Annotated in this window: 51 protein-coding genes and 1 pseudogene (1 of these 52 cut by a window edge); 13 read left to right on the top strand and 39 right to left on the bottom strand. The window is 64.8% G+C overall.

Annotated elements, in window-relative coordinates; all coding sequences use genetic code 11:
* The 7 genes from hemN to htpG form a co-directional block, all read right to left on the bottom strand.
* Positions 1 to 901, bottom strand: the 5' portion of a protein-coding gene (gene hemN, locus G3446_RS07900) for an oxygen-independent coproporphyrinogen III oxidase (protein WP_164452284.1). Its footprint begins 485 nt before the window's first position; 901 of the gene's 1386 nt are visible here — the first part of the coding sequence; it begins with the start codon at positions 899 to 901; its stop codon lies beyond the left edge, outside the window.
* Positions 902 to 1120: 219 nt separating this feature from the next.
* Complete coding sequence (gene prmB, locus G3446_RS07895) at positions 1121 to 2044, bottom strand: 50S ribosomal protein L3 N(5)-glutamine methyltransferase (protein ID WP_164452283.1); 924 nt, start codon at positions 2042 to 2044, stop codon at positions 1121 to 1123.
* Positions 2045 to 2249: 205 nt separating this feature from the next.
* On the bottom strand, positions 2250 to 2720 hold the full coding sequence (locus tag G3446_RS07890; RefSeq protein WP_164452282.1) for an Rrf2 family transcriptional regulator: 471 nt from the start codon (positions 2718 to 2720) through the stop codon (positions 2250 to 2252).
* 145 nt (positions 2721 to 2865) lie between these two features.
* Positions 2866 to 3381: a DUF1249 domain-containing protein gene (locus G3446_RS07885; protein WP_164452281.1), complete on the bottom strand. Its 516-nt coding sequence runs from the start codon at positions 3379 to 3381 to the stop codon at positions 2866 to 2868.
* Between the two features lie 117 nt (positions 3382 to 3498).
* On the bottom strand, positions 3499 to 3873 hold the full coding sequence (trxA, locus tag G3446_RS07880; protein WP_164452280.1) for a thioredoxin: 375 nt from the start codon (positions 3871 to 3873) through the stop codon (positions 3499 to 3501).
* A gap of 120 nt (positions 3874 to 3993) precedes the next feature.
* Positions 3994 to 4653, bottom strand: a complete 660-nt coding sequence (adk, locus tag G3446_RS07875) for an adenylate kinase (protein ID WP_164452279.1) — start codon at positions 4651 to 4653, stop codon at positions 3994 to 3996.
* A 288-nt stretch (positions 4654 to 4941) separates the two neighbouring features.
* Complete coding sequence (gene htpG / locus G3446_RS07870; protein WP_164452278.1) at positions 4942 to 6861, bottom strand: molecular chaperone HtpG; 1920 nt, start codon at positions 6859 to 6861, stop codon at positions 4942 to 4944.
* A gap of 294 nt (positions 6862 to 7155) precedes the next feature.
* On the opposite strand from htpG, the gene G3446_RS07865 reads away from it, so the two are divergent.
* Positions 7156 to 8790 (top strand): alpha-D-glucose phosphate-specific phosphoglucomutase, encoded by a 1635-nt coding sequence (locus tag G3446_RS07865; RefSeq protein WP_164452277.1) that lies wholly within the window; start codon positions 7156 to 7158, stop codon positions 8788 to 8790.
* A gap of 54 nt (positions 8791 to 8844) precedes the next feature.
* On the opposite strand, the gene G3446_RS07860 is transcribed toward G3446_RS07865, so the two are convergent.
* On the bottom strand, positions 8845 to 9264 hold the full coding sequence (locus G3446_RS07860; RefSeq protein ID WP_164452276.1) for a PilZ domain-containing protein: 420 nt from the start codon (positions 9262 to 9264) through the stop codon (positions 8845 to 8847).
* Positions 9265 to 9444: 180 nt separating this feature from the next.
* Here G3446_RS07860 and G3446_RS07855 point away from each other — a divergent pair, with 180 nt between their 5' ends.
* From G3446_RS07855 to G3446_RS07835, 5 genes are all read left to right on the top strand, one after another.
* Complete coding sequence (locus G3446_RS07855) at positions 9445 to 11106, top strand: DnaJ domain-containing protein (RefSeq protein WP_164452275.1); 1662 nt, start codon at positions 9445 to 9447, stop codon at positions 11104 to 11106.
* Between the two features lie 316 nt (positions 11107 to 11422).
* Entirely contained in the window at positions 11423 to 11785 is a 363-nt protein-coding gene (locus tag G3446_RS07850) for a SpoIIAA family protein (RefSeq protein WP_164452274.1), read from the top strand.
* Between the two features lie 543 nt (positions 11786 to 12328).
* The gene (locus G3446_RS07845) at positions 12329 to 13264 is read left to right on the top strand and encodes an NADH-quinone oxidoreductase subunit B family protein (protein WP_164452273.1); all 936 of its coding nucleotides are present in this window, start codon (positions 12329 to 12331) and stop codon (positions 13262 to 13264) included.
* A 3-nt stretch (positions 13265 to 13267) separates the two neighbouring features.
* The gene (locus G3446_RS07840; protein ID WP_164452272.1) at positions 13268 to 14782 is read left to right on the top strand and encodes a nickel-dependent hydrogenase large subunit; all 1515 of its coding nucleotides are present in this window, start codon (positions 13268 to 13270) and stop codon (positions 14780 to 14782) included.
* Entirely contained in the window at positions 14775 to 17042 is a 2268-nt protein-coding gene (locus tag G3446_RS07835) for a hydrogenase maturation protease (protein WP_164452271.1), read from the top strand. The genes G3446_RS07840 and G3446_RS07835 overlap by 8 nt, the downstream gene beginning before the upstream one ends.
* Before the next feature lie 87 nt (positions 17043 to 17129).
* Here G3446_RS07835 and G3446_RS07830 read toward each other — a convergent pair whose 3' ends face one another.
* The gene (locus G3446_RS07830) at positions 17130 to 19382 is read right to left on the bottom strand and encodes a patatin-like phospholipase family protein (protein ID WP_164452270.1); all 2253 of its coding nucleotides are present in this window, start codon (positions 19380 to 19382) and stop codon (positions 17130 to 17132) included.
* Positions 19383 to 19481: 99 nt separating this feature from the next.
* On the bottom strand, positions 19482 to 20852 hold the full coding sequence (locus tag G3446_RS07825) for an HDOD domain-containing protein (protein WP_164452269.1): 1371 nt from the start codon (positions 20850 to 20852) through the stop codon (positions 19482 to 19484).
* 1196 nt (positions 20853 to 22048) lie between these two features.
* On the opposite strand from G3446_RS07825, the gene G3446_RS07820 reads away from it, so the two are divergent.
* Entirely contained in the window at positions 22049 to 22897 is an 849-nt protein-coding gene (locus G3446_RS07820) for an Rpn family recombination-promoting nuclease/putative transposase (protein ID WP_164452268.1), read from the top strand.
* 83 nt (positions 22898 to 22980) lie between these two features.
* Here the strand turns inward: G3446_RS07820 and G3446_RS07815 are convergent, their stop codons facing one another.
* The 4 genes from G3446_RS07815 to G3446_RS07800 all read right to left on the bottom strand — a co-directional run bounded on the left by G3446_RS07815 (position 22981) and on the right by G3446_RS07800 (position 26916).
* Positions 22981 to 24186, bottom strand: coding sequence for an ABC transporter permease (locus tag G3446_RS07815; protein WP_164452267.1), 1206 nt, complete (start codon positions 24184 to 24186; stop codon positions 22981 to 22983).
* A complete protein-coding gene (locus G3446_RS07810; RefSeq protein ID WP_342450064.1) occupies positions 24186 to 24914 on the bottom strand; it encodes an ABC transporter ATP-binding protein in 729 nt (242 codons plus the stop codon). The genes G3446_RS07815 and G3446_RS07810 overlap by 1 nt, the downstream gene beginning before the upstream one ends.
* A complete protein-coding gene (locus G3446_RS07805) occupies positions 24911 to 26197 on the bottom strand; it encodes an efflux RND transporter periplasmic adaptor subunit (protein WP_164452266.1) in 1287 nt (428 codons plus the stop codon). Before G3446_RS07805 ends, G3446_RS07810 begins: the two co-directional genes overlap by 4 nt.
* A 416-nt stretch (positions 26198 to 26613) precedes the next feature.
* On the bottom strand, positions 26614 to 26916 hold the full coding sequence (locus tag G3446_RS07800) for a hypothetical protein (RefSeq protein ID WP_164452265.1): 303 nt from the start codon (positions 26914 to 26916) through the stop codon (positions 26614 to 26616).
* 607 nt (positions 26917 to 27523) lie between these two features.
* On the opposite strand from G3446_RS07800, the gene G3446_RS07795 reads away from it, so the two are divergent.
* On the top strand, positions 27524 to 27943 hold the full coding sequence (locus G3446_RS07795) for a DsrE family protein (RefSeq protein ID WP_164452264.1): 420 nt from the start codon (positions 27524 to 27526) through the stop codon (positions 27941 to 27943).
* A 163-nt stretch (positions 27944 to 28106) separates the two neighbouring features.
* Here G3446_RS07795 and G3446_RS07790 read toward each other — a convergent pair whose 3' ends face one another.
* A complete protein-coding gene (locus tag G3446_RS07790) occupies positions 28107 to 29900 on the bottom strand; it encodes an AAA family ATPase (protein ID WP_164452263.1) in 1794 nt (597 codons plus the stop codon).
* 138 nt (positions 29901 to 30038) lie between these two features.
* Between G3446_RS07790 and G3446_RS07785 the strand changes: the two genes are divergently transcribed.
* Together G3446_RS07785 and G3446_RS07780 are read left to right on the top strand one after the other, a co-directional pair.
* Positions 30039 to 30635 carry a YfbR-like 5'-deoxynucleotidase gene (locus G3446_RS07785; protein ID WP_164452262.1) on the top strand — a complete coding sequence of 199 codons (597 nt, stop codon included), beginning with the start codon at positions 30039 to 30041 and terminating at the stop codon, positions 30633 to 30635.
* Positions 30636 to 30832: 197 nt separating this feature from the next.
* A complete protein-coding gene (locus G3446_RS07780; RefSeq protein WP_164452261.1) occupies positions 30833 to 32449 on the top strand; it encodes a methyl-accepting chemotaxis protein in 1617 nt (538 codons plus the stop codon).
* Between the two features lie 238 nt (positions 32450 to 32687).
* Here the strand turns inward: G3446_RS07780 and G3446_RS07775 are convergent, their stop codons facing one another.
* From G3446_RS07775 to surE, 24 genes and pseudogenes are all read right to left on the bottom strand, one after another.
* On the bottom strand, positions 32688 to 33800 hold the full coding sequence (locus tag G3446_RS07775) for a protein-glutamate methylesterase/protein-glutamine glutaminase (protein ID WP_164452260.1): 1113 nt from the start codon (positions 33798 to 33800) through the stop codon (positions 32688 to 32690).
* Between the two features lie 69 nt (positions 33801 to 33869).
* The gene (locus G3446_RS07770) at positions 33870 to 34487 is read right to left on the bottom strand and encodes a chemotaxis protein CheD (RefSeq protein WP_164452259.1); all 618 of its coding nucleotides are present in this window, start codon (positions 34485 to 34487) and stop codon (positions 33870 to 33872) included.
* A 36-nt stretch (positions 34488 to 34523) separates the two neighbouring features.
* Positions 34524 to 34853 carry a CheR family methyltransferase gene (locus G3446_RS07765; protein ID WP_342450063.1) on the bottom strand — a complete coding sequence of 110 codons (330 nt, stop codon included), beginning with the start codon at positions 34851 to 34853 and terminating at the stop codon, positions 34524 to 34526.
* A 22-nt stretch (positions 34854 to 34875) separates the two neighbouring features.
* Positions 34876 to 35010, bottom strand: a pseudogene (locus G3446_RS27960) (Hpt domain-containing protein); the annotation flags it as partial.
* Between the two features lie 56 nt (positions 35011 to 35066).
* A complete protein-coding gene (locus tag G3446_RS07755) occupies positions 35067 to 35396 on the bottom strand; it encodes an STAS domain-containing protein (protein WP_164452257.1) in 330 nt (109 codons plus the stop codon).
* A 21-nt stretch (positions 35397 to 35417) separates the two neighbouring features.
* Positions 35418 to 35786, bottom strand: coding sequence for a response regulator (locus G3446_RS07750; protein WP_164452256.1), 369 nt, complete (start codon positions 35784 to 35786; stop codon positions 35418 to 35420).
* Between the two features lie 47 nt (positions 35787 to 35833).
* Entirely contained in the window at positions 35834 to 36565 is a 732-nt protein-coding gene (locus G3446_RS07745) for a methyl-accepting chemotaxis protein (RefSeq protein ID WP_280818789.1), read from the bottom strand.
* On the bottom strand, positions 36562 to 37038 hold the full coding sequence (locus G3446_RS07740) for a hypothetical protein (protein WP_164452255.1): 477 nt from the start codon (positions 37036 to 37038) through the stop codon (positions 36562 to 36564). The genes G3446_RS07745 and G3446_RS07740 overlap by 4 nt, the downstream gene beginning before the upstream one ends.
* Before the next feature lie 657 nt (positions 37039 to 37695).
* Positions 37696 to 38853 carry a DUF5610 domain-containing protein gene (locus tag G3446_RS07735; RefSeq protein WP_164452254.1) on the bottom strand — a complete coding sequence of 386 codons (1158 nt, stop codon included), beginning with the start codon at positions 38851 to 38853 and terminating at the stop codon, positions 37696 to 37698.
* 773 nt (positions 38854 to 39626) lie between these two features.
* Positions 39627 to 39869, bottom strand: coding sequence for a DUF2835 domain-containing protein (locus G3446_RS07730; RefSeq protein WP_164452253.1), 243 nt, complete (start codon positions 39867 to 39869; stop codon positions 39627 to 39629).
* 89 nt (positions 39870 to 39958) lie between these two features.
* Positions 39959 to 40249: a PilZ domain-containing protein gene (locus G3446_RS07725; RefSeq protein WP_164452252.1), complete on the bottom strand. Its 291-nt coding sequence runs from the start codon at positions 40247 to 40249 to the stop codon at positions 39959 to 39961.
* Between the two features lie 90 nt (positions 40250 to 40339).
* Complete coding sequence (ccoS, locus tag G3446_RS07720; protein ID WP_164452251.1) at positions 40340 to 40543, bottom strand: cbb3-type cytochrome oxidase assembly protein CcoS; 204 nt, start codon at positions 40541 to 40543, stop codon at positions 40340 to 40342.
* Positions 40544 to 40608: 65 nt separating this feature from the next.
* Positions 40609 to 43098, bottom strand: coding sequence for a heavy metal translocating P-type ATPase (locus G3446_RS07715; RefSeq protein WP_164452300.1), 2490 nt, complete (start codon positions 43096 to 43098; stop codon positions 40609 to 40611).
* 76 nt (positions 43099 to 43174) lie between these two features.
* The gene (locus G3446_RS07710; RefSeq protein WP_164452250.1) at positions 43175 to 43684 is read right to left on the bottom strand and encodes a FixH family protein; all 510 of its coding nucleotides are present in this window, start codon (positions 43682 to 43684) and stop codon (positions 43175 to 43177) included.
* A 28-nt stretch (positions 43685 to 43712) separates the two neighbouring features.
* Positions 43713 to 45146, bottom strand: coding sequence for a cytochrome c oxidase accessory protein CcoG (gene ccoG, locus G3446_RS07705; protein WP_245232372.1), 1434 nt, complete (start codon positions 45144 to 45146; stop codon positions 43713 to 43715).
* 227 nt (positions 45147 to 45373) lie between these two features.
* Complete coding sequence (locus tag G3446_RS27450) at positions 45374 to 45523, bottom strand: hypothetical protein (RefSeq protein ID WP_167757073.1); 150 nt, start codon at positions 45521 to 45523, stop codon at positions 45374 to 45376.
* Positions 45524 to 45652: 129 nt separating this feature from the next.
* On the bottom strand, positions 45653 to 46549 hold the full coding sequence (gene ccoP, locus G3446_RS07700) for a cytochrome-c oxidase, cbb3-type subunit III (protein WP_164452248.1): 897 nt from the start codon (positions 46547 to 46549) through the stop codon (positions 45653 to 45655).
* Between the two features lie 14 nt (positions 46550 to 46563).
* Positions 46564 to 46752, bottom strand: a complete 189-nt coding sequence (locus tag G3446_RS28935) for a cbb3-type cytochrome c oxidase subunit 3 (RefSeq protein WP_164452247.1) — start codon at positions 46750 to 46752, stop codon at positions 46564 to 46566.
* Positions 46745 to 47497 (bottom strand): cytochrome-c oxidase, cbb3-type subunit II, encoded by a 753-nt coding sequence (gene ccoO / locus G3446_RS07690; RefSeq protein WP_164452246.1) that lies wholly within the window; start codon positions 47495 to 47497, stop codon positions 46745 to 46747. The genes G3446_RS28935 and ccoO overlap by 8 nt, the downstream gene beginning before the upstream one ends.
* Positions 47498 to 47509: 12 nt before the next feature.
* Positions 47510 to 48943, bottom strand: coding sequence for a cytochrome-c oxidase, cbb3-type subunit I (ccoN, locus tag G3446_RS07685; protein ID WP_164452245.1), 1434 nt, complete (start codon positions 48941 to 48943; stop codon positions 47510 to 47512).
* A gap of 242 nt (positions 48944 to 49185) precedes the next feature.
* Positions 49186 to 50199 carry an RNA polymerase sigma factor RpoS gene (gene rpoS / locus G3446_RS07680; RefSeq protein WP_209262308.1) on the bottom strand — a complete coding sequence of 338 codons (1014 nt, stop codon included), beginning with the start codon at positions 50197 to 50199 and terminating at the stop codon, positions 49186 to 49188.
* Positions 50200 to 50231: 32 nt separating this feature from the next.
* A complete protein-coding gene (locus G3446_RS07675) occupies positions 50232 to 51062 on the bottom strand; it encodes a peptidoglycan DD-metalloendopeptidase family protein (protein ID WP_164452244.1) in 831 nt (276 codons plus the stop codon).
* Between the two features lie 112 nt (positions 51063 to 51174).
* Positions 51175 to 51846, bottom strand: a complete 672-nt coding sequence (locus G3446_RS07670) for a protein-L-isoaspartate(D-aspartate) O-methyltransferase (RefSeq protein ID WP_245232371.1) — start codon at positions 51844 to 51846, stop codon at positions 51175 to 51177.
* Entirely contained in the window at positions 51837 to 52586 is a 750-nt protein-coding gene (gene surE / locus G3446_RS07665; RefSeq protein ID WP_164452243.1) for a 5'/3'-nucleotidase SurE, read from the bottom strand. The genes G3446_RS07670 and surE overlap by 10 nt, the downstream gene beginning before the upstream one ends.
* 267 nt (positions 52587 to 52853) lie before the next feature.
* Here surE and G3446_RS07660 point away from each other — a divergent pair, with 267 nt between their 5' ends.
* From G3446_RS07660 to lgt, 3 genes are all read left to right on the top strand, one after another.
* On the top strand, positions 52854 to 53408 hold the full coding sequence (locus tag G3446_RS07660; RefSeq protein ID WP_164452242.1) for a Smr/MutS family protein: 555 nt from the start codon (positions 52854 to 52856) through the stop codon (positions 53406 to 53408).
* A 65-nt stretch (positions 53409 to 53473) separates the two neighbouring features.
* Entirely contained in the window at positions 53474 to 55411 is a 1938-nt protein-coding gene (locus G3446_RS07655) for a hypothetical protein (protein WP_245232370.1), read from the top strand.
* 14 nt (positions 55412 to 55425) lie between these two features.
* Positions 55426 to 56271 carry a prolipoprotein diacylglyceryl transferase gene (lgt, locus tag G3446_RS07650; protein ID WP_164452240.1) on the top strand — a complete coding sequence of 282 codons (846 nt, stop codon included), beginning with the start codon at positions 55426 to 55428 and terminating at the stop codon, positions 56269 to 56271.
* The last annotated feature ends 808 nt before the right edge of the window (positions 56272 to 57079 follow it).

The following is a 57079-nucleotide window of genomic DNA, read 5'->3' as shown; positions in this document are numbered from 1 at the left end:
GCTCGTCGTCCGGGCGCGCGAAGTGATCCATGCCGATGAAGACGTAGCCCGCATCTGTGAGGCGCGCGATGGTCGACTGCAGGATGTCGAGCTTGACCTCGGGCGCGGGCAGATCGTCGTCGTTGATGCGGCGCTGGGGCTTGAAGCGCTCCGGCAAATGCGCGTAGTTGAAGATCGACAGGCGCTGGGGATTGACCGCGATGACCCGCTCCAGGGTCTTGGAGAAGCTCTCGACCGTCTGGAAGGGCAGCCCGTAGATGAGATCGATGCTGATCGACCGGAAGCCCTCGTCCAGGGCCGCGTTGAGCACCGCCATGGTCTGCTCTTCGGTCTGGACGCGATTGACCGCGGTCTGAACCCGGTCGTCGAAGTCCTGTACACCCAGGCTCATGCGGTTGAAGCCGATCTCGCGCAGGATCTTGATCGACTTGGCGTCCGCCTCGCGCGGGTCGATCTCGATCGAGAACTCGCCGACGTCGTCATCGGCAAGCGTGAAGTGACGGCGCGTGACCTCCATCAGCTCGACCATCTGGTCGTTGCTCAAGAAGGTCGGCGTGCCGCCGCCCCAGTGAAGCTGCTCGACCTTGCGCGACTTGTCGAAGAGCGCGGACTGCATCTCCAGCTCGCGATAGACGCGATCCAGGTAGGGCTGCGCCAGCGAGCGGTCCTTGGTCGCGATCTTGTTGCAGGCGCAATAGAAGCACACCGTGTCGCAGAACGGGATGTGGAAGTAGATCGACAGTGGCCGACCGCTCTCGTTGCTGCGCGCGCAGGCCGCCTTATAGGCGGCCCCATCAAAGGATTCGTCGAACTCGACCGCGGTTGGGTAAGAGGTATAGCGCGGGCCACTTTGGTCGTAGCGACGAATCAAATCAAGGTCGAAGGAAACGCCTTGCTCCACCGTTCAATCCTCCAGCCGTGGGGCACGCCAGCGGCGCCCAGTCGGCCTATTGCGTAAAGCCTGTTCAGGCATCATCCCCGCCGACATCGAGCCCACGAGGATGAGTCTCGTCGATCTGCTTGAGCAGGGTATGGAATGGAATTTCTTCCGCGTGCTCACTTGCCGGAGCCATGCGTGGCTGGCCGTCTCGAGCGCAGGCGCGACACCTCCGGCCCGGACTCACAGCCCAAGGACCTCTTCGACCAGCGGCTGACTCTCGACGAGCTGCTCACGGGTCAGAATGAAGACGCCGTCGCCGCCACGCTCGAGCTCGAGCCAGGTGAAGGGGACCTCGGGAAGACGTCTTTCGAGCGTCTCCGCCGAGCTGCCCACCTCGACGATGAGGACACCCTCGTCGGTCAGGAAGCGGTCCGCCTCGCCCAGAATACGAACGACCAGATCCAAGCCGTCGTCGCCCCCGAGGAGGCCGAGGCGCGGCTCGCGATGATATTCCAGCGGGAGGCTTTCGAGCTCCGAGCGGGAGACGTAGGGCGGATTCGAGACGATCACATCGTAGTGGTTTCCATGCAGGCCGTCGAAGAGGTCCGATTCGAGCACGCGCACCCGATCGCCCACCCCATGGCGCTCGACGTTCTGACGCGCGACGCTCAGCGCCTCGGGAGAGACGTCCACCAAGTCGACCTCGGCATCCGGCAGCCAGACCGCCGCGGCGATACCGATGCAGCCGCTCCCCGTGCAGAGGTCGAGCACGCGGCCGATAACCTCGGGCGCGATCCAGGGATGGAAACCGGTCTCGATGACCTCGGCGATCGGCGAGCGCGGCACCAGGACATGCGAGTCAACGGCAAATTCAAGGCCTGCGAACCAGGCGCATCCGGTCAGATAGGCCGCCGGAAGACGCTCGGTCAAACGCCGTTCGATCAGCTCGACGACAGTCCCACGCTCGGCCTCGGTCAGCCGACAATCTTGAAAGGTCGCCGGCAGATCCGGCTGCAGATGGAGCGCGCTGAGGACGAGCTGGGCCGCTTCGTCGATCGCGTTGTCCGCACCATGTCCGAAGAACAAGCCCTCGGCATTGAAGCGGCTCGCCCCCCAGCGCACGAAGTCCTTGATGCTGACCAAACCGTCCGGCTGCTTTGCCATGGCACTCGAATCACGTCGATGGATCTCGGAGTCTCGGGCGGCAAGGATGACAGGCGCCTCTTGCCAGCCCGAGCGTAAGCCGCGAAGCATACCACTGGCGCCCGGATCATTTCAGCCCATGCGTGCCGCCCATCGGTAGAGTGACTCGCGACAGGCCCGCCGCCAAAAGGCCGAGGCCCCATGCGCGACTGGACAACCGCCCCCGCTAGGCGGCGCGGCGCCCCTTCTCGTGACCCAGCCCCAGGCCCGCTCCATCCGAATCCGCGGCACCGGCCCGACCGCGGTCGACGAGGTCTTGCAGCGTGATGTCGCTGAGGAAGCGGAAGATCTCGTCGCTGAGCTGATCCCAGAGATGATGCGTCAAGCAGCGCTGCCCCTCGCGGCAATTCTCGCGCCCACCGCAGCGCGTGAACTCCACCCATTCGTCAACGGCGCAGATGATGTTGGCGATGGAGATTTCGTCTGGGGATTTGCCGAGGTAGTAGCCACCGCCAGGGCCGCGCACACCGCGAACCAGCTTCTTGGCCCGCAGCGCGGCGAACAACTGCTCCAAGTACGAGAGCGAGATCCCCTGATTGACCGAGATGTCGGCCAAGGTCACCGGCCCCTTGCCCGAGCTCAGGGCAAGGTCGAGCATGGCGGTCACCGCATATCTGCCTTTGGTGGATAGTCTCATGGTCAGAGTGCCTGCTTGTTGATCGTTGATCGTTGATCGAGTGTCTCGGCGCACCTACCGCCACGCCACTAATCAACTAAATTAGTCAACAATTCCCCCATTTCAATACGCCGTTGAAAGCTGGGGCAATGGACACATCGCGGGCTCAGGAGCGGGCGAGACAGGCGGGCGGCAGCGTATCGGGCTCGGCGGCAGGCGCGGGGCAGGCGGCCGCGCCGAAACGGTGTCCCTGACGCAGACAGAACACCAGCCATTTCGAGAGAAAGAGATTGGCCTGCCACTTGTCGAGCAGGGCCGGATGGGCGTAGTCCTTACGCAGTCGCAGCACGGTCTGCCGCAGATCCAGCACCTCGATCTGCCGGGCATCGTGATAGACACGCAACCGCGCGTCCGGATCCGGGTGCGGATCGCGCTCGCCATGGACACCGAACCAATGGGTCAGGCGCACCTGGGTCGTATAGGGCGACTGCTCTTCGATCTCCAGGTGCAGATCGATCGCGCCGCGCTGCGTCGAGACCAAGCCGCCCGAGAGGTGCCGAAGACCGGGCGCCAGACGCAGCATCAGGGCATAATTTTCCTCGCACAAAGCCATGAGGACGCCCACATCGGGGCGCCCTGCGAGCAGATCGGCAGCTGACCATTTCAGAAAAGAACGCTGCATCTGTGGTCAGGGCAAGGAGCCTGGCATGGTGAAGGTAGGAGGGGCGATCTGAGAGCGAGCCAGCGACGCCTTGCCTGGCGAGCGCCGGGGCTCAGCCTAGGGTGATAAGGAGAGCGGTCAGGCCTTCTGGCCGGCTTGCTGCTCGGCGATCTGGCGCTTCACCTCGGCCATATCCAGCTCCTTGGCCTTGCTGAGCAGGTCGCGGAAGGAGCCTTCCGGCAGGGCTCCCGCCTGCGAGAAGATGATGATCTGCTCGCGGAAGATCATCAGCGTCGGGATCGAGCGGATCTGGAAATGGGCCGCGATCTGCTGCTGGTCTTCCGTATTGACCTTGGCGAAAACGACGTCGTCGAAATCTTCCGACACCTTCTCGTAGACGGGCGCAAAGGAGCGGCACGGCCCGCACCAGGGCGCCCAGAAATCGACGATCACGAAATCGTTATCCTGAACAGTGCTCTCGAAGCTGGCAGCGTCAAGCTCAACAACGGCCATAGTGACTCCCCGTAAATGAATTTGCTGGGGATACTAACAGAAACACCTGCCCCCTGCGGCCTAACCCGGGCGTCTGCATGGTTATCACTGTGCCGAAAGGGGCATTGATTCGGCTCGCAATCAGGCGCCGTCCAATCCGCTGAAGATGCGACCGCGAATCTGGTCGACCGTCCCGATGCCGTCCACTTTGACGTACTTCGGCGCACCCTCCCCGCCTTGCGCAGCCCAAGAGGAGTAGTAGCCGATCAGCGGCTCGGTCTGATCATGGTAGACCTTGAGACGCGCCTTGACCGTCTCCTCGCGATCGTCGTCACGCTGGATGAGCGGCTCGCCGGTCTCGTCGTCCTTGCCTTCCACCTTCGGCGGATTGAAGACCACGTGATAGGTGCGCCCGGAGGCCAGGTGAACGCGCCGACCGGACATGCGCTTGATGATCTCTTCATCCGGCACGTCGATCTCGACCACGGCGTCGATCGGCACGCCCGCCTCCTTGAGCGCGTCCGCCTGAGCCAGGGTGCGCGGGAAGCCATCGAAGAGGAAACCGTTCTTGCAGTCGTCCTCGGTGATGCGCTCCTTGACCATGCCCATGATGATGTCGTCGGAGACCAGACCGCCCTCGTCCATGATCTTCTTGGCGGCCTTGCCAAGCTCGGTGCCCTGCTTGACGTGCGCCCGCAGCATGTCGCCGGTCGAGATCTGCGGGATGTCGTAGTGCGACTTGATGAAGCCGGCTTGAGTACCTTTGCCGGCGCCTGGGCCGCCGAGAAGGATGATGCGCATAGTCTCTGTTCCTCTTTGCTCTTAATTCCGCGCTGGGCAGTGTGCCACAGCCTGTTCCTGGCGGACCACCGACCGCTTGCGGCCATAGGGTGGGCGCCGCCCCCCAAAACAACCGAAGGAATCACAAGCCGTCAGCTCGGGAGCTTACCGACCGACTCGCTGCGGAGAAGCCGGACGGCGCAAATACGGGCTCGGAGACCCGCTCAAGAGGGCCGCAGCTGGGCTCCGAGCCCCGTTGCTATCCAGGCACATCCCTGTGCGGTAGACGCTTTCGATCTCGAGCGAGCCTCAGCCGCCCGCCATCATCATGTTGAGCATCAGCTTGTTCAAGCGTCCGACGAAGGCCGCGGGATCGGCCAGCTGACCGCCCTCGGCGAGCTGAGCCTGGTCGAAGAGCACCAGACTGAGGTCGTCGAAGCGCTCGTCATCGGACTCGGCCTCCAGGCGCTTGACCAGAAGGTGGTCCAGATTGATCTCCAGCGTCGGCTTGGTCTCGGGCGCATCTTGGCCCACGGCCTTGAGGACGCGCGCCAGGTTGGCGCTCATGTCGTCTTCGCCCACCACCAGGCAGGCCGGCGAGTCGACGAGACGGGTGCTGGGGCGCACGTCGGCAACCCGGTCGCCGAGCGTCTTCTTGAGGTGCTCCAGCAATGAGCCGTGCTCTTCCGCCGCCTTCTCCTTAGCCTCCTTCTCATCCTTGTCGGCCAGCTCGCCCAGGTCCAGATCGCCCTTGGCGATGGACTGGAGCTGCTTGCCCTTGAACTCGGTCAAGTGGCTGACCAGCCACTCGTCGACCCGATCGGAGAGCAGCAGCACCTCGACGCCCTTCTTGCGGAAGACCTCCAGATGCGGGCTGAAGCGTGCGGCAGCCGCACTGTCGGCGGTGATGTAGAAGATCTTCTCCTGACCTTCCTTCATCCGCTCGATGTAGCCGTCGAGGGACTCGCGCTGCTGATCGCTGTCGCTGTGGGTGGTAGCGAAACGCATGAGGCCGGCGATGCGCTCTTTGTTGCCGAAGTCCTCGGCCGGGCCTTCCTTCAGCACCTTGCCGAATTCGTCCCAGAAGGCGCCGTACTTCTCGGCCTCGTCCTTCGCCATGGTCTCGAGCAGGCCGAGGATGCGCTTGGTGTTGGCCTGACGGATGGTGTCGATCTTGCGATTGTGCTGCAGGATCTCGCGCGAGACGTTGAGCGGCAGGTCGTCGGAGTCGACGATGCCCTTGACGAAGCGCAGGTAGTGGGGCAGCAGCTTGTCGGCCTCGTCCATGATGAAGACGCGGCGGACGTAGAGCTTGACGCCATGCTTCTGGTCGCGGTCCCAGAGGTCCCAGGGGGCCTTCTTCGGCACATAGAGCAGCGTGGTGTACTCGTTGGTGCCCTCGACGCGGTTGTGGGCATAGGTCAGCGGCGCCTCGAAGTCGTGCGAGACATGCTTGTAGAAGTCGTGATACTCGTCTTCCGAGATCTCCGACTTGTTGCGCATCCACAGCGCCGTGCCCCGGTTGACCTGCTCGAATTCCGGCGGCTCGTCCTTTTTCTGCTCGGCCTCTTCGCCGTAAAGCTCCTTGGCCATCTCGACCGGCAGGGCGATATGATCCGAGAACTTGCCGATGATGGTGCGCAGACGCCAGCCGTCGAGGAACTCCTTCTCGTCCTCTTTCAGGTGCAGGGTCACGACGGTGCCGCGCTCGGCCTTCTCGACGTTCTCCAGGCTGTAGCTGCCACGGCCGTCGGACTCCCAGCGCACACCGTGCTCGGCGCTCAGACCGGCGCGGCGCGAGGTCAGCGTCACCTTGTCCGCGACGATGAAGGCGGAGTAGAACCCGACGCCGAATTGGCCGATCAGCTTGCTGTCCTTGGCCTGATCGCCGGACATGTTCTCGAGAAAGCGGCGCGTGCCCGAGCTGGCGATGCTCCCGATGGTGTCCATCACTTCCTGGCGGCTCAAACCGATGCCGTTGTCCGCAACGGAGAGCGTGCCGGCGTCGCGATCGACGGTCACGCGAATGCGCAGCTCACCGTCGCCTTCATAGAGGCCGTCGTCGCTCAGGGCCTCGAACCGGAGCTTCTCTGCGGCGTCCGATGCATTCGAGATCAGCTCGCGCAGAAAGATCTCCTTGTTCGAGTACAGCGAGCGGATCACCAGATCCAGCACCTGGCTGACCTCGGCCTTGAACTCCAGTGTTTCCTTATGCGCTTCTACTGTCATCTTGTGTCGTCACCTTGAACTAAGGATGCTTAGGGCTGATTGACGGGATGGCTCGATCGCGCGGGGCCGACCACAAAGGCACCCGCACTCGAGGTTAATCCGCTATTGTCGCACGGCGGGGCGCGGATACAATGCTCGCGTTCGATGCGCGACTCGCGGCATGCGCGAGAGACCGGCCCATCCCCATCCATGGCGACGCTTGCTCATGCGCCCAGAGGCGCGCGTTGCCGCCTCCTCCGGCCTTGCGCTGGCCGCTCAGTGAAGGCAGATCGACCACAAGTCAAGGGTTAGAAGATGGAAACGCAAAACATCGCAACGACGCCATTCGACGGGCAGAAGCCCGGCACCTCCGGCCTGCGCAAGAAGGTCAAGGTCTTTCAGCAGCCGCACTACCTGGAGAACTTCGTCCAGGCCATCTTCGACACCCAGACCGATCTCGAGGGCGGCACGCTGGTGGTCGGCGGCGACGGGCGCTACTTCAACCGCGACGCCATCCAAGTCATCCTACGCATGGCTGCCGCCAACGGAGTGAGCAAGATCCTGGTCGGACGCGGCGGCATCTTCTCAACGCCCGCGGTCTCCTGCGTCATCCGCAAGTACAAGACCCGAGGCGGGATCGTGCTCTCGGCGAGCCACAACCCCGGCGGCCCGGACGAAGACTTCGGCATCAAGTTCAACGCCGCGAACGGAGGCCCCGCGCCCGAGTCGGTCACCGACGCCATCTATGAGCGCACACGCACCATCGACCGCTATCTGACGCTGGATACGCCCGCCATCGACCTGGACGCGCTCGGCACCCTGAAGCTCGGTGATGCCGAGGTCGATGTCCTCGACCCCGTGGCGGACTACGCCGACCTCATGGAGTCCCTGTTCGACTTCAACGCCATCCATCAGCTCTTCAACTCCGGCCACTTCAGCATGCGCTTCGACGCCATGCACGCGGTGACCGGACCCTATGCGGTCGAGATCCTGGAGAACCGCCTCGGCGCCATGCCAGGCACGGTGATGAACGCCGAGCCCAAGGAGGACTTCGGCGGCGGTCACCCGGACCCCAACCTGGCCCACGCGAAAGAGCTGGTCGCCCTAACACGAGGTCAAGACGGCCTGGACTTCGGCGCCGCCTCGGATGGGGACGGGGACCGCAACATGATCCTGGGCAAGAACTTCTTCGTCACCCCGAGCGACAGCCTCGCCGTGCTCGCCGCCAATGCCCACCAGACGCCCGGCTACGCCACCGGGATTCGCGGGATCGCGCGCTCCATGCCCACCAGCCAGGCGGCCAATCGGGTCGCCGACTTCCTTGGCGTCGAGTGCTTCGAGACGCCCACCGGCTGGAAATTCTTCGGCAACCTCCTCGACGCCGGACGCATCACCCTCTGTGGTGAAGAGAGCTTCGGCACCGGCTCCGACCACGTGCGCGAGAAGGACGGCCTCTGGGCCGTGCTCTTCTGGCTCAACCTGCTCGCCGTGCGCCAGCAGTCCGTCGCCGAGATCGTCACCGACCACTGGCGACGCTTCGGACGCAACTTCTACACCCGCCACGACTACGAAGGGGTCGACCTGGAGGCCGCCGAGGGTCTCATGGACCATCTGCGCATCCTGCTGCCGAGCCTGACCGGCAAAAAGCTGGGCGATCAGACGGTGAGCTACGCGGACGACTTTGCCTACACCGACCCCATCGACGGCAGCACGTCCGAGCGCCAGGGCATCCGCATCGGCTTCGAGAGCGGCGCACGCATCGTCTACCGGCTCTCCGGGACCGGAACCGCCGGGGCGACCCTGCGCGTCTATCTCGAGTATTTCGAGCCGGATCCCGCCCGGCATCAGCAAGAGACCCAAACGGCCATGCAGCCGCTCATTCTGATCGCGAGGGAGCTGGCTCAGATCGAGGCGCGCACGGGACGCTGCGAGCCAGACGTCATCACCTGAGGCTAGACCAAGCCGCGCGGCGCCGGGACAATGGGGCCACGCGGCCCGCCGGCCTCAGCGCGGGAAGCGATCCGCGAACTTCTGAATCCACTCGAGCGCCGCCTCTTCGCTGGTCAGCGACCGCCCTTCCTGCTTGAGCACCTGCTGACGGTAGTGCTCGATATGGCAGACCTGCTCCACCATCCGGATGCCGTACTCGGCCTCGACGCCCTCGAAGCGAACGCCCACCTCGAAGGCCGGATCCGCCGCGTTGCACCAAACGACGATGCCATCAGCTTCGAAGGCAGGCTCAGCGATGGGGATCTCGATGTGAATCCTGGTCCCGGGCGAGATAGGGATCCGCGAGGCGAAGCAGAGACCACCCTCACCGATATTGCGCAGATAGTCGCTCTGGCTGAAGACGACTTCGCGCAGACTGTAGCTGATGGGGACGTCCGATGGATGGCGCAGAAACTGGCGCTCAGTCTGGATCATGGTCCGCACGCACCTAGGTCATTGGGCCTGCTCGAAGGATAGCGCAGAAGCGGCGGACGCAGCGGAGCCTTGCGTGGAGCGCGGCGCCACCCGCGCAAGCGCCGCTCCAGCCCCTGCACCTACGGGCTATAGTGGGGCCTCGTAAAGATGCGCGAGTCAGCCGACCGAGTCTCTACAAAGATGGCAGCACATTGGACCCAGCAGGTCGCCAAATCCCTCTCGACCGGGCGCGACTCGCCTGCCATCGAGACCCATCTCGACGCCCTGCTCCTTTGGCTGAGCAATCCCGAGCACCCGCGCGTCGGGGACTTGGATCGCGCCATCGGCAGGCGGCACCTGAGTCGCCAAGAGGCCGCAAGACGCGCCTTCCGAATCCTCGACGGTCTCCTCTTCGATCGGCCCGAGGGACGCGTCAACCTGAGGCTGGGGCTGCCGGACGACGCCGACCCGGCTCACATCAAAGGGCGCTACCGACGCTTGGTCCAGGTCTATCACCCAGACCGCCACCCGGAGCGCACCAAGTGGGCGACAAGGCGCACGGACCTGCTCAACCGAGCCTTCGACAGCCATCGCAAGGGGGCGGCCCAGGGAGCGGCGCGGGCCGCAGCCCGATCCGGTCCCACACCGAGACCCGGAGCGCGCTGGAGCAAGGGCTTAGCCGCGCTTGGGAAATGGCTGGATCGACGCTTACCGGGAGAGCTCAGGTCCCTTCCGGAGCGCATACGCGGCCTGTCCAGGGCAAGGCAAGGCCTCCTTGTCGGCGTCCTCGGCTGCCTCGCCGTTCTCATCATCGCCATCGGCCTTCAGCCCGAGGAGACGCCCAGCCGCCCCACCCCCAGGATCATCCATCACCCACTTGGGGAAGCGCCCAAACAGTCCGCCACGGCTGCCGCCGAGCAAAGGCACGATCAAGCGGACACAGAGCCCCAGAGGGCACGGACCACGACCGCGGCGGAGCAGACCGAGGAGCCTGATCACAAGGTTTCGACGGATGCGAAGGCGGAGCCCGCAATCTCCCAGGCACCGCAGCCGGATGACCGGCAGGACAGGGCTTCGCGAATCGCACCGCCGGCTGGACAAGAAGAAACGAAAGGAAAAGTCGAGAAGAAGCCGAGCCAGACGAGGCAGCCAGCCCCTGAGATCGCAAGCCCGGCAGAGGAGGAGCCGTCGGAAACCATCGGCCACGCGAGCGCGCCGGATCAGCACGCGAATCGCGCCGCTGACACACCAGAGAGCGCATCGAGCCCGCAAGAAGAGCCGCAACCGAGCGCCGCGCAGGGGATCGATGCCCGGTCACTCGCGCGATCGGCCGAGCCCCCAAGGAGCGGCAGCGCCACCTCGATGCCGCGCGCACCCCGACTCAGCATTCCGCCAGCCGAGCCGCCGACCCCGCCGGAGCCGCCCGCCGCTCCTGACCTGCCGCTCCAGATCAGCGCGGCCGCCATCGCAACGCCGGACGTACCGGCCGTCACGACCGCTCCTGGAGATTGCGGCACCGTGCCCGAGCTCCTTCGGCACTTTCAACGCAACTACCAGGCAGGCACCCTCGACCGATTCATGGCGCTCTACAGCCCTCACGCCAAGGAGAACGACCTCGCAAACTGGTTCGCGATCCGTCAGACCTACTTGGACTGGTTCAGGAAGACCTCGGCACGACGCATCGCCTTCGAGCAGCTGCAGTTCGAGCCGACCGCCAAGGGCGACCGCTGCGCGGCCATCGCCCTCTTCCAGGTCAGCTATCTGGACGCCCAATCGCTGCTCGTGACCAAGGCGGGCGTGATTCAACTGCTGCTCGAGCACGACGATGGCGGCGGACTCAGGATCTTGCGGCTGCGGTATTGACGGGGGCAGTTGTCAGTTGTCAGTTGTCAGTTGTCAGTTGTCAGTTGTCAGTTGTCAGTTGTCAGTTGTCAGTAGAGAGGATAGTGGCCCGAGTGAGCTTTCAGCGAGTTGCGTTTTGCTTGATCGACGTCGCAGGTGTTACGGCAGCTTGGCCTCGTTTTCGCTCGGGTGGAGCGCCATCAGCAGCGGGCTGCAGCCCGACTAGACTGGGAAAGAGGGTGCGGTCTCGCGGCGGCGGTGTTGGAGCTCCGACCTCGGAGCGGCCGGGCGCGCGTGGACTGCCGGTTCGTCCTGACGTTCAGCAGAGGTAGACGCCATGATCGAGAGAATAGAAACGGGCTCGAGCGCTGTTATCGGCTTCAAGCTCAGCGGAAAGCTGCATGACGAGGACTACAAGACGTTCGTGCCGGAGCTCGAAGCGGCACTGGCCGCCGAAGGCAAGATCAGCCTGCTTGCCCACTTCCATGATTTCCACGGCTGGGATCTCCAAGCGGCTTGGGATGACTTCAAACTGGGCATAGCGCACTACTCCAACTTCGAGCGCATCGCTCTGGTCGGCGACAAGGCATGGGAGCATTGGATGGCAAAGCTCTGCCGGCCCTTCACGCGCGCTGAGGTCAGGTACTTCGACGCCAGCGAGATCGACACCGCGATGCGCTGGGCCAAAGGCGAGACCTAGGTCGAGCTTGGGGCCAGTGTGACGCCGTCGGCATTCGTCGGCGCGATTAGGTAGATATACTTAGGCGATTGCTGGAAATTCGTCTACCAGGTGGCGCCGGATTGAGGTCCGCCTTCAAGGAGGGCCGGCAGGAGCATCCCCGAGCGATGTGACTGCCGGCGCGACACAGAGGGCAGGCGTCAAGACAAGCCAGATGGTATGAGAATTGACAGGAGTCGCCTTATCCAGTCAGGCGAGCGTCTCGGATGACGCGGCGCCCCTCAGCGTGCAGGAGGCACTGATGAAGCAGCGAAGATTCTCGTCGACACGCCGAAGTCGGCGACGCCGGTACGGGCAAGCCAAGGGGCCGACGCGCCCTAACGATCGGTCGTGCCCGATGCTGCTGCAAGCCCCGCTCAGACTCCCAAGCCCCACCGCAAGACGCCCCGAGCCGATCGACGAGCGCGCCGACGCCACTTCTTGCCTCGCGCGCACGCCAGGACGAGATCAACCCACAGGACGTCAGCAGCATTCAGCCGCCGTGAGCGGCAACCGGAGTCGCCAATGAAGAATATCCTCTGGATGCAGACCGGCTCATGCAGCGGAGATTCCATGGCGCTGCTCTGCGCCGAGCGTCCCGCGCTGGAAGGGCTCCTCGATCACTTCGGCGCACGGCTGCTCTGGCATCCCTCGCTGACCGCCGAGACGCGCTTCGGCCCAGTGCTCGAGGCCGTGACGACGGGACGCGAGCGCCTCGACATCCTGTGCATCGAAGGCAGCCTGCTGACCGGCCCGAACGGCTCCGGCCTCTACGACACCTGGAAATCGCGCCCCAAGATCGACATCGTCCGCGCGCTTGCCGAGTGCGCCGAGCAGGTCGTCGCCATGGGCACCTGCGCGGCCTTCGGCGGCGTCCATGCCGCGCCGCCCAACCCCACTGACTGCATGGGCCTGCAATTCATGCAGACCACCCCGGGGGGACTCCTCGGTCAGAACTGGCGCGGCAAGCACGGACTGCCTGTCATCAATGTCGCCGGGTGCCCAGCGCACCCCAATACCATGGCCAAGGTGCTGGCCATGCTGCTCGAGGATGCGCCCATCGCCCTGGATGATCTCAACCGGCCCGCCGCCTTCTTCTCGACCATGGTCCATCAGGGCTGCACCAGGAACGAATACCACGAGTACGACGCCGAGGACGATGTGCTGGGCGGGCGCGGCTGCCTCTTCTTCAGCCTGGGCTGCCGCGGCCCCCTGACCGCCGCGCCTTGCAACGCCGACCTCTGGAACGGTCAAAGCAGCAAGACGCGCGCGGGTGTCCCTTGCTTCGGCTGCACCTCGCCCAGCTTTCCGGCCGACCGGGACCTCTTCGCGACGCCCAGGATCGGGGCCGTGCCCAAGGCCCTGCCGCTGGGCGTCTCGCGGGCCAGGTACATGGCGTACAAGAACCTGGCCAAGGCCGCCGCGCCCGAGCGCATCGTCGAACGCAAGATGGAGCCCTGATCCATGTCCCGCATCACTGTCGACATCGACCTCAACCGCGTCGAGGGCGACCTCGAGCTGCAGGTCGACGTCGAGGAGGGCGTCATCGTCGACGCACGCTGCATCGGGACCCTATACCGCGGCTTCGAGCAGATTCTCATCGGGCGCGCGCCGCGCGATGCCCTGGTGATCACACCCAGGGTATGCGGGATCTGCGGCACGGCGCATCTCTACGCCGCAGTTCGCGCACTCGAGCAGCTCGCCGGCATCAACCCGCCGCGTCATGCGGGCCACATCCGCAATCTCTGTCTCATGGCGGAGACGCTACAGAGCGACCTGCGCCAGACATTTCTCTTCTTCACGCCCGACTTCTGCCATCCGAGCTACGCCGGGCACCCGATGGCCGATGTCATCGCCCGAGCCTTCGCGCCCTTCAAGGGCAGGGTCGCCCGCGGCGCCTTGGAGGCTAGCCGCAACGTCCTCAAGCTCGTCGCCATCTTCGGCGGGCAGTGGCCGCACTCCAGCTACATGGTACCCGGGGGCGTCACCCTTCCGGCCACTGGCAACCGCCTGCTCGAAGCCAAGGACGTGCTGGCGCGCGTTCGCGCCTGGATGGAGCAAGACGTCATCGGCGACGACCTCGACACCTGGCTCGCCGTCCCGAGCGGACCCGAGCTCTTCACCTGGCTGGAAAGCGTCCCGGCACATCGCGACGGCGGGCTCGGCCTGTTTTCCCGCTTCGCGCGCTCCATCGGACTGCATACCCTCGGCCGGGGCTCCCCCCATTTGCTCAGCTTCGGGCTGAGCCCGACCCCAAACGGTAGCCGAGCCCTTGCGCCAGGCTTTTTCAATGGCGATACCTGTCGCGTCGAGCCACTGGATCAGCCGCGTATCAACGAGCACGTCAGCCACAGCTGGTTTCTCGACTACCCCGGCGGCCGCCACCCCTGGCAGGGCGAGACCATCCCAGATCACAAGCCGGACGCCCGGCACTACAGCTGGGCCAAGGCACCACGCTACAGCGACAAGGTGGTCCAGACAGGACCCCTGGCGGAGCTGCGGGTCGGCGCAGAGCCCCTGATCACCAACCTGCTGAGTGCCGAGGGCGACAACACCTGGCTGCGCCAGTTCGCCCGCTTGCGCCGCGCGACCTGGGTGCTGCGGAGCATGCAGGAGACCCTGAGCGCATTGGGCGGATGTCTGGACGAGCCCCACTTCGTCGATCCCAAGGTCGGAAAATGGCCGGACGGTCAGAGCTACGGCCTGGTCGAGGCCGCGCGCGGGGCACTGGGGCACTGGGTGCGGATCGAGGACGGGCGGATCGCCAAGTACCAGATCGTCACGCCGACCGCCTGGAACGCCTCCCCGCGCGACAGCCAGGACCAGCCGGGACACTGGGAGCAGAGCCTCATCGGACTGCGCATCCCTGACATCGACGACCCCGTGCAAGTCGGCCACATCGTGCGCTCGCACGACCCCTGCCTGGTCTGCACCGTCCACTTCATCGGCCAGGCACGCAAGACCTACGCTTGTGTCTGAGCGGCTGCGCATCCTCTGCTTCGGAAACCCGCTGCACGGCGACGACGGCTTCGGCCCCGCCGTCGCCGCCGCACTGCGCCGCCTGGAGCTGCCGGACTGGGCGGGCGTCTACGATTGCGGCACGCGTGGACTGGAGGCGCTGAGCCTCTTCGAGGATTGCCCGGAGCTAGTCCTGGTCGATGCCATCGTCGGGGACAACCCCGGCAAGCTGCAACAGCTCTCCGCCGAGGAGATTCCAGTCGAGCCGGCCTCGACCGGCAGCCACGGCGCGGGCGTGGGCAGCTTGCTCGCGACAGCGCGGCAGACGCTTGAGTCCCTTCCGGCCATCACCTGCCTCGCCGCTGAGACGGAGTCCTGCGCCCCCTTCGCGCCAGGGCTCTCCATCGAAGTCGCCGCATCCGTCGGCGAGACCCTCTGTCTCATCCGCGAGCGCTGGCTCCATCCCTCGCGGGAGACGGAAGACGAGCTGAGGGACGAGATCGAAGTCCTCCGTCAGGCCAAGGATACCTTGGAAGCCGAGCTCATTAGCAGCACCGAGGCGCTGGACCTGCTGATCGAGGCACAAGCGCGGCAAGAGGAAGAGCTGAAGCATCGCTCCAAGGCGCTCGCTCAGCTCAACGCCGCCATGGAGCGGGCGATCGGCACCATGGCGGAGCTCTTCGTGCTACTTGGCGCGGACGGGCGCATCACCAAGGTCAACCGCCTCCTCGAGAAAGAGCTTGGCTACCAGACCCAGACGCTGATCGGCGACTACCTAGAAAGATGCCTGTCGCAGGAGGCGCTGCGCGGCTTTCGCGCCATACTGCCGGACGCGCTCGCCGGCCCCGTCCTGCTCAACGCCATCCGCTTCAGCGGCGGTCATCTGCAGGCGGAAGTGGGATTCAGGCGTGAGGGCCGGCAGGACGAGATCCCCTATCTGCTGAATGCGCGCCTGCTCTACGGCGAAGCCGGCAAGCTGGAGGGCGCCATCGTCGTGGCGACCAACATCTCCGCCCTGAGGACCCGCGAGCAAGACCTGCGCGACAGCCAGCTGCGCCTGCAGCGCACGGCCGAGGAGCTGAAGGTCCACCGCGACAACCTGGAGAGCCTGGTCGAGACGCAGACCCACGATCTACGAGTGGCCAAGGAGCTTGCCGAATCGGCAAACCGGGCCAAGAGCGTCTTCCTGGCGAACATGTCCCATGAGATCCGCACCCCGATGAACGTCATCCTGGGGTTCGCCCACATCCTTCAGCGCGACCTCAGGAGCGCGGGGCATCGCGACAGGATCGACCGCATCGTCACCGCGGCCAAGCATCTACTCGGCATCCTCAACGACATTCTCGACTTCTCCAAGATCGAGGCCGAGCAGGTGCGGATCGAGCACACCGCGGTCGACATCGAGAACATCGTCGACCACGTGCGGACCATGATGAGCGAGCGCCTCCAAGGCGAGGCGGTCAAGCTCGCGCAAGCGATCGACCCCCGCCTACGCGGTCCGACGCTCTTGGGGGATCCGCTGCGGATCAGCCAGATCCTCCTCAACTACACCAGCAACGCCATCCGCTTCACCGAGCAGGGCAGCGTCACCATCCGCGCCCAGCTCGACCAGGACGACGGCGACTGGATCCGCGTGTGCTTCGAGGTCGAAGACACCGGCATCGGCATCCCCGAGGAGGCCCTCGACCGCATCTTCGAGGCCTTCGAGCAGGCCGAGAGCCAGACCACGCGCAAGTACGGCGGAACCGGCCTGGGGCTAGCCATCTCGAAGCGGCTGGCACGCCTGATGGGCGGGGACGTCGGGGTGCGTAGCGTCCTCGGCCAAGGCAGCTGTTTCTGGATGACCGTGATCCTCGAGCGCAGCGCCCCAGAGTCTCTGGAGCCGAGCAGCCAGCTGATCCAATCCGTCCGCGCCGGGAGCCGTGTCCTGTTGGTCGAGGACAACGAGATCAATCAACTGGTGGCCATGGAGCTCCTCGGCCAGCTCGGGCTCAGCGTCGCGCTGGCCAGCGACGGCCAAGAGGCCGTGACCCAGGCGCGCAAGGAGCTTTTCGACCTCATTCTCATGGATATGCAGATGCCCGTCATGGACGGCTTGGAGGCGACCCGAGAGATCCGCGCCAACGGAAGCCGCGTCCCCATCGTCGCCATGACGGCAAACGCCTTCGACGATGACAGGATGCGCTGCGAGGAAGCCGGCATGGACGACTTCATCGCCAAGCCGGTCGACCCGGATCTGCTGCACGACACCCTGGCGAAATGGATCCCGGCCGCTGACTGAGTACGTCACTCGGAATCCTGGCACGCCTCTGCACCCTGGCACCCTGGCACCCTGGCACCCTGGCACCCTGGCACCCTGGCACCCCAATCAGGGTACCCCGATCAGCACGTAGACCGAGGTCTCGCCATCCGCAGAGAGCCCCAGACCCAAGTAGGCCGGACCGATCCAAGTATCCGAGCCGAAAAAGACGCTCCCGCCGTAGCGGGTCTCTTCCTTGGATAGCAGTACATCCGAGCCATCGCTCGGAGTCGGCACCAGACCGTCGGAAAGCCAGCCCGCCTCGAGCGAGGCACCAAGATAGAGACCTCGGCCGATCGGCGGCGGCAGCGCCGCGATCTGGCGGTAGTAGACAAGGCTGCCGAAGGCCATCTCATTGCCACGGAACTGCTCGTTCGCATAACCGGACAGCTTGAGAAAGCCGCCCAAGGGGAATTGGTCGTAATACGGCATCTCCGCGCCGAAACTGCTGCCCCCCCTCAGGATCCCGGTGACCGTGTTGGCGCCAAAGCTATGGGCGGCGATCGCCTTCACCTCAGCGCGCGTGTAGTCGACATCCGCGCCCATGGCGGCAAGCGGGCTGATCGCCTCGAGCGACAGCTGCACGCCAGAGCGTGGCGCGCCGACGCTGTCGAGCGTGTCGTAGAGCAGGCGTCCGCGCACACCGGAATCCGCCCGGCTGCCTTCGCTCAATGCTGGCGAGCCGGTATCCAGGTCGATGTCGGTGTGGCCATAGTAGGCCCCCACGCGCGCCTCGACGCCGCTTAGGGTCGTCCCCAGGTCCATGCCGAGGCGCGCGCGTGTCACGTCGTAGCGCGCCACACGCTGATCCCCCAGGAAGACGCTGTGCGGCGCACGGCCGACGTCGACATAGGGCGCCACGAAGCGCGCGCGATCCAGGTCGAGCGGCTGGTAGAGCTCGGTATAAAGGCTGGGCGAGTTGCCGAGCGTCAGCATCGAGGTCCATTCCGCGCCCAGTCGGTTGACCCAGGTCTGGTTGTAGGTCGCACGCAGGCCGAAACGATTGTCGCCCCTGTTGTCGGACGACAGTCCCAGCCCGAAGCCAAGATAGCCTGGCCCCCAGGCCTTTTCGATGGCGTCGACAATCAGCATATCGTCGCCGTCGCGCTGCGGCTCGAAGCGGTAGCTGATGCGCTCGAAGTCGCCGCGACCGTAGAGCCCTTGAATGTCATCGACCAAGCGCTCGCGGTCGAGCGAACGCTCCTGCTGATCGGCGATCAGACCGTTAAAGAGCTGGGGATTCACCCGCTGGAGGCCAGCGACCCGAACCTCGCCGACCTGTCGCACCGGCCGCCCCGGGCCAAAGCGGCCACGCCTCCAGCGGGCATAGGCCTCCGCGCTCAGACTGAAGCGCTCAAGCTCGGCCGCCGCCTTGCGCGCGGCCGTTTCGCCCGTGGCGATGGCCTCTGCGGCGCGCTTGAAGTCGCTGGAGCTGATGTCTCCCAGATCTGGGACGATGAGGACGTCGCGGCCCGGACGGATCTGCTTGAGGGACGTCTTGACGTTCTGCTCAGTCAGAATCGCGATCATCTGGCCGGTGACGCCAAGAATGGTCCCCAGCTGCTCCCGCGGCAGATAGCCGGAGCCCAAGTTGACCGCGATGATGACATCCACATCCAGGTCACGGGCGACATCGATCGGCAGATTGCGCACCAAGCCGCCATCGACATAGATGTTTTCCTCCCACTCCATGGGGGCGAAGAGACCTGGCACCGACATGCTCGCCCGCATGGCCACGGGAAGCGGGCCATCTTTGAAGACCGCCATGTCGCCATTCTCGAGATTGGTCGCCACCGCCCGGAACGGGATCGGCAGATCGTCGAAGCGCTGCACCCGTTCGACGCCCTTGACGAGATCGTTGAAGAAGAGCTGCACCTTCTGGCCGGAAATGGCGCCCTTCGGCAATCGCACCCCGCCGTCGCGCACGCCGAGCGAGAAATCCCAGGTTGGATTAGCGGATGCCTCCTTGCGGTGAGCCGGCCAACCCTTGCGCGGAGGATTGTCATTGAAGAGCACATCCCAGTCGACCTCAGTGACGCGGCGCTCCAGCTCAGCGGCGGGGAGTCCGGCCGCGTAGCCGCCGCCGACAAGCGACCCCATGCTCGTCCCGACCACCACGTGGACCGGGATTCGCATCTCCTCCAGAACCTTGAGCACCCCGATGTGGGCCGCGCCACGCGCGCCTCCGCCGCTCAAGACGAGTCCGATACGCGGGTGCGCGGCGTCCCGCCCAGCACCGACCGCTGGATAAGAGAGCATCACCAGAGAGATCACGAGCGAGACCACGAGGGCCGCTCGCGAGTCGAGCCGACAGCGTTTCATGGATGGGAAACCTCGTCTAGCGAAAGGGCGATGAAGTACAGAGAGATCGCGGTCGGCCGGGACGCCAAGACAATTGTGCAACACCTCACCACCTCGGCATCAGCGCCCGAACTGACGCACGCGCTCCGCCAGTGAGCGTGGGAGATGGCGCATCTGGACCCGCAATTTTGGCAGCACGCGATCGCGGAGCAATCCCTCCGCCGTGAGATCCGGATAGCCGATCGCGCTCAGATACTCGGCGACGAAGATCCTGGGCGACGCACCCTGGATCCCGTGCAGATCGTCATAGCAGCAGCGCGCCAGATAGAGCGCCGCGACATTGGCACGCACCTCCAGCGGAACGCGCTGCGGCGGCGCGAACTCCGGATAGCGGCTGTACTGGATACTGCCACAGAGCAGCTCCGGCAGCTGCCAGGCCCGCAGCAGCTCGGCGCCCATCTCAGCCGGCTCCAGGTCGTCGAAGAGGATGCTCAGGCCCGGATTGTTGGTCTTGAGCAGCTCGATGACCACGAAGCCGATGTCGCAAAGCAGGCCCAGGGTGGCGACCTCGGCGGGACGACCGGCGCGCAGCACCTCGGAGACCGGGGACGCGATCCGCGAGACCTCGATGGCGCGGCGATGCAGCTCCTTGAAGAAGGGCGTATCCGGCAGGCTGCGGCGCATGCTCTCGGACATGATGATCTGATAGACGATGTCATGCCCCATGAGCACGATGGCGTGCCCCACGTTGGTAGTCTTGTGGCGAAAGCCGAACAAGGGCGTGTTGACGGCCCTCAGCAGGGTGGTGGTGAGGGCCGGATCCATGGTCACCAGCTCGACGATCTCGTTCTTGGTCGTGCGCTCGTCGAGCATCTTGCTCAACAGCCGCATGCTGGAGATCGGCAGGGCCTTGACCTTGGAAAAGAGCAGCTTGACCGTCGAAGACTGAGCGAAACCGACACCCTTCTGGGTGCGCTGCGCGTAGAGCAGCTCCGCAAGGATCTCTTCGCGTCCAGTCAGCGCCTCGATCCGGCCGCGAAGCGCGCGCAAGCGCTCGATATTCGCCCGCGCGAGACGCCTGCTCAGGTAGGCCCGCAAGGCATCGTCCAGCTCGCTGAGCCTGGCAGGCTCGATGCCCAGCAGCAAGGTGCTCGTACGCGCGACCGCGGTCGCACCATGGGTGCCAGGCTGATCCAGGTCGGCGTCACCGATCCAGTCGCCCGCTGCCAGCTCCTCGACATGGACCGCGCCGGACTGCTTTAGATGGATGCAGCCGCTCAGCAGCACATAGGCCCTTTCCGCAGGCTCGCCACTCTCGAACAGGCGCTGCCCGGCCGACAGCTCGATCGGTACCAGAGCCTCGACGAGCCGGCGGCGCTCGGCATCCGGCAGACCCGAGAATACGCCGACCTCGCGCACCGCCCGTAGCACCTTGGCCGGATCCGGCGCCTGAGGCGCCAGCGGCTCTGGCTCGTCCGTCCGACGCCACATCCCAAAAAGTCCCACCCAGCTCCCTCCCCCTAGCCTCGCCGCCACATCGAGCAAACAGGATCGGCGCCATGCCGCACCGGGCGCTTTCGCCGAGCGACCCCAAACACCCCAGCCGTCGCCGACTTCGATGACACGGCCTCGATCATCGTCTCGCCCGGCCGCCTTCCGCAGGGTGGTCAAGCGCAGCCTAGTCCAGCAGCACCGGCGCCGGATTCGGTGGGCTCTGCTCTCGCGCGTGCATGCCACCGATCCAACTGACGACCAAGGCCGATGCCCCAAACCTTAGATCAAATGCGGCCTCAGAACGAGAGCGCCCGGCATCAAACTAGGAACAGATCGCGCAGCACCAAGAGCAAGGCCAGGAGATGCGCGACAGGAATGCGGGATACGTCCTATTCTGAGCCCTTCGCCACCGTCGGCCGATCGGCACGGCCACCTTGCAACGACCTGTCTCGGGGGCACCATCAAGCCACCCCTATCGACAGGTCTTGCCTTACCTCAACGTCATGGCTTGCAGAGCCGGAATAGCCCGACCTCGCGCCGCTTGCAAAGCTCCGGAAAAGCAAGACCCCGTGCGGACGCGGATCCTTGAGCCTAGAAAGAGCTGCCAGCCACCAGCAGCCAGCTTAGAGCTTTGTGTTGGAGCTGCTTTCAGGTCTTCTCCGAGTCACTCAACGGGTGAGCAGCTGGCCGATCAAAAAATCCGGCAACTCTATGATTTTCGTCCGCTGGCGGCTGGTAGCTGGAAGCTGACTGCCCCAATTCGGTTGAACCTAGATCCGGCAGTTGGACGGCGTCCAGCGTGGTGTCTGGCAAGGCGCAACGAGGCGTCGTAGTGGTGCTACGACGGAATCTTTCTCAAGAGAGAATCCGTTGCAACGCAGCCAGGCGTCGCGCGGGGCGTGCACTGGGGGGCGTAGCGGCCTTCACCCTGCGGGTGAAGCAGCAGGAAGCCAGGATCTCGATCATGATCCATGTGCTGCATGAAGCGCAAAGCGGTCAACTGCCGGATTTGGGTTGAAACCCAGCTGCGCCTGACGGATGCCCGATAGCGCGATCCGCCAGGCCGACTTCAAGCCAGTACGCAAAGGTTGGTGGATGCCAAACGGCGGAACCGCTCGCGCGCTCTTCCCTATATGGGCTCGCACACATCGCTACGCATTGTAAAGGCTGCGCTATCCCGTTAGCCTCGCCCCATGCACCGCCCCATCGATCCCAAGGTCGACTGCGTCTTCAAGACCCTCTTCGGCTCCGAAGATCACAGCGATTTGCTCATCAATCTACTCAACGCCCTGCTCGGCGAGGAGCTGCCCGCCCCGGTCACCTCAGTCGAGATCGTCAACCCCTACAACGAGCGCGAGACCCTCGACGACAAGCTGACCATCGTCGATGTCAAGGCACGCGACGCGGCGCGGCGGCTTTTCCAAGTGGAGATCCAGCTGCTGACCTTTCCGGATCTGGCCGCGCGCATCCTCTACGCCTGGGCCGATCTCTACAGCCAACAGCTGCAGAGCGGCCAAGACTATTGTGAGCTGCAGCCCGCCTATGTGATCTGGATCCTCGATCAGACCCTGCTCGCCGAGCGCCCGGAGTACGCCCATCGCTTCACCCTGCGCGACGAGCGGGGACGCCCCCTACTCGATCACGGCTCCATTCGCCTGTTCGAGCTGAGCAAATTTGCGATCGAGACCGTCGAAACCGATGCCGAGCGCTGGCTAAAATTCCTCCAGGAGGGCGAGCGACTCGACCCCGATCAGCTTCCCGACTGGATGCAGTCCCCGATCATGAGGCACGCCATGAGCACCCTGAGTCGATTCTCCGAGAAAGAGCGCGATTACCATCGCTACCAGTCCCGTCAGGATGCGCTGCGGCAGCAGCGCGCCATCCAGCGCGCGCTCGAGGAGGCGCGCGGCGCCGTGCAGGCCGAGCGGCAGGCCAAAGAGGCCGAGCGGCGGGCCAAAGAGGCCGAGCGGCAGGCCAAAGAGGACGCCCTCACAGAGGTCGCCCGTCTCAGGGCGCTCCTGAAACAGCGCGATGAGCAGTGACGCGCCTTGACGCCATGCGTGACGGAGCATAGAACACCGGTCCATTGCACGAGGCTCGGGGCGCAGCCAACGGCCAGCCGGCGCTACTCGTGTCTCAGGGCCTCGATAGGATCGAGGCGCGCGGCGCGGCGGGCCGGGAAGTAGCCGAAGATGACGCCGACGGCGGCGGAGAAGAAGAAGGCGATGAGGACGATACCGAGGTTGAAGACGAAGGGCAGGTTCAGCAGCTGGGCGAGCCCGATGGATGCCCCGAGTGCGAGCAGGATGCCGAGGATACCGCCCAGGGAGGACAGGGCCACGGCCTCGACCAAGAACTGAAGCAGCACCTCGCGCTCCAGCGCGCCGATGGCCAGCCGGATGCCGATCTCGCGCGTGCGCTCCGTGACCGAGACCAGCATGATGTTCATGATGCCGATGCCGCCAACCAGCAGGCTGACGGCGGCCACCGCCGTCAGCAGGGCGGTGAGGACACGGGTGGTGCCGGTCAGCATGTTGGTGATCTCCTTGAGATCGCGCACGCTGAAGTCGTCGTCCTCGGACGCCGAAATGTTGCGCCGCTCGCGCAACAGGCGCTCCAGCTCCTTGGTCGTCTCCTCGGTCGAGAAGCCGTCGCGGACGGAGACCTGGATGAGGTTCACGTCCTGATTGCCGGCGATGCGGCGCTGGTAGGTGCGCAGCGGCATGAGCACCAGGTCGTCCTGATCCATCCCCATGGTGCTCTGGCCCTTGGCGCGCAGCAGGCCGACGACCTGGCAGGCCATGGACTTGAGGCGGATCGTCTCGCCGATCGGGTCCATGGCCCCGAAGAGCTCGCGGCGCACGGTGGCACCGATGACGCAGACGGCCCGGCCGCCCCGGAGATCGCTGATCGAGAAGAGGCGGCCGACCTCCAGCTCCCAGTTGCGCACGGTGAAATAGGCGTCGTCCGTGCCCGTCACCGTGGTCGACCAGCTCCGGTTGCCGACCACCGCCGTCAGCGATGTACTGGACGAGGGCGCCACGGCCCGCGCCGCCCGGACGTCGCGACGGATCGCCAGCGCGTCGGCCAGACTGAAGGCGGGTGCATTGGAACGCTGCCCCGGTCCCATGCGCTGACCGACGCGGATCATGAGCAGGTTGCTGCCCAGGCTCTCGATCTGCGAGGCAACCTGGCGTGTCGCGCCATCCCCCAGCGTCACCATGACGATGACCGCCGCCACGCCGATGACAATCCCCAGGATGGTGAGGACCGAGCGCAGCATGTTGCGACGGATCTCGCGCAGGGCGAGCAGCAGGGCGTTCCACAGCATCAGCCGGGCCCTCCGGACGCGACGACGTCGACGACGCGGCCATCCAGAAAACGGATGACGCGATGGGCGTAGGCGGCCATATCCGCCTCGTGCGTGACCATGAGCACGGTCAGCCCGCGCTCGCGGTTGAGGCCGGTGAGCAGCGCCATGATCTCGTGGCTGCGCGCGGTGTCCAGGTTACCGGTCGGCTCGTCCGCCAGCAGGAGACTGGGCTGGGTCACCATGGCCCGCGCGATGGCGACGCGCTGCTGCTGCCCGCCCGAGAGCTCGGCCGGGCTGTGGTGCTCCCAGCCGGTCAGCCCGACCATGGCCAGCGCCTCATGGGCGAGGCGGTGCCGCTCCGCGCGCGGGATGCGGCGATAGATGAGCGGCAGCTCGACGTTCTCCAGTGCTGAGGTCCGATTCAGCAGGTTGAAGCCCTGAAAGACGAAGCCGAGATAGTGCCGCCGCAGCAAGGCACGCTGGTTGCGGTCCAGCGATTCCACCGGGACGCCGCGAAAGCGGTAGGAGCCCTGGGTCGGTGTATCCAGGCAGCCGAGGATGTTCATGGCCGTGGACTTGCCGGAGCCGCTCGGACCCATGACCGCAACGAGCTCACCCTCTTGGATCTGCAGGTCCACGCCGTCGAGCGCGCGCACCTCCGCCACGCCACTCCCATAGATCTTGCTGACCCGGCGGAGCTCGATCAGGGGGACAGGATCGGACGCTGGGGCATCGACCGCAATCACGACGTCGGCTCACTCCGCTCGATACCGATGATGACCTGAGCGCCCGCCTCGAGATCGCCATCGACCACCTGAGTCACGGCCCCGTCCGTCGAGCCGGTCTGGATCTCGACCGACGCCGGCTGGCCTTGGCGCAGCACCCAAGCGACGGCGCCTTTGGGCGTCTTCTCCGGCGGCTCGGCCTGGTGTCCCGAGCCGCGCGGTCGTCTCGGCAGCAGCATGCTGAGGAGATTTGGCCGCCCCTTCGCGCCCTCCTGGCGCGGCGGCATGAAGCGCAGCGCGGCATTCGGCACCAGCAGGACATCGCGCTCCTCGCGCACCAAAATATCGGCAGTCGCCGTCATCCCCGGACGTAGCGAGAGGTCGGCATTGTCGACCGCCAGCAGCGCACCGAAGGTGACGACACCATTGATGGTCTCGGGCGCGAAACGGACCTGGGTGATGGTCGCCGGAAAGGTGCGGTCGGGGTACGCATCCACCGTGAAGACCGCCGTCTGGCCCTCCTCCACCTGCCCCACGTCCGCCTCGTCGACATCGACCTTCAGCTCCATCTGCGTCAGGTTCTCGGCCAGGGTGAAGAGCACGGGCGTCTGCAGGGAGGCCGCGACCGTCTGCCCCGGCTCGACGACACGATTGAGCACGATGCCGTCGATCGGCGAGCGGATCAGGGTCTTCTCCAGGGTGCGCCGGTCCGCGTCCAGCTTGGCCTGCGCCTGCTCGACCTTGGCGCGGGCGACCGCCAGGGCGGCAATGGCGCGCTCGGCCGCGGCCTCGGCCGTGTCCAGCTCCTCCGGGGAGGCGAGCCGCTTTTTGACGAGGTCCCGGGTGCGCCGCAGCTTGTTGGCCGTCTCCTTCGCGGTCGCCTCGGCCTCATCGACCTGGGCCTGCGCCAAGGACAGCGCCGCCGCGGACTGACGCTCGTCGGCGCGATACTTCTCCGGGTCCAGCTTGGCCATGACCTGTGCCTGCCGGACCCGAGCGTTGAAATCGACCTCGACGCTTTGGATGGTGCCGGAGACCTCCGTGCCGACGTCGACCTGGGTCACGGGCTGCAGCTTTCCCGTGGCCGTGACTTCAACTTTCAGGTCGCCGCGACGCACCTCGGCGGTGCGGTAGCTCGGGCCATCTTGCCGGCCATCGCCGACGAGCGCGAGTCCGGCGAGCAGGAGCGTAATGCCCGCCAGCCCCACCCACCAAAGCCAGCGGCGTCGGTGCCGCGACGTACCCTCTACCAGACCGAGACGCGCGGCGACCGCGGGATCCGGCCGATTGCCTGCTTGGCTCATGCGCTACCTACTCAAGCGTCAAAGGGGGCAAGCCTAAACCTCGAAGGTGACCATCGCCCAACTGTGGAGAATCTGCCCAGTCACCGAAGGGTTTCGACGCCAGCCCCCAGAGACATCCGCCAGCCCCTTCGAGGTCGACAGATCGGGCCGCCCCTTTCGAAAGTTTCGCCCCCCATTGATCGCAACACCGATGCCCGAAAGCATTGGGGACAGGATCGCTTTCGATGGGACTGGACACAATCATCGGCATTCGAGCAAGTGGAAAATGGCGCCTCACGCAAAGCTGCGAGCCCATGACCGGCGTGGCCGACATCAATGCTTGGAGTGTCGGCCTCTAGGCCGACAGGTGTTGAGCTGGAGGCCGACACTCCCAACGCCGCACCACCCTGCCACATTGGAGAGAACGGGCACTGGACTCACGCGAAATCGTCGACGCCAGAGACGGAGCGCAGGTTGTCACGCTGCTTGAGCTGGTGGACCGATTCATAGGTCTCAACCGCCTGCCGCGCGTAGCGTCGACCAGCAGAGCCCTCGACGCGCACTGGATGTCGGTTGCGAAGATCGAGGACGACATCTGGCTCGACCTTGGAGATCGGACGCTGAACGACGGGATCGGCCTGGACCGCGGAGGGTCCAGGGAAGATCTGGGGCAAAGCGTCCCGGCTCTGCTCGCTCGGCGTCGAAACAGGTCGCGCGACGATGGCGCCTGGGATCTTCATCTTCGAGATCAGCTGGAGCGCGCAAGTTGGGGATTCGGTGCGGGCGGGGGCGAGTGAACTGACTTCGGAAGATAGGAGCCACAATGCGGTCTAAAGTTCCGCTGTGGAAGTCGCCCAGCCTCTGCCCCAGATGAGCAGGCGGAATCAACTATCGCCGCCTTGCCGATGGGGAGTCAAGGGGTCGGATGCGATGGAAATCGGAGTGCTGCCCCCGATCGAGCTCAGGTGTTTGAGGGGCATAAGCGAATCCTGAACAGGAGCGGTACCGCGACGGGGCTCCGGAGCAGTCAGCTGCGATCACCCCGGCGCGAGCCAACGAAGAATCCTGAATGGCGACCTCGGGCCTCGATCAGCGAGGTGCACATCAGACTGCCGCGACAACGCCTGCGCGGATCGCAAAGGACGCGCAGGCATCTTGACCGAGCGGATCGCGGGCCTGACCTTGGGCTAGCGAGGGGACCTCTTCGGGGAGACCTGGCTCAGCAAGACCCAAGTCGCCGCCAGCGCTTGGGCGATAGCGGAGAGGACTCGGGCATCGGCCGTCCTCGGACCGGCTCCTCGCAACCTGAGAAGAAGGAAACCATGACAATCGAGACGAGGATTTCGCATGAAACGACTACTCACCGCATCCCTGCTGCTCCTGTCCAGCGCTGCACCCACAGCCTTCGCTGGTGACAAGATCGACGTCGTCTATCACGTGTCCGAGGCCAAGAAAGTCCCCTTCGTTCTGAACAACATGCAAAACCACATCGCCGGCATCGGCGGCCCGGAGAACATCAACCTGGTGCTGGTCGCGCACGGGCCGGCGATCAATGCCCTGACGGACATCGAGGCAACGGATCGCGTTCGCAAGGCGGTGGCAAGCCTCAAGGAGCAAGGCACCGAGCTCGACATGTGCGGCAACACCCTCAAAGGGTTCGGTCTCACGCTCGATGAGCTGTTGCCTGGCTTTGTCGAGGTGAGTCAGGGGGGCGTGACGCGGATCGGAGAGCTGCAGTCTCAGGGGTATGTTTACATCCGCCCCTAGCCGATCGGCTGGGACCTGCTCGGACATGGTGCGACCTGTGCCGAGCGCGTCGCCCGCAAGCGGGCTCCTACGGCGGGAAAGCTCGCGTAGGAGTCCGCTTGCGAGCGACTTGGCCGTCTGAAGTCGGCACCGCCAGAATCGAGAAGCCATCGCCGGGCGGTTTCTAGGGCAGCGAGTCACGGACGGATCCGATGGTGCGGATCCACGGCCCTTTCTCGCGGGCGGCCACTGGGAGATCGCCAAGCATGTTTGCGGCCACGGTGCGATTCGGGAAGCTGCCGATGATGCCGATGACGTAGCTGCGCGTCTGGATGTAGTGGATCCCATCGAGCTCAAACCGAGCCAAGAAGACCTGGGAAGTCGCGAAATCACGCCCCGCGACCAATTGAATGGTGTAGCGCTCGCCGTCCTGGCGCATGAGCCAATCGAGGTCTTCGGCCATCTTGCGCTCAGCCTCGTCCATCTTCGAGCCCCCGTCCGCTTCGGCGGCCCCCGGCTTGTCCTCGGCGTCACTCTTCTCGGCTCGATCAGGCCCAGCCGAGGATTGCGCGGTCGGCCCCTCTGGTGACGTCTCGGCACGCCGGACCTCCGCCCCAACCTCAGGCACCCCGTCTCGACTCGCCTCCGTCTCCCGTGCATCGGGCTCGGGCGACGCGGCCACCGGAACCTGGGTAGACGGTGACTCCCGCTCCAAAATCGCCTCTGACTCGGGTGCAGGCCGCTCCTGCGGCAATGCATTCGGTGACGGTTGGGCGCCGCCATTCAGCAGTTTGAGTCCAACGGGGACGAGGATGGCGAGGACGACGAGCACCAGAATCAGCGGGATCAGCCAAGGCCGATTCCAGACGGATGGCTTGGGCGAGGCCGCAGGCTCTGGGACTTGCGGCTTGGCGGGCGGCGCAGGCGTTTGACTGAGCTGGTGCTGGCGCACATGCCTGAGGATCTGCTCGAAATCGTCGGTCGCGGGCTTGGTGTCCTCGCCGACTAGGTAGCGCGCCAGCTCCGGGTCCGACGGCGCCTGAGGCGCCGACCGCGCCGTGGCCACCTCCGAGTCGAGATCCAGGATGCCCTCGGGCTCCTCTTGCGCGGCGTCGACCAGCGCCCGGATGTCCTGGTCGGGCGGCTCCTCGAAGGTCCTAGTGGACTTTCCGCTCGGCGCCAATCCGCCGAGCTTCCGGGTGACGCTCTGGGCGATGCCGCCCGAGCTGCGGCAGCGGCGCGCGAGCCAGGCGTTCGCATTCCGATTCAGCGCCCGCGGCAGGCCCTTGCTGTTGGTCTGCAGCACGGCGATATCGCCGGACGACAAGAAGCTGTCGGGGTCATCCACCCCAGCGGCGCGAAGCCGATGGCGCAGGTAGGCTCCGGCCTGCTCCAGATTGAAGGGCCGCAGGTTCAGGCGCACCACCTGACTATCGTCCAAAGGATCCGGAAGCGGCAGGCTGCCGCGCCCGAACGATTGATCTCCGACCAGGATGAGCCGCAGCCCCTGGCCGCCGGACTCCAGGACCTCCCCGCGCACGCGCAAGAGCCGCTCGATACTCTCCGCGCCGATCAGATGCGCGTCGTCGATCGCCAGGACCAGGGCGCTGCCGGCCCGGGCACGCGTGGCGAGCAGCTCGGAGAGCGGGCGCTGTGGATCATCGAAGCCCCCGCTGCGCAGATGGTTGCGAATCGTGACGTCGATGGCGTCGAAGGGTATGTTGGCCCGACCGCGGAAGGCGATCAGCTCCAGGCCAACCTCGACCGACCCCAGCAGACGCTGGAGCTGGACGCTGCGCCCCGAGCCTTCCGCCCCAGCCAGGATCACGATGGCGCCAGGCGCATGCATCGCGTGCACAGCCGTCTCGATCAGGCTCTCGAGCAGCGGATCGCTGTACAGAAGGTCCTCGCTCGGAACCTCATCGAAGGGCTGCTGACGCAGCTTGAGCTGAGCGAGACATTCGGTATCCAGGGGCATGAGTGAGGTTTTGAAGTCGACTGGACTGAGCGTTGATGGGCTGTTTGCACTGCGGTGGGGCGCCGATGCTACACCCCGCCATAGGGGTGTTCAAGCAAGTGAAGTTATTGAGGCAGCAGCCGTTACAGGGTGGAGAGGATGAACGATCTAAAGCTCAACATGCAGGACATCGCACGCTCTGGGCATGTGACGCGCTGGCATTCGGTGCGCTGCGCCCGCAGCCAGACGCTGGCCGAGCACCACTACCTGGTCACCATGATCGCGCGCGAGCTGATGCGGCGAATCCTCGGTGAGACGCTGCCCGCCGAGACGCAGCTCAGCGTGCTGGAATACGCCCTGACCCATGATACGCCCGAGCTGCTGATGGGTGACCTCCCCTCCCCGCTCAAGCGCCGCATCGCCGAGCTCACTGGCGATCAGGATCCCCTGCCCCGCATCGAGGATGAGATCGCCCCGGAGATCACGCGCTTCAAGAAGGCGCTGCAAGGCTCGCCGCTGGCCTATATCGTCAAGCTCGCCGACCTCATGGACGGCTGCCTCTTCATCCGGGAGGAAGGCATCGGCCGCCACGCCTCGATCGTCGCCGAGAAGTCCGAGACCATGCTGCGCGACAAGGTCCAAGAGGCCCGAGAGCGCTTCTCCGAGCTGGATTGGTCGCAGGTAGTGGAACTCTATTCACAGATGCGAGGCCAGGCCGGGGCCGATAATCGGGTTCTATTCGAAGAGGCGCGCTAGTCGCGCGGCGCGTTGGGTCGCCGCCGCGAGGCGCGAGCCGCTCGGGCGCCGAGGGTCGATCGACCCGACCGCGCTCGGGCCAGCGATAAGAAAGAATGGCCTCACGACGGGTCACGCGGTTTGGACGCCAGTACGCGTTTCGACTCAGCCAGGGGCTCAGCTCAACGGCCACAGAAAGAGAAGACGCGAGAATCGCTATGCGCAAGATCAACGATTTCCCGATTTGGGTACGCCTCCTAGGGGCGATGTGGCTCATCTTGGTGCCAGCATGGACAGGGCTCATCCTGTGGGCAGCAGACCAACAACGACAGACCGCGATCGAGCAGGCCGAGGCCTTCACCAGCACCCTGCACGAAATGACCCTCGCCGGCCTCACCACCATGATGATCACCGGCACCATCAGCCAGCGCGCCGCCTTTCTCGATCAGATCATCGAGCTGCAGAACGTCGATGACCTGCGCGTGCTGCGTGGGCAGCGCGTCATCGACATGTACGGCGAGGGCACGGACCACGAGAAGCCGCGTGACGACATCGAGCGCGCGGTGCTAGAGACCGGCGAGCCCTACCTGGAGCTCTCCGACGACAAGCGCACGCTCCGCGCCGTGACGGCCGCCATCTCGCGCGAGGACTACTTGGGAAAGAATTGCACCACCTGCCATTTGCCGACCTCCAAGGATCAGGTGCTCGGCGCCGTGAGCATGGAAATCAACCTCGATGACGTCAACGAAGACGTGCGCTGGTTCGCCATCAAGATCTTCGCCATGGCGGCCCTGCTCAGCTTGCCCGTGCTGTTCATCCTCTACTTCTTCACCACGCGCTTCGTCACTCGTCCGCTGCGTCAAATGACGGTCGGGCTGCAGGGCATCGCCCAGGGCGACGGCGATCTGACTCATCGGCTACTTGCCAACAATATGGATGAGATCGGCCAGGCATCCAAGGCGTTCAACGCCATGATGGACAACTTCCGCGATCTCATCAGCCGGATTCTCGGTTCGACCGCGCAGTTGACGCAGGCCGCCGCCAACCTCGCCAACATCACCGAGCAAACCAATGCGGGCATCGCCCAGCAGCGCAACGAGGTCGACCAGCTGGCCTCCGCGATGAACGAGATGAGCGCCACGGCTCAAGAGGTCGCGCACAGCGCCCAGCAGGGATCGGATGCCACCCATGGCGCACAGGATGCGGCCGTATCAGGTAAGGATGTCGTCTACGGCACCATGTCGCAGATCGAGCAGTTGGCCGAAGAGGTCCAGAACGCCTCCGAGGTCATTCGCGAGCTCGGCCGCGACAGCGAGGAGATCGGCAAGGTGCTCGACGTCATCCGCGGCGTTGCCGAGCAGACCAACCTGCTGGCGCTGAATGCGGCCATTGAGGCCGCCCGCGCTGGCGAGGCCGGACGCGGATTCGCGGTCGTCGCGGACGAGGTGCGCTCGCTCGCCAACCGAACCCAGTCCTCGACCGAGGAGATCCAGAGCATGATCGAGCGCCTGCAGCAGGCCAGCCGACGCGCCGTCACGGTCATGGATGCCAGCAAAGCGCACGCCGAAGAGAGTCGCGGGCGCGCGGTCGAGGCCGAGCAGTCCTTGGAGGCCATCACGGCCGCCATGACCACGCTCAACGACGTCAACACTCAGGTGGCGAGCGCCGCGGAGGAGCAGAGTGCCGTCGCGGAGGAGATGAACCGCAACGTCACCACCATCTCCGACGCGGCGGAGGGCAACGCCCAGGGCGCCAGCCAGACCACGGAGGCCTCCGAGCAGCTCGCCCGCCTCGCCGAGGAGCTCCAGGAGCTGGTGGGTCACTTCAAGGTCTGAGGGCCAGCACTGAGGATCCTGGAGGTTGTCCAAGGATTCTCAGCGCACCACCAAGATGCCGTCTTGCGGCAGGTTGGGCCGACGCAGGAGGCCCAACAAACAGCCCATTAGGCCGACCGCTTAATCTCCGTAGGGTGAACGAGCGAGAGCGAAGTCCCCCGAATCCCGCGCTGGCGTTGGTGGACCGCGCTGCGCTTGTCCACACGGAACTTACAGAGCTCAGCTGGCCGAAACGCAATCAGGCGCGCGCGGCGGCTCTAAGATAGGCCTGCCGCGTCGGGGCCTGGACGACGATGCCGGGGATCTGCGGCAGACCCACAATGGCATCCACGCCGCCGAGCTTCACCGCTTCCTTCGGCATGCCGTAGACGACACTGGTCTGCTCGTCCTGCGCAACCGTCATGGCGCCCGCCTCATGCATCTCCAAGAGCCCGCGCGCCCCGTCGTCCCCCATCCCCGTCATGATGATGCCGACCGCGTTGGGTCCGGCCGACTGCGCGCTGGAGCGGAAGAGCACATCCACGGAGGGCCGATGGCGGCTGACCAGGGGACCGCTCTTGACCTCGACCCGGTACTGGGCGCCGCTGCGCCTGAGCAGCAGGTGGTGCGTGCCGGGCGCGATGAGCGCGAGCCCCGGAATGACGCGATCGCCGTCGCGCGCCTCGCGCACCTCGATCTCGCAGAGCTGATTGAGGCGCGTCGCAAAGACCGCGGTGAACTGGCCGGGCATGTGCTGAACCACGACGATGCCGGGCGCGGTGCGCGGCAGACGGGTCAGAACGTACTCCAGGGCCTGGGTCCCGCCGGTCGATGTCCCGACCGCCACCACGCGGTCCGTCGTCGCCGAGAGCGGCTTGAAGGCCCGATCCGCGACCACGGCATCGGCCTTCAGCTTGGCCTGCATCGGACGCGCCGAAGGCGTTTGGGGAGACCGGGCGATCTTCTCCATGCGCGCGCGGCTGGCCGCCTTGATGGCGTCGCCGAGCAGCGTCTTGGACTCCTCGAGGAACTGGCGCAGACCGACCTTCGGCTTGGCGATGACATCGACCGCACCCGCACTCATGGCCTGCATGGTGACCTCGGCGCCCTTCTCGGTCAGCGTCGAGCAGATGATGACCGGCGTCGGCCGCTGGCGCATCAACTGCCTCAAGAAGGTGATGCCGTCCATCCTGGGCATCTCGATGTCCAGGACGATGACGTCCGGCCACTCCTTCTCCATCGCCTTCTGCGCGAAGATGGGATCACGAGCGGCGCCCATGACCTGAATCCCGCCGATGCCGCCCAGCTGCTCCGTGAGCACCTGCCGAACCACGGCCGAATCGTCGACGATCAGTACCTTGACCTGAGGCATATCAGCCCACTCCGTCTACAAGACCTGTCACTTCGCATCCACCCCGGATCACGACACTCCCAGGGCACCCTAGGCCTTCGACCCGGGACCGTCCTCGAAGAAATCGACCTGAGGCTTGCGCTGCTTGGCCGCGATGGCGTGACGTAGATAACCGCGCTCTTCATCGATGATGGCGACGGTGCTCGAGCGCGGGACCCGTCTCAGGTAGACCGAGTAGTCGCCCCCGTAGAAATAGATCTGACGCCCGTTGAGGCCGCCCAAATCCTGGGCGACGAGCGGAATGCCATCCTGCTCGAGAAAGCGGCGCACAAACTGCACATTGGCGGTGCCGATGCTGTAGCGCTCCGGTAGGGCGCCGGAGGACACCTGCAGGACATTAGCCCCGCCAAAGGCCTTGGCGCGTAGCCGCTCGCGTCGCGCGCCGAGCTTGAGCGCCTTATTATCGATGAGGATCTCCATCGCCCACAGCCCGTAGCGTCCCGCGTTCGAGTCCAAGGTCGCCGGGCCGGCCGCCGGATTGCGCACCGGCAGCAGAAAATGGTTCATTCCGCTCACATGCGCGACCGGATCGAAGAGACAGACCGCGACACAGGAGCCCAGCAGCGTGGAAAGCATCATGGGCTCGCGGGTCACGCAGTGCTCGCCCGGCCGCAAGAAACGCTTCCTGACCCGTCTCAGCCCCTCCATTGCCTTGTGCTGCCCCTGCTCGACCGCGCGACCGGCTCAGCGCCGCGGCTTGCGCAACACGGACGGACGAACCAGTTGGAGGTCCGTCCGGAGCCCCTGCAGCGACTCCACGTGACTAATGACCAGATACCCGCCGGGGGCGATGGAGTGGCTCAGTGCGTCCAGCACCCGCTGCTTTGTCGGCAAATCGAAATAGATCGGCACATTGCGCAAGAGCACCAGATCGAAGGTGCCCGTCTCCCGCAAGGGCTGCATGAGATTGTGCTGGGCCCAGCGCACGCGCGCCTTGAGCTTGGGCTCGATCAAGAGATTGCCCACCTGGGTGCGCACGCCCTTGAGGCAGCGGGGTCTGGCCGGAGCGCACACCGTCCATGAGCGTCTCGACCGTATGGGTGAAGGCGACCACGGGGTCATAGCCAAGGACGCCACCCGTCCCCTTGATGGTGTGCATGGCACGGAAGACCTCGTTGAGGGATTCGGGGTCTTCGGGCCGGTCCTCGAGGGTCAGCAGGGCGTCCTCCATGGACTGGAGGAGCTCGGCGACTTCGCTGATGAAGGCTTGGCGGGCGGTATCCAGACTCATGCCGACTGCTCCTCCGCCGAATGGTCTGACACCATGCCCAGGTGCTGCGTGAGCTGGAGCAAGCGCACGACCTCGGCGACCGCGTCACTGTGCGCGATCAGCCGAAAGGGCGTCCCCTGGGCCTCGCAGGTCTGCCTGAGCCACAGCAGCAGCTGCAGTCCGGCGCTGTCCATCTCGCAGATACCGGAAAGGTCCAGATCACAGACCGCGATCCCCTCGATCTCTCCACGCAGTCGGGCAAAGGTCTCGGCCGCGGTGCAGATGCTCAGCTCACCCCCGAGGACGATGCGCCCTTCCGAGCTGGATTGAGCAGCGCCTGTGGTCATGGCTTTCGCCTCTGGCTGGTTTCAGGGAAGCACGAGCTTGGAGACCGCATCCAGTAGCATCGGGGGCTGAAAGGGCTTGACCAGCCAGGCCTTGGCACCCGCCTCGCGCGCCGCCGCCTTTTTCTCCGGCTGGCTCTCCGTCGTCAGCATCATGATGGGCGTGAACTTGTAGCTGGACAGCTTCTTCACCTCCTTGACGAAGGTGATGCCATCCATGTTCGGCATGTTCACGTCGCTGACGATCAGATGGACCTTCTGCCCCGTCAGCTTGTTGAGCGCGTCGCGGCCGTCGCTCGCCTCGAGCACGTCGTAGCCTGCCCCTTTGAGTGCGATTCCGACGACGCTGCGCAGAGAAGCCGAGTCGTCGATCACCATGATTGTCTTCGCCATACCAAGCTCCGTTGATCTGAAGGACAGTGGATTAGAGGCAGATCAGCTTAGAAGAAGGTCAGCTCGGAGCCCGCCGCTTGCTCCGATGTCTCGGTCTTGCCGAGATGGAGATCCTGCTCTTCGACGGTGCTGTAGGACTCGAGCATCTCGGCCAACAGAGAATCGATCTCCAGGATGTCGCGCTCCTGCTGTTGGGGATCGTGGAGCGAGATCGCCCGAAGGCGCTCGCTCAGCCGATCCAGGCCGCCACAGACGTGCACGAGCACCTGACTGGTGCGGTCTTGGAACTGGAGATCAACCAGAGAGGTCGCAATCTCCTCGCGAAGCGTCTCGCCGAGCTGCCTTAGGCTCTGCGCGTCTTGGGTGAGTGACTCGGTCGTCCCACGCAGTCCGTCGAGCACCGTCTCCACCTTGCCCTCGGAGCTCTTGACCAAGCTGTCGGCGTCTTGCGGGGAGGACTGCACCATCTGGTGAGTCCGATCGAGCGAGCGGGCGAGCTCGTCCACCTTGGTGCTGATGCGCGAGCCGGTCTCGGCGGATGAGCCCGCCAGCTTGCGGACTTCCTCCGCGACCACGGCGAATCCGCGGCCTTGCTCGCCGGCGCGAGCGGCCTCGATCGCGGCGTTCAGGGCGAGGAGATTAATCTGCTCTGCGACCGAGCGCACGTCCTGGGCCATGCGCTGCATCTCGGTGCCGAATCCGGTGAGCCGCACCACCTGCTCCGCCACATCGGACTCGCGGCGCAGGAGCTGCTCGAAGGCGCCGATCAGCTCCGTCAAGCTCGCCTGGCTTTCCTGGAACTGAGCCAGGACCGCCTGCTCCTCGCCATCGCCGAGCGAGTCGCCTGGATGACCTGCTCCAGATCCGTGACCGGACCGCTGAAGGTCTGAGAAAGATGGACGATGCTCTCTTCGGTGAGCTGGCGGGAATGCTCGATGTGCCGCGCAAAGATGGGGAAGAGCTCGATCGACAGGCGCTCGAGCGCATGCTCCCAGGCCTCACGCTGAGACCGACCTTCATCGCGGGCCTGCTGGATCTCGGCGCGCGCCGCCTCCCCGGCTGAGGAAAGCGCCTTACGGTGAAGCAGATCGATAGAGACCGCGGCAAGGAGGAGGAGTGAGCCCAGAAGCCAGGCGGACATCGAAGTGGGCTGCATGGCGACGACCATGCTGGCCGCGACAGCGCCCATCAGCGCGGTCTTGAAGGGCCACTGCGACGCGCGCGAGAGCGCCGCCGAGAAAAGGTTAGTCAAGGCTACCTCCTCACCCTGCCTGTAAAAAAGCCGCGACAGGCGAGGTCTCGCGTAGAAGCGTGCCGACTAGCGCGTGTCCAGATCCATCTCGGCGAATATTCGCCGATGGCTCTAGCTCAGCTCCGAGATTCGCGGCGCCATGACGGCACGCTTTGTCATTTGCATCCCGACTGCCGCGACCTTGTCGCCGGCAACCGGAAATCAGCATCTCGGATCGCCCCTAGGTTCATCCAGCTGGTGCCCCGCAAGCTGTCCGCCGCCCCCGCATCTTTGACCCTAGATCCGGCAGTTGACCGCTTCGTGCTTCATGTAACGCCTTGATCACTTTCAAGATCGGGGTTTCCTGCCGGCTCACCCGCCGGGTGAAGCCCGCTACGGCCTCCAGTGCACGCCCCGCGTGGCGCCTGGCTGCGTTGCAACGCCTTGTCGTAGAACCGCTACGACGCCTCATTGCGCCTTGCCAGACACCCCGCTGGACGCACCCTGGAGGCCGCCCAACCGCCGGATCTAGGTTGACCGGCCTTGCTCCGCCGGCGCTCGCTCCTGCTGGGCTGACGCGCGCTCGGCCACAAAACTCAATGCCCACCGACCTTCAGGCCGGACACGAGCTGCGCTCGACCGTCATTAAACACCCGAGCGCCGAGCGAAAGTGTAGACTCATTCCACACTTTCCAACGCGCTCAGCATCCGCTGCAAATTGTCCTGATAGGCGCCCTGCTGATCGGAGTCAGACTGTTTGAAGCGAGTATCCTGCTCGACCAGCCCCTCCATGATCCGACTGGCGACCTTGTCCGCTTGATCGAGGAATTGCAGCCCCGGCCGCGCGAAGCTGTCGCCGAATTCACGCATCATGTGTCCGAGACGCAGACCCGGCTTGGATGCCGCCGGACTATCCATCTGCTGAGTCTCCTGGTAGCGCTGGACCGCGCTGTACTGCTGGGACTGGCTCATGTGCAGATTCATCGCGCTGAGCTGAGAGCTATCGAAGGAGATCTCCGACACCTGCTCGAAGGCCTCTTGGACGTCGCCGCTGAAAAAGTCGTTGGCCACCTCGCTAACGTCCTGCACGAGCGATTGGATGGCGTCGATCTCATCCACGCTGAGATCGCCTTCGACGCTGAAGCTGTAGCCGCTCTGCTCGCTGCGGCTGATATCCAAGACGGCTGCGCTGTTGCCCTGTCCGTCCTGAGTCATGGCATAACCTGCCTGGGCCTCCAGGGTCTTGCCGAAGCTGATGCGAACCGTATCGCCCTCTTGCGTCTTGAGCTCTAGCTGGAAATCTTCCGCTTGGGCGTAGCGCTCGGCGACCGCCATGGTACGGGCACCCGTGATGCCCTGCTGCTCCTGGGTCGGCGAGAGCCCGGCCAGGGCGTCGAAGGTGGCCTCTTCAGTGGCCTGCACCTGATCGGCGATGGCGCCATTGAGCATGTCCAGATTGGATAGGATCTGTTTCGCCTCCTTGAAGCCCTGCTCGACGCCCTTGACGGCACTGTCGTAGAGGGACTGGATCTCCTCTTCCGACTTGCCTTGCGCCCTGGCGCTCTCGAGCCCCTGGGCGACGAAGCCGCTGATGCGCTCGGCGATCTTGTCCGGGGTGTACTCGGCCGGATCCAGGGCCTTGAGACCAGCGGCTTCCACCCCCGGAATCTCGCGCGCCAAGGATTCAAGCGCCTTGTCCTGCAGGCCAGACAGGGCATCCGCCGGCTCACTGCCGGTCTTACCCAGCTGATGCTGATTCTGGTCGAAGGATTTGAGGGTAAAGCTGTTGGATAAGGAATAACTATTGGAGAGCGAGAAGTTGGTGAGGATCGCCATCAGGCTCTGCTCCGAGAAGGACTGTGCGTAACCTGATTAACGGCAGGGCGAGCCTGCGCTTGAGTCCGTATTTCTACCCAGTCGACAGGGCTCCGCCAAGCCGTGAGAGCATGGCCGGGCAGCGTCGTATCGAGGATGCCTGCGCGCCCTCCTGGCAACAGCACCCGCCGCGATCGCCCGCCCCTCGGGGCGGAGCACCCCTGCCAGGTGAGGCTGCCGCATGATGCGCAGTGCCCAGTGCTCCGTTCCATGCCCTGCCGCAGAAACGGGTGGCGCTGGGCGTGCTGGCCTCCAGGTCAAGAGGTATCGGCCTGGAGGCCGGCACGCCCAGCACTGATGTCGCTGACATTACTGACGGGATCACCACTCTAGAGAGTAAGACGCGGGACTATTCGACGCTCACATGATCCTAGACCCGGCGGCTGACCGCTTCGTGCTTCATGTAACGTCTTAATCACTCTCAAGATCGGGGTCTGCTGCTGGCTCACCCGCCGGGCGAAGCCCGCTACGGCCTCCAGTGCACGCCCCGCGCGGCGCCTGGCTGCGTTGCAACGCGTTGTCGTAGAGCCACTACGACGCCTCGTTGCGCCTTGCCAGACACCACGCTGGACGCACCCTGGAGGCCGTCCAACCGCCGGATCTAGGATAATCGAATCGAGAGCAGCCAGGCGCCAGCGACCGGCTTGCAGGGCTGGTTCGACGAGGTTCGAGCTGGCGGCTGGCGGCTCTTCTCGGGATGACCGACGCCGTCCGCGAACTACGGATGCCCCCGCTCAGGCGCGGCGGACCTGAGCCGCCGAATGGCGGTCGATCGAAACCAGCTTGTGATCTTGATCGACAGTGAGACAGAACTGACCACGAATGCCTTCTTGGGTCACGAAGCGGCGCAGATTCGCGGCCGGGATGGAGAGGGTGCGGCCGTCCGAGGCGCGCACGATCACGCGGCCAGCGGCGCCTCGGTAGTATTTGAGGTATTCCGAGGCCGAGATACTGAGGCTGAAATAGAACCTCTGCATGGCGCGACACCTGGTCGACAGACTGCCTCGGCGCGACTCATGCCTCGCGATAAGGGTCACCGAGCAAGGCATGACTCAGGCCAGGAAGCTCAGGCGCTGCCGGTGAAATGGACCGCGACCAATCGCCCCTCGTCCGTTTGGGTAAAGCGCGCGACCTGGCCCGAGCGCCGCAGCGGATCCAGCCGCTCGCTGGGGCTGCGAATCAGGATGTCCAGCGCCTCATCCGCCTCGATGGCCAGATCCGAGAGGAAGGCGCATCCGGACGCGCTCAGGTTGACGAGCTTGGCGGTGAATGTTTCACCGCTCGACAGCCGTGTCACATCGATCTGGGTCTCGGCGATCATCCGCTTGAAATTACGCCGTTCATCGTCGAGTAGCATGCTCGAGCTCCTTGGTTATCAATTGTCGGGTTGCGCCTGAGCGCGGTCCGTCTCTGCCCACAGGTCCTGCCCGCGGCACCAGCAAGCGACTCAGCTGCCACGCGCGCTGCCATCCTCGTCCGGATCGGCATCCGGCAGGCGTCTGGGGTCGACCTCGTCTTCGTCGAGCAAGAGACGCCTGCCATCCCCGTCCAGATCGTCGAACTGTCCGCTGCGAGCTGCCCAGAAGAGCACGGCCACGGCCGCGACCCCCAAGACCAGCATGCCTGGTATCAGGCCGTAGATGACATCCATCTCAATATTCTCCACCAGTTGGGCAACATCTTCGACACCAGAGTGACCCAGGACTGTGAACTGGCTCAAAGTGCCTTGACGAAGGTGCGGATGCGCGCGGAGTTGCCGATGACCGCCAATGAGCTCAGGGGCATCGAGACCGCGGCGATCAAGGGCGTGATGACCCCGCTCATCGCGAGCGGCACCATGACGAGATTGTAGAGAATCGAGATGCCGATGTTCTGCCGGATCGCCCTCAGCGTTCGCCGCGACAGCTCGGTGGCCTCGATGACGCGCTCCAGCTCGCTGGAGATGAGCACGATGTCGGCGCTGGCGATGGAGACGTCCGTTCCGCTGCCCATGGCGATGCCGACGTCTGCCCGCGTCAAGGCAGGGGCGTCGTTGACACCGTCACCCACCATGGCGACCGGGGTACCATCGCGCTGCAAGCGGTCGATCACGGCGTCCTTCTCATCCGGCAGCACCTCGGCGATCACCGCAATGTCGCCGAGCTGGGCGGCGATTCGCTCGGCGGCCTCGCGCCTGTCTCCTGTCAGCATGGTGACGCGAATCCCGCGGGCGCGCATGCGGGCGACCAAGTCCGCGGCCCCTGGGCGAAGGCGGTCGGCGATGCGCAGCTGCATGACCTCGCGGCCATTGATGGCGCAGTGCACCAGACCCTCCGCCCCGGATTGCGCGGGGACATCCCTCTGCAGCCGCTCGGTCACGCCGTTGCTGGCAAGCCATTCGTGAGTGCCGATGACCAGCATTTCGCCGTCAACCCGACCGCAGATGCCCAGCCCAGGAGCGACGCGCGTCTCGGTCACGCTCAGTCCCGCGGTGCTGAGCTGCGAGCGCTCGCAGAGGTCGAGAATGGCGCGCGCCACCGGATGCTCGGACAAACGCTCGAGTGCGCCAAGACGCCGGAGCTGGCCCCGCTGCGCAGCACCGAGCGGCAAGCCCACCGCGCCATCGACAGGGTCGGTGTCGCACACCTGCCACCCGCTAGCCGCATCCCGCAGCGCGACCACCTGCGGCCGGCCCTCGGTCAGCGTCCCCGTCTTATCGAAAACGATGTGCCGAATCGCCGAAAGACGCTCGAGGACGGCGCCATTCTTGACCAGGATGCCGCGCGAGGCGCCCAGGCCGGACGCGACGGCTACCGCCATGGGCGTCGCCAGGCCGAAGGCGCAGGGACAGGTGATGATGAGCACTGCCGTGGCCGCCATGAGGGCGACCTCGACATCCGTCCGCAGCCAGACGAGGAAGGTCAGTACCGCGAGGCCGAGGGTCGCGGCGACGAACCAGGGCACGACACGATCGGCCAGGCGCTGGATGGGGGCGCGGCTGGACTGCGCCGCTTCCACCAGTCCGATGATGCGACCCAGCGCGGTCTCGCGCAGCAGTCCGGAGATACGGACCTGGAGAACACCGGCCCCATTGATGGTGCCGGCAGCGACGCTGTCTCCCACGGCCTTGGCGACCTTGCGCGACTCTCCGCTGAGCATGGACTCGTCGACGCCGCTCCCGCCCTCGACCACCTCGCCATCAACCGGGATGCGCTCGCCCGGGCGCACCAGGACCCGCTCACCGACCTGGAGGGAGCGAATGGGGACGACCTCCTCGCGATCTCCGTCGAGACGAGTCGCCACCTTGGGCTGAAGGTCCAGCAGGCGCTGAGTCGATGCCACGGCGCGGCGACGCGAGATCGCCTCCAGATAGCGGCCGACCAGGATGACGAAGAGGAAGTTGACGACCGTGTCCCAATAGACCGCACCGATCTCGGAGCCGCCAAGGGTGACGTAGAGCGAATAGCCGTAGGTCGTCGTCACGCCGATGGCGATCGGCAGGTCCATGCTGAGATAGCCGGAGCGCAGACCCGACCAGGCGCCTTTGTAGAAGGGCGCGCCCGAATACACCAGGGTCGGCGTGGCCAGCACGAAGCCGATCCAGTGAAAGAAGTCGCGGTGCTCGCCCTGATCGGCGCCACTGTAGAGCGCGATGGACACCCAGAGCAGGTTCATCATCGCGAAGCCAGCCCAGGCCATGCGCAGCAGGAGGTCGCGGTTCTCGCGCCCGATCGCGCTCTCGGCCGAATTGGGGTCGAAGGGTGTGGCCGCGTAGCCGATGTCGGCGAGACGCCTCAGGATACGCGAGAGCTTGAGGCGGCCGTTGTCCCAGCGCACCCGCAGACGCCGGCCGGTCAGGTTGACGCGCGCCTCCTCGACGCCGGGCAGGGATTCCAGCCCCTTCTCGATCAGCCAGACGCAGGCGGCGCAGTGGATACCTTCCACCAGCAGATTGATCTCGCGCCCCTCGCAGGCGACGTCCGTGAATTCCTCCTGGACGACATCGAGATCGAAGAGCGCCAGATCCTTGGGCGGCTCGGGCGGCGGCCCCAGGACCTCCCCCTCGGGCGTGCGCCGATAGAAGCCCTCAAGGCCGGCCGCGAAGATGGCCTCGCAGACGGCCTTGCAGCCGGTGCAGCAGAAGCTGCGCTCGGCGCCCGCGATGCTGGCCGTCTCGCGGGCATCGCCGCTGACGGGCAAACCGCAATGGAAGCAGCATTCGTCCAACGCGCCGGCGACCTTGGCCGCCGCAACGCTGGAAGGAGGCAGTCTAGTCAGCGGGCTCTCGGAGGCCCGCGCCGACTCAGTAGCGGCCGACACTCACCCGCTCGCCAATGCTGTACTCATCCTCACCGGAATGCACCGCAATCAGGGTGTCCCAGACGCCGATCAAGGGGAAGCTGGCCTTGGCGACATAGCGGCCGCGATCCTCGCGGGTCATGGGGATGGAGAAGTCCTGCCCCGCATCCGATGGCCGATAGGCGTAGAAGGTCACGGCGTCGGGATCCACCGGCTGCCCCGCCTTGTCCACCAGGAAGACCCGGATCCACTCCGACTTGTCCACCTTGAGGGCGGCCGGGATGTCCGCCTCGATAGTCCACTGCGGCGCCCTCGCCTTGCGAGACAGGAGCGTTTGCTCGTAGTTCTGGCCGCGCTCGTAATAGTCGGCGTTGACCAGCCCTGGGCTGGTCGCAAAGGCCAGATAGACCATGGTGGCATTGACGGCGAGGACGGTTACGACCAGTCCGATCCAGCCCAGTACCCAAGGGCTGCGGAAGGCCGAGTCGTGTGGGATTCTTTCGATGAGGCTCATGGGCATACATCCACCATTGCGCAAAACGTCAGCGTCGAGGACCGATGAAGACGCTCTCGCGCTCGGCCTCCACAGGCGTGCCTGAGGCACGCGTCCCGTCGATATAGAAGGTGATGGGCTGCTGCTCGGATTTCAGCGCCCGCTCGGGGATCCGCACGAACACGTTCGTCGGCGTCACGCCGCCAGCCTCGGACAGGATCGGGTCCTCCGCCCCCATCAAGATCAGGTCGTCGTGCCCGGAGGCACTCACGCGAACCGTCACTGGCTCGGGCGTCTTGTTGAGGATCTTGAGGGTGTATTTGTTCTGGATGGAGCCGTCGCTCTGTAGCACGAAGAGCGGCGCGCGCTCATGGAGCACTTTCAGCTCGACCGGGGCGAGTGAGGTGAGACCATAGACGATGCCGGCAAGCGCCACGATGAGGATCGTCGAATAGACCCAAACCCGCGGGCGCAGGATCATGCGCTTCGTCGGGCGGCCTTCGATCTCGTCCAGCGAGGCGTAGCGAATGAGGCCACGCGGACGGCCGACCTTCTCCATCACCTGATCACAGGCGTCGATACAGAGCGCACAGGTGATGCAGCCCTCCTGCTGCCCACGCCGAATGTCGACCCCGGTCGGACAAACGACGACACATTGATTGCAATCGACACAGTCCCCGGTCGCCCGACCCTCTTCCTTGCCACCGCGCTTGACCCTTCCGCGCGGCTCGCCGCGCTTCTCGTCGTAGGTCGGCAAGATGGTGGTCTTGTCCAGCATGACCCCTTGGATCCTGGCGTAGGGGCAGAGCCAGAAGCAGGTCTGCTCCCTCAGAAAGCCGGCCAGGACATAGGTACCCGCCGTGAAGAGCGCGACCGTGGTGTAGGCCGCGCCATTGGCCTGTCCGGTAAAAAAGGTGCTCCACAGCCTTGGGGCGTCCGTGAACCAGGCGACGAAACTGAGCCCAGTGAAGAAGCCGATGAGGATCCAGAGGATGTGCTTGGTCCCCTTGATGCGGGCCTTGCGGGCAGTCAGCGGCGCTTGGTCGAGCTTGCGGCGGGCGGCGGGCGGCCCTTCCAGCTTTTCCTCGATCCAGGTGAAGAGATCCGTCCACACCGTCTGAAAGCAGAAGTAGCCGCACCAGACGCGCCCGGCCAAGGCGGTCAGCACGGCGAGCAGGATGGCGAAGAAAAGCAGCAGCAGCGACAGCATCCAGAAGTCTTGTGGAAGGACGGTCGCGGAAAAGATGTGGTACTGCCGATTCGGAATGTCGAAGAGGACTGCCTGGCGGCCATCCCAGCGCAGATAGGGGCCGAGGAAGAAGATCAGCCAGACGGAGGCCATCAGCCATTTGAAGGTGCGCCAGCGGCCTGGGATCCGCTTGGCGTGGATGGTCTCGCCGCCCGTGTTGACGTGCCAGTCGTCGGCCTCTTCGTAGAGGTCGTCCACGGCGGAAGGCGGCTTTGCTGCTTCGTTCGTACTCAAGTTGACCATCTCCACTGCAGGGTCAGTCCGGAATCAAGCGCACCGATCAACGCCGATACGCGCAAATGCCCTCCCCTCTCTTCTTCTTATGTCGATCAACCGTACGCCGATCTGAGCCCCGCTCTCACCGATCCAAGGGTCGAGCGTCCCCCGCGCTTGCTCAGCGAAGAAAAAGGGGGATGGCTATCCCCCTGATTCCATGGACGTCTCAACCCCCGCAACAGTTCCTAGGATTTCTCGCCCTTGTTGGTCTCGGCGTCGCGCTTCATCAGCTCGACGATCTTGAATCCGAGGAAGATGACGATGCCGATCGCGATGATCACCATTGCAATCGAGGTCAGCGCCACCGCGTCCCAGGTCAGAAAGAATCCCCCCATATGCACTCGCCCTCAAGGTTGTACTCGCAAACATTCGACACCGGACGGCTGTCTCGGCTCTCAGCCCCCGCAGAGAGCCCCAGATCCAAGTGCGGACCTGGGACCTCTAGGCAACCGTCTCGCTCAGATCTACTGGCCGCCGCCAAGCTCGTGGACATAGACCACGAGCTTCTTGATCTCCTGATCCGTGAGCTGGCCCGTCTGACCGAATGCAGGCATCACGGCGTTGCGCGCATCCGGATTGGAGGGCTGATTCACGCCGTTGACGATGGTGTACCTGGCGCTCTCATAGCCGCCTGGCTTGAAACGCCAGATCCCATCCGTCAGGTTGGCCGCGCCGACGGTCACGATATTCCCGCCGGGGAGCTCCGCAAGGACGCCATTCCCGCTCTGACCATGACAGGCGGTGCACCCCTTCGTCTTGAAGAGATTCCAGCCCTCCTCACTACCGCCTTCGCCATTGGTCTCGGCCATCTGCACGGTCCACTTGGCCAGGGTGTCGATCTCGGCCTCCGTCAAGATGTCCTTGTGCGGCGTCATGGCACCTTGGCGGCCGATGGCGATGGACTCGGCAATCTTGGCGGTGGTGCCGCCATAGAGCCAGTCGTCGTCCGCGAGCACCGGATAGCCCGGGTTGCCCTGACCGCCGCTGCCGTGACAGGCAGAGCAGTTGTCGCCGAAGAGGACCTTCGCCGAAGCCAAGGTGTACTGCTTCAGCCCGGGATCCGCCAGGATCTCATTGGCCGACATCCCCTTGATCTGGTCCTCGAACTTGGCGCGCTTGGCCTCGACCTGGGCCATGCCTTCCTGATATTCCTTCATCTGGCTCCAACCGAGAATCCCGGGCGTCGGCTCCTGGCCAACCGGCCAGGACGGATAGAGCAGCGAATAGCCGACGACCCAGAGGATGGAGGCCCACAAGCCCAGCATCCACCAGCGTGGCGGCGGGTTCTTAAGCTCGCGTAGATTGTCGTCCCAGACATGACCGGTGTTGTTCTCACCGGGGAATGGATTGTGTTCCGCCATGGGAGTCTCCGTAATTACTCGTTGTCCTCGTCGAACGGGATGTGCTTCTTGGCTTCGAGCCGCTCCCGGTTCTTGGGACGGAAGACCTGGAAATACGCCACGATCATGAGCAGGAAGATGACGACAGTGAGGATGGTTCCGACCCAGTCATTGACCGTCATCGCCTGCCAATCGGTCTCGAAATACTCGAGCAGACTATTCACGATAGGCCTTTGACTCATCGAGCGTGACCATGGTGCCCAGCACCTGCAGGTAGGACACCAGGGCGTCCATTTCGGTCTTGCCCTCGGCCAAGGCCGGCGCAGCCGCGAGATCGGCATCCGAGTAGGGAACACCGACGAGCCGCAAGCCGCCCATGTGGCGCCTCAGCTTCTTGCCGTTGAGATAGGACTCCTCGAGCCACGGATAGCTCGGCATGACGGACTCAGGAACAACGGAGCGTGGATCGTACAGATGCTGGCGCTGCCACTCATCCGAGTATTTTCCACCAACGCGCGCCAGATCCGGCCCAGTCCGCTTCGACCCCCACTGGAAGGGATGGTCGAACATGGACTCCGAGGCCAGCGAGTAGTGGCCGTAGCGCTCTTTCTCGTCGCGGAAGGGGCGGACCATCTGCGAGTGACACAGATAGCAGCCCTCGCGCTGATAGACGTCGCGCCCGGCAAGCTCGACGGCGGTCAAGGGCCGCACGCCATCGCCCGGCTGCCAGTTCCATTGCTCCTTGCCATCCTCGCCGACCGTGACGATCGGCTCCTGCCCCGCTTTTTCCCAGACGATCTCGGGGAACTTGTTATGCTCCATGGTCTTATCCATGAAGAAGAGCGGGACGATCTCCACCAGTCCGCCGACGGAGAGCACCAGTCCGAGGACGATCAACAATCCCCAGATGTTGACCTCCATCCATTCCTGAAAGCTCTTGACCTTCACCTTGGGTCGTTTGTCAGACATCATCTTCTCCCCTTAGGCTGCGGCCGGAACGGCGCGGGCCTTGTCCAGGCTTCCGGACGTGACGGACTTGCGCACGGTCATCAGGACGTTGAAGAGCATCACCACAGCACCGAGCAGGAAGATCATCCCGCCAATGGCGCGCATCGCGTAGTAGGGATGCATGGCATCGACCGACTCCACGAAGGTGTAGGCCAAGGTGCCGTATTCGTCGTAGGCGCGCCACATCAGGCCCTGCATGATGCCGGAGACCCACATGGCAACGATGTAGATCACCGTGCCGATGGTCGCGGTCCAGAAGTGGAAGTTGATCAGACGCTCGGAGAACATCTCGGTGTGGTAGAGCCGCGTCATCAGGTGGTAGATGGCACCGATGGAGATACCGGCGACCCAGCCAAGCGCGCCAGAGTGGACGTGGCCGATGGTCCAATCCGTATAGTGCGACAGCGCATTGACGGTCTTGAGCGACATGACAGGCCCCTCGAAGGTCGACATGGCGTAGAAGGCCAGGGCGATGATGAGGAAGCGCAGCACATAGTCGGTACGCAGACGGTCCCAGGCGCCCGAAAGGGTCATCATGCCGTTTACGGCTCCGCCCCAGGACGGGATGATCATGGCGATGGAGACCGCGGCGCCCAGGGAGCCCGTCCAGTCAGGCAATGCTGTGTATTGAAGGTGATGCGCCCCCAGCCAGACGTAGCCGAACATCAGGGCCCAGAAGTGAATGACGGAGAGGCGATAGGAATAGATGGGTCGCCCGGCTTGCTTGGGCACGAAGTAGTACATGATGCCCAGGAAGCCAGCGGTCAGATAAAAGCCCACCGCGTTATGGCCCCACCACCATTGGATCATCGCGTCCTGCACGCCGGAGAAGATGGAGTAGGACTTAAAGAGTCCGACCGGAATCGCCAGGCTGTTGACGACATGGAGGTAGACGATCATGACCATCATGCCGAGGAAGAACCAATTCGACACATAGATGTGCGAGGTCTTGCGCGTCGCGATCGTCATCAGGAAGTTGATCGTGAAGGACAGCCAAACGACCGCAATGAGGATGTCGATCGGCCACTCCAGCTCGGCATATTCTTTGGATTGAGTAATGCCGAATGGGAGCGTCAGCACGGCGAGCACGATGACGGCGTTCCACCCCCAGAAGGTGAACCGCGCCATCTTGTCGCTCCAGAGCCTCACGCCACAGGTACGCTGCACCGTGTAGAAGGCCGTCGCCATGAGGGTACAGCCGCCGAAGGCGAAGATGACAGCATTGGTATGCACCGGACGCAAGCGACCGAATGAGATATAAGGGCTATCGAAGTTCAGGAACGGCCAAGCCAATTCCGAAGCGATGTAGACCCCAACAGCCGCCCCTACCACAAGGTAGACAACGGCCATGATCGTGAACCAGCGTACAATGTCGAAATTGTACTTCTGCTCCAGACTGGCTTGCATAGACCCTCCCAGACAAATTGGGAAACAACACAAGAGGTTATGAGGCATTCCAGCCTGAGGGCAAGATGCCATCATCCCATGGCGCCGCGCTCCACATATCAATGGATTGCGATCAGAAAGTCAACACAAACTGGGGTAAATGGCGCAGTCGACTGCGGCATATGCCACAATCAGTTACTTAGGGGTGCGCTCAGGGAGGAATGACCTTAAGAAACAAGGCGGATTAGACGAAACTAATTGGCCTATTTAAAAAAGGAATCGATCGAAAACCCTTCCTTCTCGAGAATATCCCGCAAGCGTCGAAGCGCATCCATTTGGATCTGACGTACACGCTCGCGCGTCACGCCCAGCTCCTGCGCGACGCTTTCCAGAGTCGAGTTCTCGTAGCCATGTAGGCCAAAACGGCGCTCGACGACCTCACGCTGCTTGTCGTTGAGCTTTCCCAGCCAATGGTCGAGGTTGGTGCGGATATTGGTGTCCTGAATCCGGTCCGACGGATCCGCCGCGGCTTCATCCTGGAGCATGTCGACCATCGGCTTGTCGGCGTCCTTGCTGTAGGGCGTGTCGACCGAGGCAATGCGCTCGTTCAGCCCGAGCATCCGCTTGACGTCCCCAATGGGCTTATCGAGAAGATGTGCGATGTCCTCGCTGGTTGGCTCATGATCCAGTCGTTGAGCGAGCTTGCGCGACGCCTTGAGGTAGACGTTGATCTCTTTAACGACGTGGATCGGCAGACGCACGGTCCGCGTCTGGTTCATGATGGCGCGCTCGATGGTCTGGCGGATCCACCAAGTCGCATAGGTCGAGAAGCGGAAGCCGCGCTCCGGATCGAATTTCTCGACGGCGCGGATCAGACCCAGATTGCCCTCCTCGATGAGATCGAGCAGCGGCAGCCCACGGTTGAGGTAGCGGCGGGCGATCTTCACCACTAGGCGAAGATTGCTGACGATCATGCGCTGCCGCGCGGCGTTGTCACCGGCTTGCGCAAGCCTTGCGAGCTGAACCTCTTCCTCCGCCGTCAGCAGCTTGGACTCGCCGATCTCGTTGAGATAGAGACGTGTCGCGTCGAAGTCCGTCTCGCCCGAGCTGAAGCGCTCGGGCGAGGGCTCCTCGGAGGTCTCCGCCGCGGCCGAATCCTCCGCGATCTCCTCGGAGTCTTGCGCATCCACCGCTTCCGAGTCCTCCCCAAGCGTTATCGATTCGCTGTCGGCTTCCGACGGGCTGTCATTGGTCTCGCGTTCTTTGGCGGATGACATCCACCTGGTCCTCCCTTCACTGTTTTCGGAGCCTATCGTCGGGCCGGCAGGTAGAGGATTGGATCGACCGCGACACCATCTCGCCGCACCTCGAAGTGCAGGATATGGTCGCCATCCGGGCCCTTCCCGATCTCAGCGATAGCCTGGCCACCCCGGACGCTATCCCCTTCAGCCGCAAGCAATCTGCGGTTAAATCCGTAGGCGCTCAGGTACTTATTGTTATGCTTCACGATAGTAAGATTGCCGTATCCCTTGAGTCCACTCCCGCTATAGACAACCACGCCGGCGGCTGCCGCCCGCACCTGCTCGCCAGCCCTGCCCTTGATGCGGATTCCCTGTCGCGTGCGATCCCCGGCGCGGAAGCGCTTCGCCAGCTCACCATCCAGCGGCCACCGCCAAGTCACCGATGATGGCCCAGCCCGGCTCCCGGCAGCCTCGCGATCTGCGGAGGACTTGGCGGGCACCCTCGTCTGCCGCGATGCCGAGGGCTTTGGCGGCGACGCATCCCGTCTCTCCGCCGGGCCCTTCTGCGTCGGCCCCGATCGCCTTGGTGCCGCGGCCACTCGCCTCGGCGGCTTGCCGTCCGGTGGAGTCACCCGCAGCAATGTGTCGGCATAGATCCGGTAGGGCGGTCGCAGGCGATTCCACTTGGCGAGCTTCCGCATGCTGACGCCGAGCCGCTCGGACACCAGGCTCAAGCTGTCGCCGCTGCGGACCAGATAGAAGCCCTCCGGGGCGGGCCCAGTCCAATTCCAGCCGTAAATGGGAGCAGGTCGGGGAGAGGCGCAGCCTGAAACGATGTGCACGATGAGCACGACGAGCGCGGCAATCAGCGCGGCCGCTGATGCCCGTTCAGCGCACATGCGTGAGAGTGGGACCCTTGACTCTCGAAACAAGGTCATCGTTCGACCACGGAACCGCAGTCTCTCCTTATCAGCAACCATCCGAGCCCCGTCGCCCCATGGGGCGAGCGCTTCAGGAAACGCCGTTGAGCAGGGGAACGAAGCTCACGGTCTCGAGGACCTCGTGCTTGAAGCCGACGCTGGTCCGCGTCAGGCGCACGAGCATCTGTTTCGCCCCCTCGCCCATGGGCAGGATCATGACGCCGCCCGGCGCCAGCTGCTCGGCCAGCGCCCGTGGCACCCCGCGAGGCGCGGCCGTGACCATGATGCCCTGGTAGGGTGCATACTCACGCCAACCCAGGGCACCGTCACCATGCCTGAAGCGCACGTTGCGCTTCTTGAGGACGCGCAGCCGCTCCTGCGCGCAGCCGAGCAGCTCCCGCAAACGCTCGACGCTATAGACACGACGCACCAAAGAGGCCAGCACCGCCGTCTGGAAGCCGGAGCCAGTGCCGATCTCGAGCACTGTGTCGGGCTGGGCGGATTCGAGCAGCGCCTCGGTCATGCGCGCCACCGTGTAGGGCTGGGAGAGCGTCTGCCCGTAGCCGATCGGTAGCGCGGAATCTTCGTAGGCTCGGCTCGCCAGGGCCTCGTCGACGAAGAGGTGGCGCGGCAGCGCCCCAATCACGGCAAGCACTTCCGGGGAGCGGATGCCGGCTTGGCGCAGACGCGCGACAAGCCGCTCGCGCGTGCGCCGCGAGGTCATCCCGATGCCCGGGTCGAAGTCCTCCCATGTCAATTGCATGCTTCTAGCCAGCACCCGAGCGTCTCCATTGCGGAATGCCGCGTCAGATCGACCTGCAACGGGGTGATCGAGACAAATCCGTTGCGGATCGCATCGAAGTCGGTTCCCGGACCGGCGTCCTGCTCGGGCCCGGCCGGTCCGACCCAGTAGATGGCCCGCCCGCGCGGGTCGATCGAGCGGATAACCGGCTCCGCCTTATGCCGATGGCCAAGCCGCGTCGCCGCAAGCCCGCGAATCTCATCGAGCGGGACGTCCGGAACGTTCACGTTCAGGATGATACTGGGCTCCAGCGGGCTCTGGCGCAGGTTCTCGACGAGCCGTACGGCGATCTGCGCCGCCGTCTCCAGATGACGCGGCGCATGCGCGGCGATGGACACGGCCATCGACGGCAGCCCGAGGAAGCGTCCCTCGGTCGCCGCCGCGACCGTGCCCGAATAGAGCACGTCGTCGCCCAGATTCGGTCCATGGTTGATGCCGGCGACGACAATATCCGGATCGACCTCCGAGAGGCCGGTCAGGGCGAGATGAACGCAATCCGTCGGGGTGCCGTCGACGCGAATGAAGCCGTTCTCCATGCGCTCGGCACGTAAGGGCACATCCAGCGTCAAGGAGTTGCTGGCGCCGCTGCGATCGCGCTCCGGCGCGACCACGAAGACCTCTCCCAGCCGGCGCAGCGCATCGACGAGGGTGATCAAGCCTGGTGATCGGTACCCGTCGTCATTGCTGGCAAGGATCTTCATCGGCTCTTCAGTGTCTCTTTCGGGGAACGGCTCCATTGGCGCGCTCGAGGAAGCGCCCAGGGGGCGGGGCTCGGCGCACGGGCAGCCTGCTTCTTGTCTTCGGGCTCCCTCGTGCGGCGGATGCCGCAGCCGCACGCATGAGCCGCAGGCGGGGAGGACGCCTGGGATGATACCCCAAGGCCGAGGCATCGGCACCCCGACCGAAAGCAGCGCGCCCGCTGTTATAATCCGGCCACCCCGGCGCCGCCACACGGACCTCGATCGCAAATGAAGAAACACATCCAAGAAACTGATCTTGAATTGTTTCGCGAGCAGGTTCAGGACGTGCAGCCCATCCAATCGGAGCAGGCGGATCCCTACCGCGTCAAGCCACGTCCAGTCCCGCGGCCGAAGCCGATCGAGACACCCGAGGACGAGACCGAGCAGCTCTCCGAAGCCGAGGTGGAGACGCACGATTATCTGCTCTTCTCCCGCCCTGGGATCCAGCGCCGCGTGCTTGCGGACCTTCAGCGCGGCGCCATCGAGGTCGGCCTGGAAGTGGACCTGCACGGACTCTACGCCGAGCACGCGCGTGCCGTGCTCGCCGAGTTCCTCGCCGAGTGCGCGCACCGCCGCGTGCGCTGCGCCCGCATCATCCACGGCAAGGGCTACCGCTCGTCCGGGAAGCAGCCGGTCCTCAAGCAGAAGGTCAACTACTGGCTCCGACTCTATGATCAGGTGCTGGCATTCTGCTCGGCGACCCGTCGCGACGGCGGCACGGGCGCGGTCTATGTGCTGCTGCGCAATCCGAGCAAGGCCAAGCGGACGGGAGGAGGCCGCTGAGCAAGCGCGCCGACGGCTTCGCCAGGGTGCGCAGAGCCAGCCCTGCCCTTGTTTTTGCAGCGCTCATGCTCTGGATGTCGGCCACGCCAGCATCCGGCTCGCCGATCCTGGGCTTGGCCTACCAGCCTTACATCGGACACTGGAGCCAACATCCGGACAGCCCCTATGCGCCAGGACACCACAGCGTCCCGGCGTTCAACACCTATTCGGGAGGAATCGACCCGGAGCGACCGGAGCACACGCTCATCGCCGCCCGCCAGGAGCTCTCGCTCACCTTGAACAGCCAGGGCCAGCTGATGAGCATCGCCGCACGTGGGCAGCTCAGGGTCAGCCCAGACGCACTGAGAAACGCCGGCGCCGCGGCCTGGAGCCGCACCTACGCCCGTGAGCCTGAGGGAAGCCAGCCCACGGCCGCCCGACCGGTCGACCACCAGGCATCGGTCTTTCGTCAGCTCAGCTATCTGGCCGCGCAGGCGGATGGCGCCCCCTTGGCCTTGGCCACCTATGGCACGGGCTTCCAGACCGGCTACTGGCGGACCCTGAGCGAAGAGGAGTACGCGATCTTCCCGGTCTGGACGACGAGCGACGTCGCCGTTGCGCGAACCGGAAGCCAAGGCGCGACTCCCAGGACGAGCGTCGAGCAGGTCCTCTTCTACTTCCCGCCGACTGCCGTTTACGTCCGCCCCGCCCCGGAGCTGATCCAGGTCGAGACGCGCGGGCGTCCGGGCAAGGATCTGGCGCTGATCGCCGTGCATCAGCGGCTCTTTGCGCCGGCCCGGAAGGACGCGCCCGGCGCGGTGCTCAACCCGGGCTTCTTCCTCGGAGACGCGAACGCCCAAGTCGCCTTGGCGGCGGCCGAGATCAATGCCCAGGCCGGGAAGCGGCTGCTGAGCATCAAGCTCGGCGTCGACAATCTCGCGGTTGCCGGCAGCCTGATGAACGACCGGATGCGCTTCGGGATCCTCTCCGCCCTGGCTCAGGCCCAAACGGCAAACGCGCGGTTTCCGGGCACCGTGACCCACCTGGTCGTCTCGAACGAGTATGCGCAGATCGCATCGTCCAGTCATGACGGCCAGCTCACGCCTATGCAGCAGATCACCGCAATGCTGCGCTTCGCCAAGGCGCAAATGGAGCCGACGGGCGACTTCCCCGGCTTGGATCTCAAGGTGGGCGTCCGCGGCAATCAATTCGTGGCGCTGGATTCGAGCGCGCCCGACCCGGCGCTGCGGCAGTTCACCCGAGACGTCGCGGATCTCGTCTCCGCGGCCGACTTCCTGATGGAGAATCGCTATCCCAGCCCGGAGGCCGTGGAATCGGCCCGCGAATCCGGTCACTGGCAGGTCTATTTCGACCCGGTGAGCGGCGAGCTGAGCAAACAGTGGCGCCACTTGGAGTCCTGCATCCGCGCCCTGCCCGGCGGCCGCGACATCGAGCTCATGATCGGAGAGATCGGCCATCCAGCCAACGGGATCTCCTTCAATCTGCCCGGATACCGCAAGGACGGCCGCGAGCCGAAGCCCGGGACCGCCTTCGCCCAGCTCGCGGCTGCGCTAGACGGCACTCGGGCGCGCATCCCCCCGCACGGGATCCAGCGCTTCCAAGGCTATTTCAACGCTACCTTGGCCAGCGCCTTCGTGCGCGAGGCTTTGGCCTGGTCACGCAGCCAGGGCGTTCAGATCCATCTCTTCGAGGCTTTCGACGAGCCCTTCAAGGCAAGCCCGAACCTCCCGCTTCCCGGACTCAGCATGAAGCAATCCCTGCTCGGCCAGTTCGGCGGCTATGGCGCCGAGGCCTGCTTCGGTCTATTCGCATACACAGGCGTCGCCACATCCAGGCGCGCGCAGCCGACAGACAGCTCCCATCGCCCAGGTGCCTTGTTGACCGACACCCTGCCGCCCGGCCTGAGCTGGGCCAGCGAGCGCGATGGCCGCTTCTACCCAAAGTTGCCCGACCTCGACTTCGGCAAGGCCGCGCACGCGTTCAAAGCCGTCACACCGCCGTGATACCATCCGCGCCCATGCTGACCTATCCAGACATCGACCCGGTCGCCCTCGCCCTCGGGCCCATCAAGGTCCACTGGTACGGGCTCATGTACCTCATCGGCTTCGCCCTCGCCTGGGGGCTCGGCCGATGGCGCGCCGACCGCACTCAAGGCTGGAGCAAGGACATGGTCGACGACCTCATCTTCTATGGGGTCATCGGCACCGTGGTCGGCGGCCGCCTCGGCTACATGCTCTTCTACGGCTTCGATCAGATCCTGGCCAATCCGCTGAACATCCTGCGGGTCTGGGAGGGCGGCATGTCCTTTCATGGCGGGCTGATCGGTGTCTTGGCGGCAATGCTCTTCTTCGCGCGCAAGCAGGGTATGCGCTTCTTCCAGGTGACCGACTTTCTCGCGCCCTTGGTTCCACCCGGCCTGCTCGCGGGACGCCTGGGAAACTTCATCAACGGCGAGCTCTGGGGCCACCGCACGGATCTCCCCTGGGGGATGCGCCTGCCCTGTGACCAGTTCCCACGCCAGTGCCTGGACCAGGCTTCGAGCGCAACCTATAGCCCGGCCGTGCACGCCTCCCAGCTCTATGAAGCGGCGCTCGAGGGACTGGTCCTCTTCGTCATCCTCTGGCTCTTCTCCAGCAAGCCGAGGCCGACCATGGCGGTATCCGGCGTCTTCCTGATCGGCTATGGCAGCTTCCGCTTCCTGGTCGAGCTAGTCCGGCTGCCAGACGCACACATCGGCTATCTCGCCTTCGGCTGGCTGACCATGGGCCAGATCCTCTCGCTTCCCATGATCCTCTTCGGGCTGCTCCTCTTGGGACTCGCCTATCGCAGCCGCTCCAGCGCCAAGGGCGGCGCGGCAGGATAGCGCGAGGCGAGACGCCTGCTCCCGAATTGCCCCCCACGAAATTCGGTCGCGAAACTCCGGGATTCACTCACCTTGCGGCAGGTCTCCTTTGGCCCACTCTGCGCCACCGCCGCGCGTTGGGGACGAAGGTCCGGAAAACCAGCCAGACGCGTCGGTCCGCCGGTTTGGCCGACTGACTACCGTGTCCCACGAGCTGTCACTCCCTGTTTGCAGGGTAGTGACCCTTCAACACCAGCTAGCGGACAGTCCATTGTTCTGGAAGAATCGACGAGTCGCCACTTCGCTGGGTACTGATCAGTACGACTGAAACGGATAGCCGGGGATTTTTCTCCCCCGGCCTCCAAAACACCCCGCATGCGGGTCAGCACGGGGCGTTTCCTTCGGGTTTGAAAGGAGCACCGAAGACTGGCGATCTCCAACGCTGGTTACGTAACGAACCGCCAAGGCCGATTCACCCGGTCGGGTGCCATTCAGCCATTGAGATTCGCCAGGCTCGCTCGTTGCCGAAGGTTCGTGCCTTCACCCTGTCCCACCCATTACAGTGGGCGTTTGGCTACTATGCCGTCTGTTGACTTCTGTCTCATCACGCCGGGCGTTACCGCTAAGCGCGCTGCCCGAGTCGCTGTAGGGTCCGGTGGGTAATTCCAACCCTTTCGGACTGGCCCTCAGGCCGGCTCCCATGGCAACCACCGCCCCCTTAAGGTTCGATGGTGATTCCAGCCCTTTAAAGCCATATCGTTACCCATAAGTCCCACTCACGGATCGTTGCGCCTCCAAGGCGAGCACAAAGTCGGCTGCGCGCTGCAGA

Source organism: Thiorhodococcus minor, assembly GCF_010820565.1.
In the GTDB taxonomy this organism is placed as follows: domain Bacteria; phylum Pseudomonadota; class Gammaproteobacteria; order Chromatiales; family Chromatiaceae; genus Thiorhodococcus; species Thiorhodococcus minor.
The sequence above is the reverse complement of the archived record's forward strand: the minus strand, read 5'-3'. Positions and strand labels throughout refer to the sequence as shown.

Excerpts from the sequence above, each read along its gene's own strand:
- prmB (WP_164452283.1), bottom strand. The coding sequence starts at position 2,044 with ATGGCAAAGCAGCCGGACGGTTTGGTCAGCATCAAGGACTTCGTGCGC.
- G3446_RS07890 (WP_164452282.1), bottom strand. The coding sequence starts at position 2,720 with ATGAGACTATCCACCAAAGGCAGATATGCGGTGACCGCCATGCTCGAC.
- G3446_RS07885 (WP_164452281.1), bottom strand. The coding sequence starts at position 3,381 with ATGCAGCGTTCTTTTCTGAAATGGTCAGCTGCCGATCTGCTCGCAGGG.
- trxA (WP_164452280.1), bottom strand. The coding sequence starts at position 3,873 with ATGGCCGTTGTTGAGCTTGACGCTGCCAGCTTCGAGAGCACTGTTCAG.
- adk (WP_164452279.1), bottom strand. The coding sequence starts at position 4,653 with ATGCGCATCATCCTTCTCGGCGGCCCAGGCGCCGGCAAAGGTACTCAA.
- htpG (WP_164452278.1), bottom strand. The coding sequence starts at position 6,861 with ATGACAGTAGAAGCGCATAAGGAAACACTGGAGTTCAAGGCCGAGGTC.
- G3446_RS07865 (WP_164452277.1), top strand. The coding sequence starts at position 7,156 with ATGGAAACGCAAAACATCGCAACGACGCCATTCGACGGGCAGAAGCCC.
- G3446_RS07860 (WP_164452276.1), bottom strand. The coding sequence starts at position 9,264 with ATGATCCAGACTGAGCGCCAGTTTCTGCGCCATCCATCGGACGTCCCC.
- G3446_RS07855 (WP_164452275.1), top strand. The coding sequence starts at position 9,445 with ATGGCAGCACATTGGACCCAGCAGGTCGCCAAATCCCTCTCGACCGGG.
- G3446_RS07850 (WP_164452274.1), top strand. The coding sequence starts at position 11,423 with ATGATCGAGAGAATAGAAACGGGCTCGAGCGCTGTTATCGGCTTCAAG.
- G3446_RS07845 (WP_164452273.1), top strand. The coding sequence starts at position 12,329 with ATGAAGAATATCCTCTGGATGCAGACCGGCTCATGCAGCGGAGATTCC.
- G3446_RS07840 (WP_164452272.1), top strand. The coding sequence starts at position 13,268 with ATGTCCCGCATCACTGTCGACATCGACCTCAACCGCGTCGAGGGCGAC.
- G3446_RS07830 (WP_164452270.1), bottom strand. The coding sequence starts at position 19,382 with ATGAAACGCTGTCGGCTCGACTCGCGAGCGGCCCTCGTGGTCTCGCTC.
- G3446_RS07825 (WP_164452269.1), bottom strand. The coding sequence starts at position 20,852 with ATGTGGCGTCGGACGGACGAGCCAGAGCCGCTGGCGCCTCAGGCGCCG.
- G3446_RS07820 (WP_164452268.1), top strand. The coding sequence starts at position 22,049 with ATGCACCGCCCCATCGATCCCAAGGTCGACTGCGTCTTCAAGACCCTC.
- G3446_RS07815 (WP_164452267.1), bottom strand. The coding sequence starts at position 24,186 with ATGCTGTGGAACGCCCTGCTGCTCGCCCTGCGCGAGATCCGTCGCAAC.
- G3446_RS07805 (WP_164452266.1), bottom strand. The coding sequence starts at position 26,197 with ATGAGCCAAGCAGGCAATCGGCCGGATCCCGCGGTCGCCGCGCGTCTC.
- G3446_RS07800 (WP_164452265.1), bottom strand. The coding sequence starts at position 26,916 with ATGAAGATCCCAGGCGCCATCGTCGCGCGACCTGTTTCGACGCCGAGC.
- G3446_RS07795 (WP_164452264.1), top strand. The coding sequence starts at position 27,524 with ATGAAACGACTACTCACCGCATCCCTGCTGCTCCTGTCCAGCGCTGCA.
- G3446_RS07790 (WP_164452263.1), bottom strand. The coding sequence starts at position 29,900 with ATGCCCCTGGATACCGAATGTCTCGCTCAGCTCAAGCTGCGTCAGCAG.
- G3446_RS07785 (WP_164452262.1), top strand. The coding sequence starts at position 30,039 with ATGAACGATCTAAAGCTCAACATGCAGGACATCGCACGCTCTGGGCAT.
- G3446_RS07780 (WP_164452261.1), top strand. The coding sequence starts at position 30,833 with ATGCGCAAGATCAACGATTTCCCGATTTGGGTACGCCTCCTAGGGGCG.
- G3446_RS07775 (WP_164452260.1), bottom strand. The coding sequence starts at position 33,800 with ATGCCTCAGGTCAAGGTACTGATCGTCGACGATTCGGCCGTGGTTCGG.
- G3446_RS07770 (WP_164452259.1), bottom strand. The coding sequence starts at position 34,487 with ATGGAGGGGCTGAGACGGGTCAGGAAGCGTTTCTTGCGGCCGGGCGAG.
- G3446_RS07755 (WP_164452257.1), bottom strand. The coding sequence starts at position 35,396 with ATGACCACAGGCGCTGCTCAATCCAGCTCGGAAGGGCGCATCGTCCTC.
- G3446_RS07750 (WP_164452256.1), bottom strand. The coding sequence starts at position 35,786 with ATGGCGAAGACAATCATGGTGATCGACGACTCGGCTTCTCTGCGCAGC.
- G3446_RS07735 (WP_164452254.1), bottom strand. The coding sequence starts at position 38,853 with ATGGCGATCCTCACCAACTTCTCGCTCTCCAATAGTTATTCCTTATCC.
- G3446_RS07730 (WP_164452253.1), bottom strand. The coding sequence starts at position 39,869 with ATGCAGAGGTTCTATTTCAGCCTCAGTATCTCGGCCTCGGAATACCTC.
- G3446_RS07725 (WP_164452252.1), bottom strand. The coding sequence starts at position 40,249 with ATGCTACTCGACGATGAACGGCGTAATTTCAAGCGGATGATCGCCGAG.
- ccoS (WP_164452251.1), bottom strand. The coding sequence starts at position 40,543 with ATGGATGTCATCTACGGCCTGATACCAGGCATGCTGGTCTTGGGGGTC.
- G3446_RS07710 (WP_164452250.1), bottom strand. The coding sequence starts at position 43,684 with ATGAGCCTCATCGAAAGAATCCCACACGACTCGGCCTTCCGCAGCCCT.
- G3446_RS27450 (WP_167757073.1), bottom strand. The coding sequence starts at position 45,523 with ATGGGGGGATTCTTTCTGACCTGGGACGCGGTGGCGCTGACCTCGATT.
- ccoP (WP_164452248.1), bottom strand. The coding sequence starts at position 46,549 with ATGGCGGAACACAATCCATTCCCCGGTGAGAACAACACCGGTCATGTC.
- ccoO (WP_164452246.1), bottom strand. The coding sequence starts at position 47,497 with ATGTCTGACAAACGACCCAAGGTGAAGGTCAAGAGCTTTCAGGAATGG.
- ccoN (WP_164452245.1), bottom strand. The coding sequence starts at position 48,943 with ATGCAAGCCAGTCTGGAGCAGAAGTACAATTTCGACATTGTACGCTGG.
- rpoS (WP_209262308.1), bottom strand. The coding sequence starts at position 50,199 with ATGTCATCCGCCAAAGAACGCGAGACCAATGACAGCCCGTCGGAAGCC.
- G3446_RS07675 (WP_164452244.1), bottom strand. The coding sequence starts at position 51,062 with ATGTGCGCTGAACGGGCATCAGCGGCCGCGCTGATTGCCGCGCTCGTC.
- G3446_RS07670 (WP_245232371.1), bottom strand. The coding sequence starts at position 51,846 with ATGCAATTGACATGGGAGGACTTCGACCCGGGCATCGGGATGACCTCG.
- surE (WP_164452243.1), bottom strand. The coding sequence starts at position 52,586 with ATGAAGATCCTTGCCAGCAATGACGACGGGTACCGATCACCAGGCTTG.
- G3446_RS07660 (WP_164452242.1), top strand. The coding sequence starts at position 52,854 with ATGAAGAAACACATCCAAGAAACTGATCTTGAATTGTTTCGCGAGCAG.
- G3446_RS07655 (WP_245232370.1), top strand. The coding sequence starts at position 53,474 with ATGCTCTGGATGTCGGCCACGCCAGCATCCGGCTCGCCGATCCTGGGC.
- lgt (WP_164452240.1), top strand. The coding sequence starts at position 55,426 with ATGCTGACCTATCCAGACATCGACCCGGTCGCCCTCGCCCTCGGGCCC.